Origin of the sequence: Acetobacter sp. (assembly GCF_022483985.1) — a bacterium.
In the GTDB taxonomy this organism is placed as follows: Bacteria; Pseudomonadota; Alphaproteobacteria; order Acetobacterales; family Acetobacteraceae; genus Acetobacter.
Window position 1 is genome coordinate 142,440 of sequence record NZ_JAKVME010000003.1, and the last position, 57,671, is coordinate 200,110.

The following is a 57,671-nucleotide window of genomic DNA, read 5'->3' on the forward strand; positions in this document are numbered from 1 at the left end:
AGACCGGTTTCATCCGGTCCCCCTGTCAGAACAGGTCCGCTCAGGCCTTCTTATTGTCGTCGATTTCTTCAAAATCGGCGTCAACGACCTTGTCGTCCGACTTCGCGCCCCCGGCGGCGGCACCCTCGGCACCATCAGCCTGCTCGGCCTTGTAGACGGCCTCGCCAATCTTCATCGCCGCCTGTGTCAGACGCTCGGACGCGGCCTTGACGGCTTCCGCATCGGAACCTTCAAGAGCCGACTTGACTGCGGCAACAGCGCTTTCCGCTTCGCTACGGTCAGCGGCCGGAACCTTGTCGCCAGCCTCAGCAAGAGACTTCTCAACCTGATTGACCAGACCCTCGGCGTTGTTGCGGGCTTCAACCGCTTCACGCTTCGCCTTGTCAGCCGTTGCGTTTGCCTCGGCGTCCTTGACCATCTTGTCGATATCGGCATCGGACAGACCACCAGAAGCCTGGATCTTGATCTGCTGTTCCTTGCCGGTCGCCTTGTCCTTGGCGGAGACGGAGACGATACCGTTCGCGTCGATATCGAAGGTCACTTCGATCTGCGGCACGCCACGAGGAGACGGAGCGATGCCGGTCAGGTCGAAGTTGCCCAGCAGCTTGTTGTCAGCCGCCATCTCACGCTCGCCCTGATAGACCTTGATGGTCACGGCGCTCTGGTTGTCTTCAGCCGTGGAGAAAGTCTGGCTCTTCTTGGTCGGGATGGTCGTGTTGCGGTCGATCAGACGGGTGAACACGCCACCCAGCGTCTCGATGCCCAGCGACAGCGGCGTCACGTCGAGAAGCAGAACGTCCTTCACGTCGCCTTTCAGGACCGCGCCCTGAATGGCCGCACCGATCGCCACGACTTCGTCGGGGTTGACGTTACGAGCAGGCTCCTTGCCGAAGAACTCCTTAACCGCCTCGATGACCTTCGGCATACGGGTCATGCCGCCGACGAGGATGACTTCGTCGATCTGGGAACCGTTCAGGCCAGCGTCCTTCAGGGCAGCCTTGCAAGGCTCCATCGTGCGGGCGATCAGGTCGTCAACAAGGCTTTCCAGCTTTGCACGAGTAAGCTTCACCACGAGGTGCTTCGGACCGGAAGCGTCAGCCGTGATGAACGGCAGGTTGATCTCGGTCTCCTTGGAGGAAGACAGCTCGATCTTTGCTTTTTCAGCAGCTTCCTTCAGGCGCTGCAAAGCCAGCTTGTCGGACTTCAGGTCGATGCCCTGATCCCGCTTGAACTCGCTGGCGAGGAAGTCGATGATCCGGTTGTCGAAGTCTTCACCGCCGAGGAACGTGTCACCGTTGGTGGACTTCACCTCGATCACGCCATCGGAGATTTCGAGGACCGACACGTCGAAAGTGCCGCCGCCAAGGTCATAGACCGCAACCGTGCCGCCGTTCTTCTTCTCAAGGCCATAGGCCAGAGCAGCAGCCGTCGGCTCGTTGATGATACGCAGCACTTCGAGACCGGCGATCCGGCCGGCGTCTTTCGTTGCCTGACGCTGGGCGTCGTTGAAGTAAGCCGGAACCGTGATGACGGCCTGGGTCACTTTCTCACCGAGATAGGACTCGGCGGTTTCCTTCATCTTGCCAAGCACGAAAGCCGCGATCTGTGAGGGCGCATACCCCTTGCCACGCGCTTCGACCCATGCGTCGCCGTTGTCACCCTTCACGATGGAATAGGGAACGAGCTCCTTGTCCTTCTGGACGGTCGCATCGTCAAAACGGCGACCGATCAGGCGCTTCACGGCATACAGCGTGTTGGTCGGGTTAGTGACAGCCTGACGCTTCGCGGCCTGTCCGACGAGCATTTCACCACCTTCGGTGAACGCCACCATCGACGGCGTCGTGCGTGCGCCTTCGCTGTTCTCGATAACCTTTGTCTCGTTCCCCTCGCGGATCGCCACGCAGGAGTTGGTCGTTCCAAGGTCAATACCGATGACTTTACTCATATAATTCAATCCTCTTTCAGCGGTCGCACCCAGCCCGAAGCACCGGAGACGGCCCTTATTTCAATAGTCTGCCACACATGACGGCTGACCACATCATCTTTGAATCCGATGTAGGAGCCTCATGCCGGGCTTTCAAGAGTTTCCGCTCCCGAAATCAGGCACTCGCGACTCAGTTCTTGGCGACGACAACCATGGCGGGCTTCAGGAGACGGCCATGCAGTGTCCATGTCGGTGTCCAGGCCTGAATGACCGTGCCGGACTCATGCTCGGCGCTGGGCTGTTCGGCCATGGCCTGATGATGATTGGCGTCAAAAGCCTGTCCCGAAGGATCGTTGCAGACAACACCATGACGTTCGAGAATGGACAGGAAGGAACGCTCCGTGCCTTCAATGCCTTCACGCATCTTGGTGATGATGCTGTCCTCGTCCTCCGCTTTCGGGGGCAGGCTGGCAAGGCCGCGCTTGAGGTTTTCCGCGGCCTCGACAACGTCGCGCGCGAATTTCTGCACGGCGTACTGACGCGCATCCTCGATCTCGCGCTTGGTGCGCGTCCGGAGATTCTGCATCTCGGCTTCCGAGCGCATCCATTTGTCGTGCTCTTCAGCGAGCTGGGCCTCCAGCTCCTTGATCCGGCTGCTGGCTGCGCTCATCACATCATCAGTCGAAGACGTCTGCTCATCAGCCGCCGCGTCTCCATGAACGGAGGAGTGGTGCTCGTTGAGGTCTGTCGCCGCCTCATCCGCTGGCGATCCGGCCTCGTGGGTGTCTGTCATGTTCGTCATGGGGTAAGAATTAGGCATCCTCAGAGCAATCGACAAGAAGGCAGACCGGACGAATTTCGTGTTCAGCCAGTCGTCGGACACATTTCTATCGCCCCCTGAATACCCAGACTGCCCGCCGAATGGTTAAATTTTGGTTTCATTATTTATCTTTCTCACCAGCATTAATCCCCGGACCATACTAAAAATAAAACGCTGGCCGCTTTCCCCCGGTAGCCCGACAAGGCAGACCCGGCTATCATCGGTTCAGTTTGCTCTTGATGAAGCCACAGAACGGGTGCGCCAGCGCCCCGGAGGGAATCGATTTCGTGACAGAAAAACAGACGATTGCGCTGGTCGATGATGATCGCAACATCCTGACCTCTGTCCAGATGACGCTGGAAGCCGAGGGATACGCCGTAAGAACCTTCATTGACGGCGAACAGGCTCTTCAGGATCTGACCAGCCGCCCGGTCGATCTGGCCGTGCTTGACATCAAGATGCCGCGCATGGACGGCATGGAGCTTCTGCAGCGCCTCCGCGCCCGCTCCAATCTGCCCATCATCTTCCTGTCCTCCAAGGACGAGGAAGTCGATCAGTTGATGGGGCTGCGGCTGGGCGCGGACGATTACATCACGAAACCCTTTTCCCAGCGGCTTCTGATCGAGCGCATCCGTGCGCTCCTGCGCCGCAACGATGTCAATCGCGCCGAAGCCGCCGGAGAAATCACCAGCAACACGCTGGTACGCGGCGACCTTACTCTTGATGAGGCCCGTCACCGCTGTCAGTGGAAAGGCACGGACGTACCTCTGACGGTCACCGAGTTCCTGCTGGTCAAGGCGCTTGCCTCCCGCCCCGGTCTGGTCAAATCCCGCGACCAGCTGATCGACGCGGCCTACGGAGACAACATCTATGTCGATGACAGGACCATCGACAGTCACATCAAGCGCGTGCGGAAAAAATTCCGGCAGGTCGATGACGCCTTCAACCAGATCGAAACGCTGTACGGCATCGGCTATCGCTACAAGGAAGACTGAGCCATGAGGCAGGCAGGGGAAGAGCGGTGATCACGCCACCGGAAGGCGGTCCTCACCGGAAGATCTCCCTTCCCGCCAGCCTGACCCATCTGTCGGACGAGATCAGGAAACTGACGCGGTCGAAGCCGGAGCTTCCAGCCCCTGTCGTGTACGCTCTCACCTTCTGCCGGCGGACACTCCTGAGAACCGCGACCTTTCTGTCCACCAGACAGCGTGACGCCGACACCCCCAAACGGCTGATCTCGCCGCTGATGCGGCGTATCCTGCTGGTCAATATCCTGCCACTCGCCGTTTTCGGCATGACGCTGCTGTTCCTCAACCAGTTCCGGAACAGCCTGCTATCCGCCGAGGTCGGTGCGCTGCGGGAACAGGCGCGCATCTATGCCGGCGCTCTCGGCCAGAGCGCCGTCACCCAGAATCCGGTCAGCCGTTCACGGCGCGACCCGGCCCTTCCCGCCGAGGCCTACACCCTCGAACCCGGCCTGACGCGCCCGCTCCTGCTGCGTCTCACAGAGCCCAGCCCCAGAGCCGATGCACGTGTCTATTCACCTGACGGGCAACTGATCGCCGACAGCCAGCAGGAAAAGCTGGCGCACCACATTGCAGGCAATCCATTGCTGCCGTCGGCGGCGGATGTGGAGAAGGTTCCGTCGCAGGAAAACACCGCCGTTTCCCCGCCCCATCCCGGCATCCTGCAATCCGTGATGAATTTTCTCGTCGGCGGCGTGGATGATGGTCCCCTGAAGGATGACGGCCATCCCCACCACCAGAACGCTCCCCCATCAAACGACCACTCATTCGACGATGGTGAAACGCCGCCCTACATCCGCCGGACGGAAAACCACACGCTGGTCATCACCATCGCCGAGCCGGTCATTCATGACGGACAGACTGTCGGCATTCTGCAACTGACCCGAACGGGTGAGACGATTGACACATCGCTCTTCAAAATCCGTTCCTCCATCCTGTCGCTTTTCCTGCTGGCCATGGCGATCATGGTCCTGCTCTCGTGGTATCTGTCGCTGACCATCGCGCGCCCTCTGCTGCGCCTCGCCGCCTCCGCGCATATCATGCGGGAAAGCTCGGGACGTTCCGGCACCGTGCCCAGCAGCCTGCTGGGCCGCAGCGATGAGATCGGCGATCTTGCCCGGGCGCTTCAGGACAGCACACAGGCCCTGTGGACACGCATGGATGCGATCGAGCGCTTCGCGGCCGATGTGTCCCACGAGATCAAGAACCCGCTGACATCCATCCGCTCAGCCATTGAGACGCTTCTCCGCATCGACGATGTAGAACGCCAGCGGCGGCTTCTGACCATCATCGCGGAAGATGTCCGAAGGCTTGATCGGCTGATTACCGATATCTCTGACGCCAGCCGACTGGATGCTGAACTCTCACGCGCCCGCGCAACGCCTGTGGCGGTAGGGCCACTGCTCGCCCTTCTCGCCGAGATTCATCAGTCCACCCGCAAACCTGAACAGCCTGAGATCAGCGTGAGTGTTCAGGATGACACGTCCGCGCATCCGCTCCGGGCTCTGGCGGTCGAGGACCGGCTTGTGCAGGTCCTCCGCAATCTGATCGGCAACGCCATTTCCTTCTCGCCGCCCAATGGCCACATCTGGCTGGACGCTCACGCGGCCGGGCCTTTTGTGGAACTGTCGGTCTCTGATGAGGGACCGGGCATTCCGGCTTCGAAGCTGGATTCCGTCTTTAACCGCTTCTATTCCGAGCGTCCGAAATCGGAACATTTCGGCCAGCATTCCGGCCTTGGTCTTTCCATCAGCAGACAGATCATTCAGGCGCTTAAAGGCACCATCCGGGCGGAAAACCGGATGGATTCCACAGGCAGGGTGCTGGGCGCCCGCTTTGTGATCCACCTCCCCCAATCCGAGACTTCGACCAGCCGTGAACATGGGGGAGAGTCGATCGGCCACGCAAAACCCGATCGGCGGCTCCCGCCTCCACCGGAAACAAGACCTTCGAACACTTGAGAGGAAAGTATCCGATGAGCGTTCGCTTGTGTGTCGCGACAACGTTTCGGACGGTTACCTTACCCCATAGAATCTTCTGCGATCAGGTTATCTCGGACCACGCCTTTCTGGCTGCTTCTTCCCGCCGGGAAAAGTGAGGGGGCGCTGCCCCGGACCCCGCCAAAGGCGCGCCTTTGGAAACCGTTTATTTACAACAAAGTGGGGTCAAGGGCCTGCGGTCCCTTGCGGGTGCAGACAGAGACCGAGACCGCGTCAACCTCCGCAAAGGGCAGTCAGTCATACCAACAGTATAACCCCGGAGGCTCCTGCTCTTTGTTTTGACGAGCATCCTCACGTGCTTGAGTGAGTCCATTTAACCTGATGAAGAGACTCGCTAAAACAACAAACCAGAGCATCAGGTAACCCGCCTCCCCTGATCCCGCGCATGGTGTCCGGTGGTTCTTTCTACAAGCTACAAAACAAAAAAAGGGCGCTGAACAGTTCTGTCCAGCGCCCCTTTCCCTGTCTTTAGCCGTCCGGATCAGCGCGGTGCGAGAACCATAACCATCTGACGGTTTTCAAGCCTTGGCATCTGCTCGACCTTGGCTTCCTCTTCCATCTCGGTGCGGATACGCTCCAGAACCTTCACGCCAAGATCCTGATGCGCCATCTCGCGTCCGCGGAAACGGAGCGTGACCTTGACCTTGTCACCATCGCCAATGAACGACTTCATGGAGCGCATCTTAACCTGATAGTCATTTTCGTCGATGTTCGGACGAACCTTGACTTCCTTGATCTCGATGACCTTCTGCTTCTTCCGCGCTTCGTTCCGCTTCTTCTGCTGTTCATACTTGTACTTGCCGTAATCAAGTATCTTGCAGACCGGCGGCTCGGCGTTCGGGCTGATTTCCAGAAGATCCAGTCCGACGCCATAAGCACGGGCCAGAGCCTCACGTGTCGTCATCACGCCCTGCATTTCGCCTTCCTCGTCAATCAGACGGACCTGAGGAATGCGGATCTCTTCGTTTACGCGGGGCCCCTCGCGATTAGGCGGGGTGGGGATGGGTGGTCTTGGTATGGTAAGCTCCTGTCAACGTGACGGCATAAAGCGCGGCAGCCCATCGGGCTCCCGAATTCCTGCCAACATATAGTCGCATTATGTGCGTACGGGAACCGTCAAGATCAAGTGTTCACGCCTTATTTGATTTATACTCATCACAGTGAGGACTGATCACCACACTGCGCGACATCCCGAAGCCGCGTCATGACAGCGGCCATCAGACAGTCCCCACGAGAGAAATCCGGATTTCTCCTGACAATATCACTGATCATCGCCGTCGCTCTCACGATCATCATCGACAGGCCGCGTCCCGACAGACACCTGCATTGTCAGCACGACAGCCTTGCGTCTTACGGTCAGGGGCAGCGTTGTTCCCGGCTTTGTGGCCGCGATGATACGGATCAGGGTACGGGCGTTTTCCACATGCTCGGCGCCCACCGTAATAATGAAATCGTTCTTCCTGAGGCCGGCAAGCTGGGCCGCTCCGCCCTTGTCGGCGTCAACGACCCTTGCCCCGTCCTGTCCCTCCGCATCCTCAAGCGTGACACCCAGCCATCCGCGCTCGATATGTCCGCTCGCCCGCAAGGCTTCGACCACCGGAATCACAAGCTCGGAAGGAATGGAGAAGCCGATGCCGACCGAGCCGCCTGTGGGCGACACGATGGCGGTGTTGATGGCGATGACCTCACCCTGCATGTTGAAGGTCGGGCCTCCGGAATTACCGGGATTGATCGGCGCATCGAGTTGCAGGAAGTCATCGAACGGACTTGCGCCGATGTCACGCCCACGCGCCGACACGATCCCCGCCGTGATGGATGACCCCAGGCCGAACGGATTTCCCGCCGCCATGATCCAGTCACCAACCTGCACCTGCCGACTCTCGCCCCACTTCACATATGGCAGCGGCACCGGACTCTCGACCTTGATGACGGCGATATCGGTCAGATCATCCACACCGAGGACACGCGCCGGAAGCTCGCGACCGTTGGACAGGGACACAGTGATGTTCGAGGCGTCGCCCACGACATGATTATTGGTCACGATGATGCCTGACGGGTCGATGATGAAGCCGGACCCCGCTCCAAGCATCTCCTCGCCGTGCCGCCGCAGGCGCTCCCGGAACCGGCGCTCCAGCGGAGTTCCCTTGACGTCCGGCAGGACGTGCAGACGTTTGCTGCTGGACGGATTGATATCCCGCGTCACGGCGATGTTGACGACGGCGGGCCCCACCTTTCTGACCAGAGGCGCAAAGGTCAGAGGACGTGCGACACCCATTGCGGCCGTCGTGTCATCGTTTGCCACGGAGCTGATTGCTGAACTGACGATGGGAGCAGTCGGGGGCGTCGCACCGTCGGCATGGGCCGGGTGGACTTCAAATCCCTGTCCGGCCAGCAGACCTGCGGATAGCAGGGAGAGGGCAAAGCGGTCTTTGCCTGGCAGGGTGAACCCCCTCCAAAGCCAATCGCGACGGAGGCAGGAAGGCCGAAAGCAGGATAATAGTCCGGTCATTATGCGTTCAGCATCTTCATCACATCCTCATGCGCCGAGATAAACGAAACGTGAATACAATTCCAATAATACAGTACCGCTAATAATTTATGTCACACTGTGGCACGGATGCCGCGCCTTAGTGTCTTTTTCGTGGCTCGGGCGGTGTCGCCACCGCCGGGTTCTCCGGCCAGTCATGGCGCGGATATCGCCCCCGCATATCACGGCGCATATCCAGCCATCCATTCGACCAGAAAGACGCCAGATCCGCCGTCAGAGCCTGCGGGCGTCCGGCGGGAGACAGCAGGGCCAGCCGCAGCGGCACCCGGCCTCCCGCCAGACGGGGCGTCTCCGTGGTGCCGTAAAAGACCTGTGCACGCGCCGCCGCGACCGGCACCGGCTCGGTATAGTCCACCTTCACACGCCCACCTTTCAGGGTCAGTTCGGTCGGCAGTTCCCGGTCCAGAGCGACCAGTTCCGCATGAGGCAGACGACCGCGCAGAATCGCCAGAAGATCGAGTTCCTTCAGCGCGGTCAGCGTCGTCACGCCAGCCAGCCAGGGCGTCAGCCATTCCGAGACCGAAGCGGCAAGCGCTTCATCGGACAGGTCCGGGAGATCGGTCCGGCCGAGTGTTTCCCGTGAAACAATGATACGCGCCTGAAACTGTCTGGCCGCCTCCGTCCATCTCAGGATCGTGTCGAGAGAAGACGCCACCTGCGCCAGCAGCAACCCGGAAGCGTCTTCACAGCGAACCGTTTCGGTTCGATCCCGCAGGACCAGTGCGCCCACTCGCAGTCGGCGGCGTGCGATAATCGAGCCGGTGGTCGAATCGAGCGCCGTTTCCACCTGCTCGGTCGCCCTGTCCAGCAGCGCCTGCGGCAGGTTGTTCGGATCGAGCGGCGCGGCGAGCCTGATCTCGGCGCTTTTCCGCAGGAACAGGGACGCCACAGCCAGCAGCTTCCCTTCACCCAGCCTGTACGCCTTGCTGATGCGAGCACTCCCGCCACCTGACAGACGGTAGCTTCCCGGCTCTCCACGGGCCTGCGCGATACGATCGGGAAATCCCGCCGCGACGAGGGCCGCGACATCGCCCGATGCAGGTGTGTGCGCAGGCAGACGGAGGCGACGCCTGAACTGACCAGCCGCCTGCCTGATCCGCGCCAGAGCCCCCCGGTCGGCATCCGGATGATCACCTCCGGCAATCAGGTCCAGACGGAGCGACAGGTCCGCCGGTGGCACGGGTGGCGGCCCACCGGCACGGCCACCCGCTCTGGGACGGAGCGGGTCGCGTTCCTCAAGCAATGCCGCCAGATCGGCCGCCAGCGCCGCTTCGGTCGGATTGCGGGCAGCCACCATTATCGCCGCCAGACGGGGATGCGTGCCAAGCGATGCCATTCTGCGCCCCAGTTCCGTCGGGTGTCCGTCCTCATTCACAGCACCCAACTGACCGAGCAGTTCACGCGCCGCCGCGATCCCGCCTGCGGGAGGCGTGTCTGGAAAACGGAGCGCGCTCTCCCCGCCCATCGCGTCACCCCAGAGACTGGTGGCCAGCACGAAATCAGATAGATCGGCGTCCAGAATTTCCGGACGGTCATGAGGCGCGAAACCACGTCCGGTCGCCTCCGTCCAGAGCCGCAGGCTGAAGCCCGGCGCCTCACGACCCGCACGACCCGACCGCTGCGTCGCCGCCGCACGGGAGACGCGCATGGTCTCCAGCCGCGCCAGCCCCGCTCCGGGATCAAAACGCGGAGCCCGGCGAAAACCGCCGTCAATCACAATCCGCACGCCGGGCACGGTCAGGGACGTCTCGGCGATGGAGGTGGAGAGGATCACACGACGGCGACCATCCGGTTCAGGCGTCAGAACACGGGCCTGTTCAATGGGAGGCAGTTCCCCATGCAGGGGCAGAACGAGGGCCGACACACCCTGCAACTCCGTCATGGCGCGTCTGATCTCGCCGGTCCCCGGCAGGAACACGAGAATATCGCCTTCGTGCTCCGCCAGCATCTCGCGCACGGCGCGGGCGGCTTCCACCGGCAGATCACGCGGAGAGGTCAGATCACGCTTCGCATGACGCACTTCGACCGGAAACTGCCGCCCCTCGCTCTCCACGACGGGCGCCTGCATCAGACCGCACAGCGTCGCCGTATCCGCCGTCGCCGACATGGCGAGCAGGCGCAGATCGGGGCGCAGCGTCTGCTGGAGATCGAGACAGAAGGCGAGCGCCAGATCGGCATCCAGAGACCGCTCGTGGATTTCATCGAAGATCACACACGCCACGTCGTCCAGTGTCGGATCGGACAGCAGGCGGCGCAGGAAGAGTCCTTCCGTCACCACCTCGATGCGGGTCGCCTCCGAGACGGCGCTTTCCAGTCGTGTGCGAAACCCGACTGTCTCCCCAGCCTTCTCCCCCAGCAGGGACGCCATCCTCTGCGCCGCCGCCCGTGCCGCCAGCCGTCTGGGTTCAAGCATGATGATCCGCTCGCCCTCGCCGCGCCATGTCGCCGCAAGCAGCGCCAGTGGGGCGAGCGTGGTTTTACCTGCGCCGGGAGGGGCCACCAGCACGGCGTTGGGTTGCGCTTCAAGTGTCGCGGTCAGGGCGGGGAGACAGGCTCTTACCGGGAGTTCGTCTCCCGTCGCGTTCAGAAGAGAGGCAATGATGGAGGCTCTGTCGTTCATGCAACGGTTATGGCGGGAGGTGTGGGCTGGGGCAATCATCCGGGTGTCAGATGTCTGCTCCATGTGGGCGGTCTCGGAAGCTTTCTGAAAAAAGCCTCGCCAAAAATTTCTTCAGGACTTGCCGCAGGGCTCATACCGGCAGAACGTCGCTCCCCGCCACCGTCGGTTTGCTGTAAACAGACCATTCCTCCGTCTACAGCCACAGGAGCGCGACCCTGCACACTCTCCGCCCCCTGTTCTCCAGCCTTCTCGTGTTTGCCGGACTGCTCCTTTCCCTTCCCGCTTTCGCGGCTGAAAGCCAGCCGGTTACAACCGAGCGGGATACGGTCAGTCTTGTGACTGACAGCGACAGGATCGAAGCAGGGCATCCTTTCAAGGCCGGACTGCTCCTGCATCTGAAATCAGGATGGCACACCTACTGGAAAAATCCCGGTGACGCGGGAGAGCCGGTAAATCTGACCGTCACGCTGTCTGGCCATCTTTCCGGCAAGGCAGACGCCATCGAGTGGCCCGCGCCGGAACGTCTGCCGGAAGGTCCGCTGATGTCGTACGGCTATACCGGCGATGTGCTTCTGCCGGTTACAGTCACACCCCAGACCGGCGACACACATGGGCAGACCGTGGCCCTGAGCGCTCACGCGGACTGGCTGGTCTGTGCCGCCGTCTGTGTGCCCGAGCAGGCCGATTTCAGTCTTAATCTGCCAACGGGAGCAACCACACCCTCGGAGCAGTCTCCTTTGTTCAGGCACGCGGCGGAACAGCAGCCACGCCCTTCTCCTTTTCAAACAACCATCACACCTGACGGTCTGTTGACGGTGCGAGGAAACGGCCTGTCACCACAGGCCGTGCAGCAGGCATGGGTCATTCCTGATGTCGCCGGACGCATTGATCAGGTCGCTCCACAGGCTCTGACCATCGATCAGGATCGAATGACGCTTCGTCTGAAGCCGGAGGAAGGATTCGCCGGGGGAAAAGGCTTTGCCGGTCTTCTAGAGTTGCAGGATGCGGCGCATGAGAAAAGCGTCCTGTCCTTCAGCGCCACACCTGTTGCAACTGCTTCGAACCCTGTGCCGGAAACCGGCTGGCTGGCGCTCGTCGTCTTCGCCTTTCTTGGCGGCCTCATCCTGAACCTGATGCCCTGCGTCTTTCCGGTTCTGGCCATGAAAGCGCTGGCGATTGCACGTCTTCATGACGACCGGCAGCATTTTCAGAGCGGGCTTGCCTATACGGCTGGTGTGCTGGCGACGTTCGGATGTCTTGGCGCTCTGATGCTGGCTGTGCGTCATGCCGGACTATCGACCGGATGGGGCTTCCAGTTCCAGTCACCTGTATTTGTCGCCGGAATCTGCTGGTTTCTGTTTGCCGTCGGACTGGGCCAGCTTGGTCTATTTGAATTGCCTGTCGTCAGCGCCGGACAATCCTTCCTGACCCGGCATCGGGGGCTGACCGGTGATTTCCTGACCGGATTGCTGGCCGTTCTTGTGGCGACCCCCTGCACTGCACCTTTCATGGGAGCGGCCATTGCAGGCGCGCTGGCCGCCCCTCCCCTGATGGCGCTGGGTATTTTTCTGGCGATGGGCCTTGGACTGGCCAGCCCCTATCTGGCGCTTACCCTTGTTCCGAATGCGGGACGATTTCTGCCCCGCCCCGGCCGCTGGATGGATATCTTCCGACAGGTTCTGGCTTTTCCCCTGTTTGCAACCTGCATCTGGCTGATCTGGATTCTGGCGCAGCAGGGTGGCGGCAATCTTGTGGCGATCGGCTGCGCGGGACTTCTGACACTGGGTTTCAGCGGCTGGCTCATGACCCTTTCCCGGACGGTCTCCCCTTTCAGGTCCCGCCTCCTCATGCTTGCGGCGGTTCTCATCGCCCTGTCACCGACCGGATTGCTCCTTCTTCTGCCATCACCGTCCGAAATGCCCGCGCACGCTTCAGGCACAGAGACGGATGCAGGAACGGCGTTTTCGCCGGAACGTCTCGCGGCCTTGAGGCAGGAGGGAAAGCCTGTTTTTGTAGACATGACGGCAGCATGGTGCATCACATGTCTCGTCAACGATCATGTGGCGCTCGAAAGCTCCACTGTTCAGAAAAGTTTCGCCCTGAACGGGATTGTTTTCATGAAGGGTGACTGGACCAGCAGAAATGCGACCATCACGGCCTTTCTGCGCGATCATGGCCGCGATGGCGTGCCGCTCTATGTTTATTACCCGCCGTATGAAGAAGGACGCATCCTGCCACAGGTTCTGACACCAGACATGGTCGTGCAGGCGGTCGAAAAGAAGTGATTGGGAGCTTATTTATAAGTTCAAGTTATTTTCAAAAAGAACCAATTAAAATATGATCTGATTCGTTTTCATACATTCAAAAAATTTTGGCCATTCTGAATAAATTATTGTGAAATAACATTTTATATGTTTGATAATCATATCTACCTGAGCATATTTTCAGGATAGAAAACGGTATTTAGAAAAAAACAAAAGCTGTGCTGTCGTCCGTTGGGAGTTTCCATGCCTGAAGTCTGTATCTGCTACACGTCCGACGTCGGTTACCTGTTTCCGAGTTTCGTCAGCGCCCTACAGGCGAGACGCAATACCAACAGGAATCTCACCGATATCCTACTGATCGGAATTGATATAGACCCTGAATTACAAAAAAATTTTTCTAAACTCTGCAAGAAAAATGACATTGTCTTTCTCTGCTATACTGCCAGCGATATCGACCATGCACCAGCTACCACACTAGCGCGTCTGTTTCTCGATGATCTTTTACCCAGTTTTTACAAACGATTTCTTTATGTCGATGGAGACACGCAAATCCGGGGTGATCTCGACCGTCTTCTGAATCAACCCCTTGCCACCGGAACATTCGCAGCCGTGACGGACCCCATGAGTTTTACCTTGGGCGATGATGACCAGATAGCACGCTCTTTCCAGAAGCATTGTTCTTCACTCGGGTTTTCTGACAGAGATGCGAAACAGTATTTCAATGCCGGTGTCATTTACGCCGATCGCGCCGGATGGGGACGCATCGGGCGGGAAGCATGGAAAAAATTCGGTTCCCTTCAACCTAAACCCAGCTATCTTGATCAGGATGTTCTCAATCTGGTTGGACTTCCCCATCGTCTTACGATGTCTTTTTCCTGGAATTTTCCGATCTTCTTCAGAAATATCAGTCTCGATCCTATCATTGCGCCCTGTATCTATCACTTCATGTCATCCCCGAAACCATGGGATGCCAACCTCCCTCCATGGGACGTAACAGCGTCATCACCTTACAATGAAATCATCGGCGCCTTTCCTGAACTCGCCTCCTACAGAAAACGTATGAGCCCAACGCGGTTGCTGCGCTATACGCTACAGCAAAGATACAAGCGCTGGCTGGAGAGGCGGGAATGGTCAGGCGAGCGTATGCAGCGTATTCTCGCTTATGAGCAGAATGCCGATATAAAAAGCGGCTTCAAGACGGATGAATAATCATCACCCTAAACTGCACAGGCCGTTTTTGGAAATATGGCTAGCCTGAAAGCTGCCGGTCATATCGAAGAACGACATGGCCCGGAGAATTCTCCATCTGAAAACAAAAAGTCTTCTTGGATTTTTTTCTTCCAGAGAAGGATAGTTTCAGGCTTATCAATTGAACACCCTCTTTCCTTCTGTCTGCAGAAAGATCTCTGGCACAACACAATAAAAAAGGCCGTAGCAGAGAAACCCGCTACGGCCTTTTTCAGTCAGTCATCAGAACCCGTTCAGGCGCAGAGACTAAGCGTCTGTCCATTTGTCTCAAGACGATAAGGCCCTGCCGCTACAATCTGGACTTTGAGCAGAGCTTTTGTATTCGGCACTCTCTCGCCGAGATCAAGAACAGCATCGCCATTGGTCCAGCGAAACGAAGCATTCTCCTCGACACCATGCCAGCCGACAAAAGATTGTCCAGCGAGATGGCTGTTGACGGCGCGGCCGTAGGAACCACCCTCCAGCAGGATCACACTCCCCACGAGAACACCCAGCATACGACGGTCATCAACAAACGGTCCGACAATGTCAGACGGTCTGTCGGCACGTGAGCATATCCGGATTTCCGTGACGTTTTCCGGAACTTCGACTGTGACTACGCCATTTTTTTCGTCCAGACGACGGAGCGTCTGTCCGGAAAGAGTGCGGAACGACAAGTCCGGTTTCCGGGTCAGTGGCGCTCTGGCAGGTGCGGTCAGACCTAGAACGCCCGTTGCGCGTGCAGCGATACGCTGATGCAAGCCCTCGACCTCCTCACGGCTGGTGAGCAGAGGCGCCGCCGCATCGGCCCATGTCAGACGTCGTGAGGTCAGGGAAACGACCGCGCCACCCGTGAAGGAACGACGGTTTCCTGTGTCGAGATAGCTTTCCGTCGCTGTGTTTTCAGCAAGAATGATACTGTGGCGCTCTGTCTCGACATGGAAGTAGCGATAGGAGCTGACGGACCGATCATAGAAAATGCTGGAGCCATTCACCAGCATCCGGACCGGTACAAAGCCGCCTTCGAAATGAAAGCTGTGCTCGGCCGTCACCAGAAGATCAGCAAACGGCACGTTCTCGGAAATGGCATTCTTGAGGATACGGACAGGATAGCCCGCGTCCGCATCATCAAGCTCAGGACGCACGGCAGCGTTCTGGAAACCGACCCAGACCACAGGACGTGTGCTCTCATGCGCATCGAGAACGATCAGTTCATCACCGACGGACAGGTCTTCAACCGCCACATCGCCGCGTGTCGTGCGAATGCGTGTGCCTTCAACGAAACAGACATCCGTCGCGACCGTGTTGATCAGCCAGTCGCCCGCTGCATCCTTGGAGAATGTTGAAGAACCCGGCACAAAGCCGTCAGCCGTTTCGATATGAGACAGCGTGTAGGTCTGGCCGTTATCCAGCGTGATCGCCAGCGAGTAGCTGCCATCACCGTTTTTCGTATAAACGGCGGCCGTTGGCTGAGCATTCAGATCCGCGTCAATGGCAAAGTGCGTGTTTGCGTTAACCCCGACAAAAGTCGTGTCGATCTGTTTCGTGTCACCAGCCAGAACAAGTGTGTTGCTGCTGTCATCAAAGCTGATCGTACTCGTATTGCCATACAGACGCGCATAGAACGTGCTGTCATCCGCCAGATTGATAGACGGCAGATCGACCATCACCGAGTTGGCCTGGGTGCCCAGTGTGGAGTTCGACAGATTCAGCGTCCCACCACCGGCAAGATGGCTGCTGTCGAAAACGACATTTCCATCATTACCTGTAATGTTCAGCGTGCCGTCCATGGCGCTGACACCGCCCAGTTCGACTTTCGCCGGTGTGTCGATATTCAGCACACCGTTGCCACGCACTTCGAAACCCGCCGTCGAGAACACATAACTGTTCGGATTCTGGGGATTGTTCGCCGTAACGGTCAGTGTCGCATTCGGATTGACCGAAAGGCTGACGAACTGTCCCACATTCGGCTGATCAGCGACGATATAGAGCGGATCAGTGTCTGATCCAGACAAAGACGCGTGAAAGCAGCTGTTTGACTGCGGGATGTCGCCCTGAGACCAGTTACTGCTGTCAGACCAGCTCGCCGGGTTGCTTTCCGTACCCGTGCCTATGAAAGTATCCGTGGCTACCGCTGAATGGTTTGTGTAGCCATCGGTCGCCGAAGCCGTTCCGGAACCGACGCTGTCAGCGTGTGTAACAACGGCCTGAAGCTGAGTGTGCTGTGCTGTGGACGCATAGTCTGGCGTAACGGAACTTGCATTCTGTTCCGTAAACAGCCAGTCGCCAGAGGCATCCTTGCTGAACGACACTGAACCGGGAACAAACCCGTCAGCCGGCACGATGTCGGACAGAGTCAGAGAGTGCCCATTGGTGAAAGAGATGGTGTAGCTGTATGAGCCATCACCGTTCGCTGCGACATTGACGCTGGCAGGCGTAACGCCATCAGTGCCGTTGATTGCAAAATGCGCGTTTTCTGAAACACCGTAAATCGCTGTCGAAACCGTCGAATCATTTGCATCCAGAACAACCGTATTGTTCGTGGATGGATCAAACGTGATTGAACTTCCGGTCGCATTCCAGCCCGTATACAGCGTGCTGCCACTCTGGAGCGTAATATCCATATCCGGGACATGGATCGGCGCGTCCGGGCTACCCAGCGTTGAGTTGATCAGGTTGAGCGTGCCATTGCCGTTCAGGCTGTTCCCATCAAGGACGACATTGCCAGGATTATTCATGATCGTAATCGTGCCGCCACGATTCTGGGTGTAAAGACCCAGTTCCACCTTGGACGACGTGTCGACGATCAGTTCACCGGTCGGCGCAATCTCCATTCCGTATGTCGCGAAAACATTTCCCGCGTCATTCGATGAGGCCTCCGCCGTAATTTTCAGCGTTCCGTAATCACCGATACTGAGGGAACTTATCTGCCCGTAGGACACGGCATTCGCCACGGCAACACCACGATCGCTGTCGCTGCTGCCACCGATATAGGCCGCCTGACAGGTGTGGCTCTGTGGCAGATCCTCATTCGACCAGTTCGTGGGATCGAAAAAATCGTCCGACGTTGACCCATTCCAATATGTTGTAGCCATGCGGACCTCGTTCGCTGAAAGCCGGCCGGGAACCGGACATTCGCGCACATCCTTCACTGAGAAACAGCAGGATATACGCAGAATAAAATGATAGAAGATGCCTTTTGATACACGCCTATACTAAATGTTAACCTACTTCAAACTAATAACATGCAAAAAATAGACCTAATATCTAAGGTTTTGTTTTTAAATTGCTTTTATTTAAATTATAGAAAAATATTTTACTATTATATTTATATATTTTTATATAATTTTAAATATAAATATTGTTATTGGAACAATTTATTTATAATTAAACAAATACGCCTATTTGAGACGATTGAGGCTGAATTTTTTCAGGTCTTCAGGCCCGTTTCCCAAGCATTTTTGCCGCCAGCCTTGCCGCAGACGAATAATATCCTTCAATTCGTCCCAGCAGTACATACGCGTGATAAAGCATAGCGTTCCGGTCGCCTTTTAGGATATTGAAGAAAATTCCTCCAACCGGCCTGACCACAAATTTTAGAAGAACACTCCACGGAGCAGCATTTTTGCGTAACGCGTATCCCATGCCCCTCGCGTAGCTTCTGGCGCGCATCAGATTGACGCCTGTCGGTTTGTCCGGATGCACCACCTGAAGCCGCGTATCGAAATATCCCCCCACGCCGTGCGCCAGTAACCGCAACCCTAGGTCCTGTCCCTCTGCGGCAACGAATCGGCAACCCGGCCCCATGTTGGCGTCAAACCCGCCTACGGCCTCATACGCGGCTCGACGGATGAACATGTTGAACTCCACAAGACCCGTCCAGATGTTGTTTTCATTCAGCCTGGCGCTGGTAGTCAGCCATCGCCCCATCTGCGAAGGACGCCCGTGCTGATTCAACACCACGCCGGTCAGCAGCCCCAAAGAGGGATTTTTCCTGAAACTGGCATCGACCTGTTCCAGCGTATCCGGAAGATAAAGGCAGTCATCGTCGGGAAAAGCGATGATGTCTCCTGTCGCATGGGACGCGCCGACGATACAGGCATAGCGGCATTTCCGGACATCGATCCGGATATGCCGGACAGGCAGGACTTTCGAAAAGTCCGCGACGACAGAATCATAGATATCGCCGCCACTCTGATCGACCAGAATAACCTCAAGGTCGTGGAACGTCTGTCGGGTCAGAGCATCCAGAAACGCCCTCACATCCCCGGGACGGTCGAGAGTCGGGATTACAAGGGAGAAACGCATCAGCCTACCACTTCATTTCACGCCGAAAACAGCCTGCTTATAGATCCAGAATATGCTCGGGACGGAGACGTCCGCGCAGCACATCTCTCCACGCAAGCCAGTTTCCCTTCATGCGCCCTTTCCGGTCGACCCACGGTTCCGGACGAAAGCTTCTGACAATATTGATCAGCGTATGACGTCCGGCGCTCCGGAAAGCATGTCCCCAGAGATACGATCCCTTGCGGGCAAGGTACAGCGGATTGACGATCTGGGAATATCCCAGGCGCAGGCCGGATGTTTTTCCTTTTTTACTACCCAGATGAACACCCTGAGCGGCCTCCCCACGGACGATACGACCGTAGGGCAGAATGCGCCTTGAGAAATCAATATCTTCATACCAGGCATACAGAGGCAGACGTTCATCAAAACGGATGCCTGTGCGCCTGACCACGTCCAGACGGAAAGCCATGTTGCAGCCGTAGGTATTGAAGACATCGACAACCGTATTGTCCTGCGATGCCGACGACTTCGCCAGAACAGCGAGAGCGTGCTCCACCGTCAGTCCGGGACCGACCGCGCCATCTTCCAGAACCCTGCCGGTCATACCGGCTATGTGACTGTCATTTTTGAAAACAGCCAGCATATTCTCAAGATAATCATGTCTCGGAAAAAAATCATCATCAAGAAACAGCACGACATCCGCGTCCCGGGCGTGATCCAGAATGACGTTTCTTTGCGCAGGCAGACCACGACCGCCCTGAAGCAGGACAAGATCACATCCCGGCACAAGTCCGGCTGTGACACCTTCAATATCAGTCGGGCTTTTATGACAGATCACAATCCTGTCCGGCCTTACGCTCTGCCGGTTCAATTCCCTGACAAGTGACGCCAGAACCGACGCACGGCCCGAAGTCGCCAAACCCACAATGACTTTCGGCTCGTCCGGAAGACCCGTCATAATCTGTCCTCTTTTCAAAACTGCCTGACGGGACCAACATCATTCCGTCAACGTCAGAAGCATTTGCTCCAGACAACAAACCTGTTCCGTCCTGCTGCTTTCAAACAGGACAACCCCGCCTCCCTCAGAGGCTCAAGGCAGGGACACACCTTCAAATTCCAGCAGCCACACCTTGTCGTCCAGACCACCATCGCCGGAATAGCCACCCAGACCGTGTACCGCCACGACACGATGACAGGGGATCAGGATCGGCACAGGGTTTCGTCCCACAGCCTGCCCGACAGAACGGGGCGAACCGCCGACCTGCTGTGCTATCTGCTTGTAGGTCCGGGTCTCGCCGAGAGGAATCTCACATAGAGCAGCCCAGACCTTTTTCTGGTAATCCGTACCCCACGGCTTCATCGGGTAGGGAAATGTTTCTGTCGGCTTATCAAACCACTGATCCAGCCAGTCCCGCACTTCGCACAGCAGAGGTGTTTCGGTCTGATCCCGCCCCCATCCCCAGTCCAGAGCGATGATCGCCCCGTCTTCTTCCGTTATCGTAAGAGGCCCCAGAGGAGAATGCAGGGATAACTGGGGCATGAGACAACTCCGACAGGAAGGCCACACAGAGACACACAGGACGTGCTACCTCTTGTCCGCGCCCATCAGCTTCACGTCAATATTCGCTTAAGATTTTCGAACGAGATACTGCATATCATGCCGCCACACGCATCAGTTGCCCATCATGCCCTGCCGCCGGTCTTCGCCCTTGCCACCGGAGCAGGACGCGGAGCCATTGCCATCATGCGGGTCAGCGGTGCAGGCAGCGACCAGATACTCCGCACCCTTGCCGGGCAACTGCCCGCACCACGCAGAGCCTCTTTTCGTAGAATATGGCGCGATGCGGCACAGCAGGAAGACCATCTGGACGACGCCGTCACCATCTGGTCACCCGGTCCCAACAGCTATACCGGCGAAGATAGTTTCGAACTTCATTTGCATGCCGGACCAGCCATCATTTCCGCTGTCGCCGACGCTCTGGTGGCGGCAGGAGCACGTCCCGCCGAACCGGGAGAGTTTACCCGCCGGGCTTTCATGCATGGACGCGTTGATCTGACGGAAGCCGAAGGCATCGCTGACCTGATTGAGGCCGAGACGGAAACGCAGCGCAGGCAGGCTCTTGCTCAGGCTGACGGCGCACTGGGCGCGCTTTACAAAAGCTGGGCAAAAAGGTTGCGTGGCGTCCTTGCCCAGCAGGAAGCTCTGATCGATTTTCCTGACGAGGAACTCCCCCCCGAAATAGAGAGCGCCCTTCTGAGCGAAATCACGGCGCTCAACGACGAAATCCATCACCATCTCGCGGACGGTGAACGCGGCGAGCGAATCCGTCGCGGCCTTGTCTTTTCCATTGTCGGGCCACCCAACGCAGGAAAATCCAGCCTCCTGAATTATCTGGCCGAACGGGATGCCGCCATCGTCTCACCCATTGCGGGCACCACACGCGACACGATTGAAATCGCCACCATTCTGGCCGGAGTAAAAGTCACGTTCGTCGATACAGCGGGCCTGCGCGAGACGAGTGATCCGATCGAAGCGGAGGGAGTCCGACGCGCGATGTTTCACGTGGAACATTCGGACCTTGTCCTGCAACTCTTTCCCTCGGACCAGCCCTATCCCGACGTCATTCCTCAGGCACTGGCCGTCTGCAACAAGACCGATCTGGCGCCTGCGCCCACCATACTGGGCCAGAACCCGGTTCTCGGCATCAGCCTGCAAACAGGTGACGGCGTTCCCGAACTGCGAAAAACGCTTGAAAGAGAAGCCCTCAAACTGACACAAGGAAGCGGGCCGCCACCCCTGACCCGCGCACGCCACAGGGCCGCGGCTGAAGCAGCTTCGACCAGTCTGGAAGCGGCTCTGAGCATGGACTGGCCGGAAATGCGTGGCGAGGAGTTGCGTCTGGCCATGCGCGCACTGGGTCGACTGACTGGCGAAGTCGGCGTTGAAGATATACTGGATACCATCTTCGGTCAGTTCTGCATCGGGAAGTAAGAGGAAAGCATCATGGAAACGCAGTTCGATGTCATCGTCGTCGGTGGCGGACACGCGGGCTGCGAGGCGGCTGCCGCAGCGGCCCGGTGCGGGGCGAAAACAGTTCTTCTCACGCATCGCATGGATACTGTCGGCGCCATGTCCTGTAATCCCGCCATCGGTGGCATCGGCAAAGGACATTTGGTCCGTGAAATCGACGCACTCGACGGGTTGATGGGACGCGCCGCTGACGCCGCAGGAATCCACTTCAAGCTTCTGAACCGCTCCAAAGGGCCTGCCGTGCATGGCCCCCGCGCACAGGCAGATCGAGGTCTCTATCGCAGTGCGATTCACGCTCTTCTGCGTGCGACCGACAACCTGACCATTATCGAAGCCGCTGTCGGCGATCTGATCCTGACATTAGACGAAAAGGTTGCTGGAGTGTTCTGCGAAGATGGTCGGCGCTTTATGGCGCCTTCCGTCGTGATCGCTGCTGGAACTTTTCTTCGGGGCGTTATCCATTTCGGCCATGAGACCGAGCCAGCCGGACGCGTTGGCGATCTGCCCGCCAACGCACTTGGTCTGCGTCTCGAAGCGCTGGGCCTGCCGATGGGACGCCTCAAGACCGGCACCCCCCGCCCGTATCGCCCGCGCCAGCATTGACTGGGACGCGCTTCCAGAAGATCAGGGCGACGCCGAGCCAGAACCGTTTTCCTATCTGACGACCCGCATCGCCAATCCACAGGTCAGTTGCCGCATCACGGCGACCAACGAAAAGACTCATGCCATCATCCGTGAGCACATTCACCTCTCGGCTGTTTATGGAGGAGCCATCGCCGGACGCGGTCCACGCTACTGCCCTTCCATTGAGGACAAGGTTGTCCGTTTTGCCGAAAAAACGTCTCATCAGATATTTCTGGAACCGGAAGCGCTTCCTGGCAATCCGGGCGGCGATCTGGTCTATCCCAACGGCATTTCGACCAGCCTGCCACCCTTTGTGCAGGAACAGATGATCCGCACCATCCCCGGCATGGAACAGGCACGGATCGTCCGGCCCGGCTATGCTGTGGAGTATGACTATATTGATCCGCGAGCGCTTTCTCACTCTCTGGAACTTCGAGCGATCCCCGGCCTTTTCATGGCCGGACAGATCAATGGCACCACGGGTTATGAAGAAGCCGGAGCGCAGGGTCTTCTTGCTGGCATCAACGCCGCACGCCGCGCTGCCGGAAGCGATGCGCTGACCATCAGCCGCAGCGAAGCCTATCTGGGCGTCATGATTGATGACCTTGTGACGCAGGGCGTCTCGGAACCGTATCGCATGTTCACTTCGCGGGCGGAATACCGGCTGACCCTGCGGGCCGACAATGCAGATCTGCGCCTTACCCCTCCCGGCATTGCCTGCGGATGTGTCGGCACGGAACGCGCCCGTCAGTTCGAAAGAGTCAGCGAGGAACTTCAGGCCGCAACCGAACGCGCCAAGGCTGAGACATGGCTCCCGACGGATATTGCTCACGCAGGCGGCGCGGCCTCGCAGGATGGACGCAGGCGGTCTCTCTTTGAAATCATGGCGTCGGGCGGAAACACGTCCATCGCCGGACGACTGGCCCCGTGGTTCGCCGAACTGCCGCATCGTGTGCGTCTGCATGTGGAAACAGAGGCCCGCTATAGCGGCTATCTGATCCGGCAGGAGCGGGAGATCAGACAGCTTCACGCCGAAGGCGCCGTCAGCATTCCAGAGAGCTTTGACTTCGGTCAGGTCGGCGGCCTGAGCGCGGAAATGAAGGAACGATTCGAACGCGTGCGTCCGACCAATTTTGCCGCAGCCCAGAGAATCCCGGGGATCACACCGTCGGCGCTGGTCGCTCTTCTCGCGCATATCAGGCAGGCCGCATGACTCCGACAGCACCTGATTCCATCCCCGGTGTTTCACGTGAAACACTGGAGCGCCTGACCTGTTTTGCCGATCTGCTGGTCCGATGGACGGCGAAGATCAATCTGATTTCTCCGGGTGACATTCCGCACCTATGGGAACGCCATATTCTCGACAGCCTGCAACTCGTCCCTTTGATAGAGCGCGGCATCCGCGTGACCGATCTGGGCTCAGGCGGCGGCTTTCCCGGCCTGATCCTCGCCATCGCGGCAGATGCGGACGTGACGCTCGTTGAATCCGACCGACGCAAGGCTGCCTTTCTGCGCGAGGCCAGCCGCGCAACCGGCTGCCGGACCACCGTCATCAACCAGAGAATCGAAACGACCAACGTAGCACCCGCTCCGGTCGTCACGGCGCGGGCTCTGGCAAACCTGTCCCAGCTTCTCAACTGGACGGAAAAACTTGTCGCGGACAAAGGCTACGCGCTGTTTCTGAAGGGGCAGCAGGCCGCCGACGAGTTGACCAATGCCGAGCGCGACTGGCACATGACAGTCACGCATATTCCCAGCCGCACTCCGGGCGGCACCATTCTGAAAATAAGCGATATCAGGCGTGTCTGAATCCAGAAAGAATACGAAAACTTCGAAACAAGCCGCGCATCCGGCACGTGGATCGGCCCAGCCCATTACCCTTGCCGTCGCCAACCAGAAGGGCGGTGTGGGCAAAACAACGACCGCCATCAACCTTGCAGCAGCCCTTGCCCAGAGCGGGCAGAGGGTTGTGCTGATTGATCTCGACCCGCAGGGCAATGCCTCAACCGGAATCGGCGTGGAATATAACGCCCGCAAACACGGCTCCTACACCCTGCTCATGGGTGAGGCTGATGCTGCCTCGCTGGTGCAGAAGACCGACATCGACAATCTGAGCGTAATCTCGGCCAGCACCGAACTTGTCGGCGCGGAGATCGAACTGATCGCCGAAGATGAGCGGGAACAGCGGCTGAAATCGGCCCTCAGGTCTCTGGCGGGCTCTACGGATTACATCATCATCGACTGCCCGCCGAGCCTCGGCCTTCTGACTCTCAACGCGCTCGTGGCCGCCGATGGTGTCATTGCGCCGTTGCAGTGTGAGTTTTTCGCGCTTGAAGGCATCAGTCATCTGACCCGCACGATCGAGAAGGTCAAAAAGCAGTTCAATCCGGCGCTCAGGACTACAGGCATTGTCCTGACAATGTATGATCGCCGCAATAATCTCTCCGAACTCGTCGCGGCCGACGCCCGCAGTTTCTTCGGCGAGGCTGTCATGGAAACCATCATCCCGCGCAATATCCGCATCTCCGAAGCCCAGAGTCACGGCACTCCCGTCATGACCTATGACCCGCGTTCCAGCGGTGCGACGTCCTACACGGCTCTTGCACTTGAACTGCGCAACCGCCTTGAAAACACGAGCAACTGAGGTTCAGAGCGTGAGCACGAAGAAATCCCCCGCCCGTCCACGCCTTGGTCGCGGCCTCGCCGCGCTTCTGGGTGAACAGCCTGAAGCGGCAGAAGTAACAGCCACCACAGGTGCTGGCGAAACAGCCGCTCCCCAGACGGCACGCAACGGCGTTTCTTCATTGCCTGTCGAATCTCTGGAGCCCAGTCCCTTTCAGCCCCGTCAGAACTTCGCCCCGGAAGCGCTGAGCGAGCTCGCGGAATCAATCCGTGTCCGCGGCATTCTTCAGCCGCTTCTGGCCCGCCCGCACCCCGACAAGCCGGGGACCTACCAGATCATCGGTGGCGAGCGGCGGTGGCGGGCGGCCCAGCAGGCCGGGCTGCATGATGTGCCGGTCCTGGTCCGAGAGCTCGACGACACGGACGCCATGGCCGCCGCTCTCGTGGAGAACCTCCAGCGCGCCGATCTCAATCCGATGGAAGAAGCCGAAGGGTTCAGCCGTCTGATCGAGGATTATCGCCTCACACAGGACGAGCTGGCGCGGGCCATCGGCAAATCCCGCCCGCACATCACCAACACCCTGCGGCTTCTGCGACTCCCCGCAGCGCTCCGCTCGGATGTCGTGGAAGGTCGCCTCTCGGCGGGCCATGCCAGAGCGCTTCTGGCTCATCCGAACCCCGTAGCGGCGGCAAAGGACGTCATTGCACGGGATCTGTCGGTCCGACAGACCGAAGCGCTCGCACAGAAAGCCCTCAAAGACGCAGCCCACCCAGTGCAGCAGAAGGCAGTGCGGGAGCGGCGCGATCCCGAAATCGCCATGCTAGAACGCGATCTCACGGCGAAACTCGGGCTTCCGGTCCAGATCCAGTTCGATGGCAAGGGCGGCACGCTCCGCTTTTCCTACCGCACACTGGATCAGCTTGATGGGCTGCTCGCACTTCTTAACAGATAAGTGCGATTCAACGCTTGCACTGGAACGGAACGGCTGTTAAAAGCCCGCCTTATTCCAAGCCTGCGGGTCTGGAACTGGAAATCCTGGGCGCATAGCTCAGTTGGTAGAGCAGCTGACTCTTAATCAGCGGGTCCAAGGTTCGAGCCCTTGTGCGCCCACCAGGATTTCTCCCCACACTTCAAAAATATTTTTCTGAGCATGCCGTATGGCCGCGTTCTGAATTGAAGAACCACGCCTGAGCGTCGTGGGCAAAGGCATATAAGCCGCTCTCCATAATAACCTTCACAACAGAGCGTGGCATCCCGGGCTTTCAGACTCCGGCAGCAGAATTACACGAAATTGTCAGATGGTGATTGCTCGGTCGCCAAGAAACTTTTCATACGCCACAGTGTTTGAGCATATGACAGCGACCTGTGCCTGTGATCTGAACCAAAAACAATACGCTGATCCGGGCACATAGAAACAGGCCGCATTATCTGCAAGAGGTTTTCATGTTCGCATCACGGCATATCGCTCTCGTCGCCTCGTTCGGCATGGCACTCGCATCAGTCAGCGCAGCCCATGCCCAGACGGCGGCCCAGCAGCTCCCGGCCGGCACAACCCTGTCGACGGTGCCAAACGGCGCCCTGCCCGTAACCAACCCTGCAAACGCAGCTTCCGCGCCCACACAGGGCGCGCAGGTGGTGAAAGGCGTCACCGGCGCGACCACAGCAGCAACTCCGGGCGCTCTCGGTGAAGACGGACTGCCATCCATCGACAACGCCACCCCCGGCAATGTCGCAGGCCTGCTTTCCTACTGCATTCACAAGAAATATGTGAACGGCACGACATCCCGCAGCGTCGCCCGCAAGCTGGCGAAGCGCGCCGACGTGAAGAACGACCAGAATTACTCGCTCGGCGGACAGGGTCTGCTGGCCAACGCCACATCGACACCGTTCGATATCGCCACACTCGACAAGTCCAAACGCGTCAAACTGTGCAGCGACCTGACCAAAAAGGGTCAGGAGCTCCAGTAAGTTCGCTGACGGTAGAGAGCAGCCACCCACGAGAACCGACCGGAGCAATCCGGTCGGTTTTTTTGTATCCGGCACCCGCGCAGCTTCTCGCCCGACCACGCCGCTTTCCCGCCACCACTGTTCCGCTTTCACAGCGACCCATCTGTTTTCGGCAAAACGTCACACCCCGGCCTTGTGTCGGCTATTGTTCGCGTGCGGCGGATCGCGCACAATCAGCGCCATGAATGCGCCCAGCGGCTCCCGCCCGACCAATACGCTCTCCCTCGCCTCCGCTCTTCCGGAGACGACCTCGCCCGCCAGAGCCGCTCTCCAGACCGCTCTGGCCCGCACGGCGCTCTCCATTGAACCACGGGAAGAACCAGCCCTTCTCAGGCGCATCGGACGCGCCCTGGCACCCGGTGCGCAGGACGTGCCGGACGAGGTCTTCATCAGCGCCCTATGCGCCGTCAGACGCAAACGCTGGGCCTCCCGTCTGATGGACCAGACCCGCCGCGACGGACGTATCTGGATCTCGCGCGAAGACATGGAACAGGCGGCCAACGCCGTCGAAAACCCCGACGCCACGGACGACGATCTTTTCGCGGCCCTCAAGCCCGTCATGGCGACGCGTTTCCATGAACTGGGCGACACCCCGAAAGAAGCGCTCGCAGGCATGCAGGCCGACCTGCTCGACACCGGGCGTATCCTTTCCGCAGGCCAGACCGCACGACTGGCCGACGCCATCGCCGACGCCTTCAACGTCTCCGACCGTGATCGCTTTGTCGGTCGGGCACAGGAAGCGGAAGAAGCCCGCGCCCGTCAGGAAGCCTCCATCGAGCAGACCGCCCGGGCGCGTCGGGAGAGCGAAGAAAAACGTCTGGAGGAATGGGAAAGCAGTCTCGTCCGCTTTCAGGAAGTCCCCGCAATCCTGCGCTGCTCGCACCGCGAGGCTCTGCGCTGGATCGCCGAAAACCGCATTCCCGTCGCTCGTCGCATACTCCAGAAAGACGGGCAGGAGTTGTGGGAGTTCGACCCCAACGAACTGATCGCTCTGCGCCCTGCCCTGCCCGAGTGGCGGCGCATCAGCGAGGAGTTTTTCGACCGTAAGGAGAAGCGTGGCCGCGACCGTGACGGACGGCGGGATGCACAGCTTCCGGAACCGCCAAAAGTCGGAAAGCACGTCGCCAACTCGGTCATCGCCCGCGTGGCGGCCCTTGATCGTTACGCCGCCCACTTCCGCACTGCCCGCGCCCTTGATCGCCGCATCACGCTCGTCACAGGCCCCACCAACAGCGGCAAGTCCCACACGGCGCTCGACGCTCTGGCGAAGGCCGAGAGCGGTCTTGCGCTGGCTCCGCTGCGTCTCCTCGCCCACGAGTTCCGCGAAGCGCTGGCGGCCCGTGGCGTGGAAGCGTCACTCTCCACCGGCGAAGAGCGGATGATCGTGGAAGGCAGCAAGCATCTCGCGGCAACCGTCGAGATGTGCCCGTTCTTCAATCCCGTCGATGTCGCCATCATCGACGAAGCACAGATGCTCTTCGACCCCGACCGTGGCGCCGCCTGGACCGCCGCGATCATGGGAGCGCCCGCCCGGCATCTTTACATCCTTGGCGCGCCAGAATGTATTCCGATGGTGCGCCGCATTGCCGAACTCTGCGGCGACCCGATTGATGAAATCTCCCTCCAGCGCAAAAGCCCACTCAAAGCTGCATCGGCTCCCGTTCGCCTCAACGAACTGAAGGCCGGCGATGCCCTCATCGCCTTCTCCCGTCGTGAAGTGCTGGATCTGCGCGCTGCCCTGATGGAGCGCGGTCGTCGCGTCGCCGTCGTCTATGGCGCACTCAGCCCGGAAGTCCGCCGCGCCGAAGCCCAGCGCTTCAACTCGGGAGCCGCTGATATCCTGATCGCCACAGATGCCATCGGCATGGGGCTCAATCTCTCCATCCGTCGCGTGGTGTTCGCCGCTCTCAGAAAGTTCGACGGTCGTCAGACCCGCGATCTATCCATTCAGGAGGTCAAGCAGATCGGTGGCCGCGCGGGCCGCTACGGCAAGCATGAGGAAGGCATTGTCGCCGTGCTGGCCGACGCTGGCACTCCGCGCTTTATCCGCGATCATCTCAACGCCGATCCGATCCCGCCCGACGAACTCCGCCCGCTCGTGCAACCGGACGCCGATATCGTTCGCGCCATCGCCACGGAAATCGGCTCCGACAGCCTCTACGGCGTGCTGGCCCGCATCCGCCGCGCCGTGCTTCGTCATGACGACCCCAACTACCGTCTGTCGGATATGGAGCAGCCCTTCGCCATTGCGTCAGCTCTGGAAGGCGTGGAAGGGCTCGATCTCACCCAGCGCTGGACCTACGCCATGTGTCCCGTCGATGACCGCGACAACGGCATCAGCCGTCTTGTCGGCTGGGCCGCCGAGCACGCCGCCGGAGCGCGTATCCCGCCGCCGGGCACCGGCCGCCTCCCACCGCCCGACCGGGCGGGCCGGGAAGAGCTTGAGCGCGCCGAGAAGCGCCACAAGCGGCTCGTCGCATGGCGCTGGCTGGCGCTGCGGTTCCCGGAGACCTATCCGGATCTGGAGTCAGCCGAAGACACCACCCGCAAGCTCAACGAGTGGATCGAAAGCGTGCTGCGGCAGCAGAGCCGGACGCGGAAACAGAAAGAACGCCGGTAAGATCGGAGGAGTGTTGTGCCGGGGCGAGGGCGGGGCTTTGCCCCGGCCCCCACCAAAGGCGATGCCTTTGGAAACCGGTTGTTGAAGTAGTGTTCGTATAGAATATTTCTCCAATACACTTGAAATTACCTGCGTCCATTAATTACAATTAATAATCATGCATAAAAAGAGTATGTTATGTCACAGCTTGTATTCGATGGCACAGAAGAAACTCTGGTTCTGATAGACAAAAATGGCAAATCTGTCGGCTCATGGCACGCCAACAACCGTACAGACAGCCATGCAACCTTACATTTTGTTCCCAATGGCAGCCTTCCTTTTCAGGACAGGACTGCGCCGCACCGTCACAGCGCGCCTAATGCGGACACGGTCAATGGTGAATACGGCTCTTTCGGTATCATTCGTATGATGCCTTTCGATGGTCATGCTGGTGTTGGTGTTCATGCCGGGAGAGCAAATGTTCCTGACAAGTCCATCCGGCGAGGTATCGGCCCGGATCATGTTACCCAAGGATGTATAAGAACGACAGAAGACGCCATGAAAGCCATAACAGGCGTCATGGCCCAAGATCCGCTTCTGACCATAACAGTAAAAAATAATCGCAGGAAACGCTGATATGTGGAAAGCAAATTTCGCATTTGTTGTCGGCCTGTCCATCATGGCCTGTCCTGCTTCATTACAGGCGCAGATCATCACAGCAACAGATACGACTAGCGAAGCTTCGGTTCAGATTATAAATACACCTTATCTTTTACAGCCAGCAAACAAGTATGGTGCGGTTTGGGTAGCACTCGACAAAAACACCCTAAAAAACGACCGGACTCCGTTGCAAAAAGGCAGTTACGGCACAGTGGAAGCACAAGAAAAAGTCTATTTCTCTTCCGATGAGATGAAAAAATCAAAAATTCTTGTCATATTCATTAACACAAAAAATCAGCCTCTTACGATCACTCCTACCAACCTTTCTCCCGCAAAATCCTTGTCGGATGCGAGCGACAGAAACAAGACGCTTCTCGTTGCGTTGAACAACATGACCCTCACGGACACCGTAACGTCGGGAGAAGAAGATAACTGGCACAAAGGGAATCCTAAAAAAATACCCCTGCTATCCGGCAACACCACATGGATTGAACCAGGAATTCACACCCTGAAGAATGTTGGTCGAGAAAAATCCGAATTTATAACAATAGAGTGGTAGACATTACTTCGTTTAAAACGAAAAATATTTTCTTATCAGCACATCACCTGAAAAACGACGAAGTAAGGTCTTCATCCTCAAATCAGGATCAAAGGGGCCACGCCCCTTTGCGGGTCAAGGGCAGCGCCCTTGAAACCCCAACCCAACGGCCTCTAAATCACCCAGCCTTCTTCTTCCGCCCGCGTGCAGGCTTCTTCACCACTGACGGCACAGCCTCACCGTCCTGCATCAGAAGCGGCGCGAGGAAGCACCCTGTGTGGCTGGCCTTGCACTGGACGATCTCTTCCGGCGTGCCTTCGGCCACGACTTCGCCGCCGCCGCTCCCGCCTTCGGGACCGATGTCGATAATCCAGTCTGCGGTCTTGATGACTTCCAGATTGTGCTCGATCACCACAACCGTATTGCCCTGATCGACCAGCGCGTGGAGAACTTCCAGCAGCTTGCGGACGTCTTCCGTGTGCAAGCCCGTGGTGGGCTCATCAAGAATATACATCGTGCGGCCTGTCGCACGTCGAGCCAGTTCCTTGGAGAGCTTCACACGCTGCGCCTCACCACCGGAAAGGGTGGTGGCCTGCTGACCAAGAGCGACATAGCCAAGACCGACTTTCTGAAGAATGGCGAGGCGATCGCGGATACGGGTCTGCGCCTCGAAATAGGGCAATGCCTCGTCCACGCTCATCGCCAGCACATCGGCAATCGACTTGCCCTTGAACTTCACTTCCAATGTTTCACGATTATAGCGAGCACCTTTACAGGCATCGCAGGTCACGAACACATCGGGCAGGAAGTGCATCTCGATCTTGATGACGCCGTCGCCCTGACAGGCTTCGCAACGACCGCCTTTCACGTTGAATGAAAAGCGCCCCGGCTTGTAGCCACGCGCCTTGCTTTCCGGAAGTTCCGCGAACCAGTCACGGATTGGCGTAAACAGGTCGGTGTAGGTCGCGGGGTTGGAGCGCGGCGTCCGACCGATGGGCGACTGGTTAATGTCGATGATCTTGTCGAGCAGTTCCAGTCCATCCACCCGCTCACATGGTGCGGGCGTCTGGGACGACCCCATCAGACGCCGGGAGAGGGTCTTGTAGAGCGTGTCGATGACCAGCGTGGACTTGCCGCCACCCGAGACACCTGTGACGCAGGTGAAAGTGCCGAGCGGGAATTTGGCCGTCACATCCTTGAGATTGTTGCCTGTAGCACCACGAACCGTCACAAATCGCTTCGGGTCGATCGGGCGACGCTCCTTCGGCACCGCGATGCGCTTACGGCCAGACAGATACGCACCCGTCAGACTGTCCTTGCAGGCCGCGACTTCGATCGGTGTGCCGCTGGCGATCACCGTGCCGCCCTTCACACCCGCACCCGGTCCCATGTCGATCAGCCAGTCCGCGCTACGGATGGCGTCCTCATCATGCTCGACAACGATCAGGGTATTTCCAAGAGCTTTCAGACGCTGCAGCGTCGCCAGAAGCCGCTCGTTATCGCGCTGATGCAGCCCGATGGAAGGCTCATCCAGCACATACAGCACACCTGTAAGACCCGACCCGATCTGACTGGCCAGACGGATACGCTGGCTTTCACCGCCCGACAGGGTCGCCGATCCACGGGACAGCGTCAGATAATCCAAGCCTACATCGACAAGGAATTTCAGACGGTCATTGATTTCCCGAAGAATACGACGGGCAATTTCCGCACGTTGCGGCGTCAGGGTCGGCAGGACGCTTTCGAACCAGTCATGAGCATCCCTGATTGCCAGATCGGACGCCTGTGCGATATTGAATCCCGCAACCTTGACAGACAAAGCTTCAGGTTTCAGGCGTGCGCCATTGCAGACATGACAGGGCTTGTCCGCCTGATAGCGGGAAAGCTCTTCTTTCTGCCAGATGCTGTCCGTATTCCGCAGGCGGCGCTGGAGACTGGCAACAGCGCCCTCGAATGGCTTTGTCAGCGTGTGGGACTTTCCGCCGTCACGATAGACGAAGTGTACGTCATCATCCGTTCCATCGAGAATGACGAAACGGGCTTCCTCCGGCAGATCACACCACGCCGTGTCCATGCTGATATCAAGATGCTTCGCCAGACTCTGGAGCGTCTGCTCATAGAGCGGCGTCTTGTCATTCCGCCAGGGCGCGACGGCTCCCTGTGCCAGCGACAGTCGCTCGTCCGGCACAATCAGGCGTGGATCGAAGAAAGTCTCGGTGCCGATACCGTCACAGGCCGGGCAGGCTCCCTGCGGCGCGTTGAACGAGAACAGCCGCGGCTCGATCTCTTCCAGCGTAAAGCCGCTGACAGGACAGGCGAACCGTGAGGAAAACACCGTGCGCTCGGCAGGCTCCTTGCTGTCCCGCGTCACTTCTTCCGCATAGACAAGCCCGTCCGACAGAGAGAGCGCCGTTTCAAAACTGTCGGCCAGACGGCTTTCAATACCGGGCTTGACCACAATCCGGTCCACAACAGCTTCGACCGTATGACGCAGCTTACGATTCAGATTGGGAACATCTTCAATATCGTAGAGTTCACCATCGACTTTCACGCGCGCAAAACCCTTGCGCTGAAGCTCGGCCAGTTCCTTGCGATACTCGCCTTTACGGTCACGAATGACCGGGGCCAGCAGCATCAGCCGCGCGCCCTCCGGCATAGCCATGACGCGATCCACCATCTGGCTGACCGTCTGTGCCTCGATCGGCAGGCCGGTCGCGGGGGAATACGGCACACCCGCACGCGCCCAGAGCAGACGCATGTAGTCATGGATTTCAGTGACCGTTCCGACCGTCGAACGCGGGTTCTTGGAAGTCGTCTTCTGCTCGATGGAAATGGCCGGAGACAGCCCTTCGATCGAGTCCATGTCCGGTTTGCCCATCAGTTCCAGAAACTGCCGGGCATAGGCGGACAGGCTTTCGACGTAGCGTCGCTGCCCTTCCGCGTAGATCGTATCAAACGCCAGCGAGGATTTGCCGGACCCGGACAGGCCGGTGATGACCGTCATCTGATCACGCGGAATATCCACATCGACGGACTTGAGATTATGGGCGCGAGCGCCCTTCACACGGATGGCGGGGCCTGAAACGGGTTTGGCTGTCATCGTCCGGTCGTATGTCCTTGTGTTCAGACTGGACAATATAGGGCGCTTCTCACGGATTTACAGGGGATTGCGCCGCCAAAAAGAACATATCGGGATCATTTCCGCCCGCTGGCTTTATCGGCTCATGCCGCCGGTATTGCCGTATCCGACATTTCCCGCTCCAACATTCCCGGCACCGATGTTTTCTGCGCCTACATTGCCTGCGCCGGTATTGCCCCACCCGACGCCTCCGGGACTGGCGCCATGCCAGTGTCCCTGTGACTGCGACGACTGCCCGCTCTGCACTGTCGTCCCGGTGCCGCCCGCATAACCACCGCCATAACCCCCACCCATTCCCGGTGAAATGATGACCTGCGTCGGCGGGGGAGGATAACCTTCATAACTGTCGCCGGGCGATGCGGCCTGACTGCCGGTGGAGTAGTCCCACTGGCCACTCTTTTTCGTCGGGTTGTTGGAGTAGTCCTGCGCCATGACTGGTGACGCCAGCACCATAAGCCCCATCATGAGCCCTGAAAACGTCCGCATTGCACCTGAATCCTCTCTGCGCGCCTGAAGCAGCACAGAGAAGCCGATTATCCTTCACAGGAGGTTGATGGCGGGCATTTCATTCGGTCATATCCGAGGGAGCGGGCCTTAACCTGACACATCGATTTATGGCGCTTAATATGGCGTGACTGTTCTTTACGAAGCCGCTGCACTCAATGGGCTCGGCAACACATTCTGGATGAGCGGATCACAAGCTCAGAATTTTCTGAGTGTGTTATTTCCTGAATGGCCTAAACTCGCATTGACAGTATCAACGATGCTGTTGCCAACCTTCCGGATGACTTCGGACAAGTGCTGGTCGGGATGACTACGGCATTCAAGCTCCGTCCGCATAAAGAAACTCAGCGTGATCTGCCCCATGAGTTCTTTCATATGAAGCGAGGCGAACTCCGTCATATACGGCTTCATGATATTCATTGCCGAAATGACCCTGTTTCGCGCCTCTGACGTAGTGGGAGACGCTGTGTCCGTGGCTGCGTAGTGCAGATAAGTCGAACATGATGTCGATGGCACGAAGACCGTTGTATCTGCTGCCTTAGCTGCGGTGACCCCAAATGCAGTCTGTAAAGACAGCAAAACCAAATAGTTAAAAATACGGTTTGATCTGTTCACCGTAATCATTCAGCTTCGGCCCATATGTAGTTATAAAAAGCATCCAGAATAAAAAAATATTGGCAGAGAATTTATTGCATCGTGTCCTTACTCCGCCTCACCACCATTCTCCGCAATGAACTCCACTTAGACCAGAGCGGAACTATAGCCCCCACCACGGCGCTCGGAATGTCTGTCCGCAAGAAAGACAACATGGAGGACGAGGTTCTACGACTCACCCACAAAATTTTATTTTATTGAATAAAAAGGCGGCTGGTGGAGCTGAGGGGGATCGAACCCCTGACCTCCTCATTGCGAACGAGGCGCTCTCCCATCTGAGCTACAGCCCCGCCTTTGTTCCGAACTAGATAACCGGACGCGGCAAGCTGTCAAGCGCTATCCTGTATCGGAACCGAACGTATTGTGCTCTGTTCCGGGTGTCCTGTAGTCTGCGCTTCCATGCGCAAGGTGCGTCTGACGTTTTTACGAGAGGATACGGTTTCCCGTGTATGATCTGTGGCGCCTGCTTCTGACGGTGGTAAAGCTCTATGAAGCGGTCATCATCATCTACTGTGTTTTCAGTATGTTGTATTCTTTCGGCGTGCTCGACACCCGGAACCGGATCGTCTGGCAGGTCGGGCGCTTTCTCGGCGCTGTCGTGGAGCCGGTCCTGACACCTCTGCGGAACATCCTCCCGAGCTTCGGGAATGTCGATCTGTCACCACTGGTCGTCCTGCTGGTGCTGCAATATCTCGTGGAGCCCTTCATGGCGCGCCAGATGATGAGCAGCCTGATGGGATAATCATTCCATTCCCGTTTCATGACTTCGACAACCCCGCCCGACCCTGTCCGGCGGGGTTGTCTGTCTTCAGCGGCCAGAAATCACTGCCGGTCGCAGCTTTCAGTCAGCCTGTTGAAATACAGACCGGGAGAGCATGTGACGACATTGCTTGGGACCTGCGTCGCAACCGGAGCAGGAGCCTGCTGATATCCACCGTAATAGGCGTTCCCATAAGGCTGGCTATAACCTTGGGAATAATCACCGGGAGGCTGAGCATACCCTTCCGACTGCTGATAATAGTCACCGGAATAGGCAGACTCCGCGCTGGCGGCTCCAACGGACAGTCCTAGCAGGGTTCCGAAAGCGAACGGCGCTCCCCAGCCCCAACCCCAGCCCCAGCCCCAGCCGCCGTAACCGCCCCAGTAAGGGTAGCCGCCCCAGCCGTAATAGGAGGGATATCCACCCCAGCCCCAACCCCAGCCGGGACCACCCCAACCGCCGCCCCAACCAGGGCCCGCTCCGCCCCAGCCACCACGCCAACCGCCGCGCCAGCCTCCTCCTCCCCAGCCGGGGCCACGTCCCCCTCCGTGAAACCCGCCACCGGGACCGCCGCCAAAGCCACCACCATGAAAGCCTCCGCCGGGGCCGCCTCCGTGGAAGCCCCCTCCCGGACCACCACCGAAACCGCCTCCATGGAAACCTCCACCGGGGCCGCCACCACCGCCATGGAATCCACCGCCGCCGCCAAAACCACCACCGCCACCTCCACCTCCCGGATGGGCAAATGCCGGTGAAAGAACCGAAAGGGATACAGCAACAGCAGCGGCCTTCTGCAGCAACTTGAAACGGTTGATGTTCACGGCGCGTCTCCAGGAAGTTTGATCAGATCTTTCAGCGTGACAGAACATGGGATCAAAAGACGATATGGGATCACCCAAGGAAGGCTATATGACCCATATGGGATTCATCCCGGGACTGTGCCACCGGAAATATCATACGGATGGCAACAGAATGTAAGCAGTATGCACCACAGTTTTATGACTGAATAACGACCTTGTCCGGGCAGCCTGTACTCTTTTGTAACACTCCCGTTCCCTGATCTCATCACGGACAGGTGGCGGACAGGTGATCGATGCGCCGTCCGCGCCTTGCTTCAATGCCCGGAAGCAGCCGGCACGGCTGTCGGGATTTCTCCAAAACTGTTGTTGCTACGGTCAATGTCCGGAATGGTCCTGTCGGGATCAAGAATGGCGGTACGAACAGACTGGGTGCCGGCAACCTGCACGTTCAACTGGCTTCGCTGCATCCATGCTTCCGTGGGGATGCGGATGCGGGCGGAGCTGCCATCCATCCATGTCACCTGCAAAACCACCGGCAAAGGCAGACGGCCCTTGTTGATGACCGGAATGATGGCTCCGTTCTTGGGATCGTTCCCTGCATAGGATACCGGCCCAACCGCGTAATCGGCTGCCCAGTTATTGAAATACCAGCCACGCCAGAACCATGAGAGATCCTCGCCCGCCTCACTGTTCATGAAACGGAAGAAATCTGATGGCGTGGGATGATGGAAAGACCATTCCTTGATATAGGCGCGCAAGGCCCGGTCAAAACGGTCCGGTCCGAGGATCTGCTCCCTCAGCAATGTCAGGCCGTAAGCCGATTTGAAATAGGTCAGATCGTGCCGGTATGTCTCTGAAACCGTGTCCGATGGCGCCATCAGGACAGGCGCTTCCCTGTCCTTGAGCAGGGTGACGATGTCAATGGCAGGTTTGCCGGTTTGCGGCGCGTATTCCGCATCCCGTTTCGGCGCGAACTCTCCGCCATTGAAGTGGGCGGATGCCAACGTGTCGATGAACGTATCAAAGCCTTCATCCATGAAAGCATGACGCCGTTCATTCGACCCGACCATCATGGGAAACCACTGATGACCCAGTTCATGGGTCGTCATGGCGAACAGATCGGGATCGCGCTTTTTTGCGTCCTCAAAAGCGATACCCGGATATTCCATGCTCGCGCCGTGACCTGCCGCATTGATGGCGTTCGGCCAGGGGTAAGGCCCCCATTGCGACGAAAAATACTCGATCGCATGTTTCACATAGGCCGTGGACCGGTCCCATCCATGCGCGCCGACACCTTCAACCGGATAGAAGGACATGGCCAGACGCGGCGCTGGCTGTTTGTCCTTCTCGTTGCCGGTTGAAAGAGGCGGCAGATCCAGTTTCGCGGCATCCCACAGGAACGCGGCGGAGGCCATGAACGCCACATCCCGGGTATTGGCCATCCGGAAATGCCATGTTCTGGTCGCGGGTTCCGGCGTCTCCGCTTTCCTGTCCGGCTCGACGCCTTTCTTCACGGGTGGCGCTTCAGGCTGAGGCTGGAGTGCGGTTTCGACCTCGGCCTGAGTGCGGATCATGACCCGCTGCTCGCTTTTTGCGGCCTGCGCCAGCCGGTCACGCTGCTCCTGCGTCAGCACCTCAGACGGGTTCACAAGCACACCTGAGCCCGCGACGACAAAACGTGACGGCACGGTGACGCTGTAGTCGAAGTCGCCGTATTCCAGATAGAACTCCTGCCCGAGATAGGGCGCGGTATCCCATCCCCGGATGTCATCATAAACGGCCATGCGGGGATAGAACTGCGCGATCTCGTAGATATCGCCGTTCCTGCTGGGGGAAACGGCGGTGCGGCCACCCCACTCGCCCGGCACGGTATAATGCCAGACAATGCGGATTTTCCGCTTCTCGCCCTTCTGCATCGGGTCGGCCAGCGCAAGCTGCATCCGTGTATCGGAGATGACCGGCACCAGCGGCGTGCTATGGCCATCATCCTCGATGGACACGCTTTCGATGGCGATGCCGTCGGTATGATGTTCATGGCGCTCCGGGTTGGCGAAATCCGCTCTGGAACCTTCCCTGTAGATGTTCTGGTCAAGCTGCACCCACAACACGTCCAGCGGGTCCGGGCTGTTGTTGGTGTAGGTGATGACCTCGCTGCCAGACAGCGTCCGGTTGGTCGGGTCGATCGTCACCCTGATGTCGTAGTCAGCCCTGTTCTGCCAGGCCTGTGGTCCCCGACGGCCACTGCCGGAGCGATAGGCATTCGGCGCATCGGGATAGGCCAGAGGCGCGAAGAGTCTGCCCGCGTCCGGAGCAGACGACGCTCCCGTGTCCGCCGCGTGAAGAGCCGTCAGCGAACCGGGCAACGCGAAGGCCGTCAGCAGCAGCGCTCCCCGCAAACTCCGCCGTTTCGCGCCTGTCATGCCGCGTTTCAGAACCATCCGCCCAATCCCGGAAACGAAATGGAGAGAAGACTGTTTCTTCAGCATGCGCTGTCTCCTGACATCAGGCGGATTACCGTGCTAACCACCAGATAGCATCGTCAAGATGAACACGGTATTGTCCGCGATTGTCATCCTAACGTGAAAAGCACACCATGCAGGCCATGATCCGACGTTTTCTGCCGGCTCTGCTGAGCCTTCCGTTTGTAACCGGGGCATTTGCCGCCTCGCCCGACAGCGCCGATCAGGCTGCTGTCTCAAGCCGTTTTGAAGCCATCCGCTCCAGCCCGCAGGAGTTCTCCCTCTTCATGCGGGCCTTCCCGAAAGGAGCGGACCTGCACAACCATCTGGTCGGCGCCATCTACGCGGAACGCCTGCTGGAATGGGCGAGAGCGGATCAGCTCTGCGTGAACCCGGACACGGGAGCAATCGGCCCGACGCGCTGCGCCTTTGGCTTCCATACCTCAAAGGACGCGATCCCCGCCGCCCGGATCATGCAGGATCAGGCGCTCTACACACAGACGATCGACATGCTTTCAATGCGGAATTTTGTTCCGTCTCCGCAGGACCGATCCGGACACGATCATTTTTTCGCGACCTTCGACAAGTTTCTGCCCGCCACAAGCGGTCATGACGCCGACATCCTGGTCGACGCGCTCTCTCAGGCGGCGCGGGATCATGTCACCTATGTCGAGTTGATGGTCTCGCCACAACTGAACGCCGTGGCCCGGCAGGGCTCCTCCGACAGGATCAGCCATGAAAGCGATATCGCTCAGGCGGAAATCCGCGTCGTTCCACACCTCAATCATCTGGTGAGACTGGTGCGGGAAGAGACCGACACGATGGAGCGCAAGGCCCGTGCAACCATGAAGTGCGGCACCGGAGAGGCCGCCCCCGGTTGCCACGTCGCCGTCCGCTACCTGTATCAGACGATCAGAACGATGCCTCCCGGCATGGTGCTGGCCCAGATCGCTTTCGGCTATATGCTGTCCACCGCCGACAGTCGTTTTGTCGGCATCAATATCGTCGGGCCGGAAGACAATCCGATCGCCATGCAGGATTACACCCTGCACATGCAGATGTTCCACACCCTTTCGGAACGCTGGCCGAAAGTGAAGCTCTCCCTGCATGCAGGTGAACTGTCCAAGGGACTGGTCGCGCCAAGCGGTCTGGACGACCATATAAGACAGGCTGTTGAAATCGCCGGAGCCTCACGCATCGGGCATGGCGTGGACATCATGCAGGAGCGTGATCCCTATGGCCTGCTTACGGAAATGGCGCAGAGGAATATCCTCGTCGAGATCAATCTGAGCAGCAATGAACAGATCCTTGACGTCAAGGACAACGCCCATCCGTTCATGACCTATCGCGAGCACGGGGTGCCGGTCGCCCTGTCCACGGATGATGAGGGAGTTTCGCGCATCACCCTGACCGACGAATACCTCCGGGCAGCGAAAACCTATGCCCTGTCCTATGCCGATCTGAAGGACCTGTCCCGCATGGGGCTGGAGCACGGGTTTGTCTCGGGAAAAAGCCTGTGGGACACGACAAGGCCTTTTCACCGTGCGACCGCCTGCGCGGATGTCGACGCCAGAGAAGCGGAGCCGGAGGGGCTGTGCCGGGAACTGCTCACACACAGTCAGAAAGCCCGACTGCAATGGACTCTCGAAAATCAGTTCAGCCTGTTTGAGCATCAGGTGGCGACCGGCCAGCCCCTCAAGAACTGAACCGGCTTTTTCCTGAAGGATTTCCTGATGCGTCTTCTCGCTTCCCTTGCCTGTCTCCCGCTCGCCATGTGGGGTGTCCTGTCTCAGGCCAATGCCGCCAGCCTTGCGAAAATTCCTGTACGTGTCGTGGTTGTAACGACATTCGAGCTTGGCAATGACACGGGAGATGTGCCCGGAGAGTTCCAGCACTGGGTGGAGAGACTTCCGCTCAGTGAGGAACTGCCGGCACGAGGCAGCTATCATGAAATCCTGCGCTACAATCCCGAACTGCATGTTCTGGGCATCGTGACGGGAGAGGGACCGTCCCACATGGCCTCGGCCATGACCGGACTGGTGCTTGATCCCCGCTTCGATCTACGAAAAGCCTATTTCCTGCTTGCCGGGATCGGCGGGATCAATCCGAATTTCGGGTCTGTCGGCTCGGCTGTCTGGGCTCCGCGTGTCATCAATGGCGGGCTGGCCCACATGATCGACGCCCGGGAAATTCCCTCGGACTGGCCGGATGGTTTTGCGCCTGTGCAGGGCGCCAGTCCAACCCTGCATCCGACACCCGCGCTGCATTCCCAGTGGGGCGACATGGGCTACACGCTTAACCCTCGTCTGGTGAACTGGGCCTACACCCTGACGCACTCGGTCTCTCTCCCTGACACCCCTTCCCTTCAGGCCAGCCGCGCCCGCTACAGGGACTATCCCGCCGCGCAGAAACCACCGCAGGTCATGGTGGGTGACACGCTTTCTTCCGAAACCTTCTGGGTAGGCGCCAGGATGAACGCATGGGCGGAACGCTGGGTCAGATACTGGACCGACAATCAGGGAACGTTCGCAACGACGGCGGAAGAGGATATCGGCCTGATGCAGGCTCTCTCAGCGCAGGCCAAAGCCGGACGGGTGGATATCAACCGCGTGCTGATCCTGCGGACCGCGAGCAATTACGACATGCCGCCGCCGGGAGAGAGCGCTGCGGCCCTCCTGAAAGAAGAAGCTGATGAGACCGGTTTTTCAGGGTTCATCCCGTCTCTCGATGCGGCATGGCTGGTTGGAAGCACTGTAGTCCGGGAACTGGCGTTTCACTGGACCACTTATGAGAACGTCACGGCGGGCGGGAATTAGAGCGGCATCCGCTCAGACTGGATCACGGATGCCGCCCTAACCCATGACCGCCTTTGGGGAGGTCGATGCAGACGCTGCTCGCAAGGGACCGCAAGTCCTTTGACCCCGATTGATTGATAGCAAACGGCTTCCAAAGGCGCGCCTTTTGCGGGGTTCTGGGCAGCCCCCATCACTCTCCCCGGCAGGAAGGAGCGAGCAGAAAAGCAGGCTGCCTTCCCTTACATGCCAGAAAAGAACCTCATCACCGGACTGTCAAAAAAAAAAGCCGCCGCACAGGGCGCCTTTCTCAGAAACAACAGTCAGTGTTTTGCAGGCGCTTTCAGATATCCCGCGGCAGGAGAGCGAACCTTTGCAGGCGTGCTGGCAGCTTCCGTCGCATCGTCCGCCAGACCGCCCGGGAAGATGGCGTTCGGTTCCGAAGACTGAGTCGACGGTGTCTGGGAAGCTGGCGCTGTTTCCTTTGCCGCTGAAGTTGCCCGAGCGGGTGCGGAAGAGGGAGCCGCAGAGGTCGTCACCGCACCGCTGCCGGTGTCGGAAGATACCGCTGCTGGCCTGACGGCGCTCCCGCCAAGGGCTTCCGTCTGGATTGCCGCTGCCGTGGGCATGCCGCCCGCATCCACCAGCCAGTCCTTCAGCTTGTTCCTGATCTGGAATTCCAGCTCGACATTCATGTCCTGCATCATCTGGCGCGTGATCTCATAGAGATTGGCGCGGCTGTCGGCGTCGCCCTTGCTCAGATCCGGTTTCATGCTGCGGGTGACATGAGCCTCCACTTCGCCCACCTGCTGGCCGGTGGAGGACTGTATATCGAGATGGGTGTCCATCTTTCCAGCCAGAGTGCCGCCCGGCTCGTGGACGATAGAGGCGTCGTCAATCGTGAAGATGGCGGCGCCGGACTGTCCGGCGGCCACGAGCCGCTGCTGGGCCATCTGGGTCAGGGCCTGATCCGGTGGAATAGGGGCATTCGCCGACTCATCCCCCGGCACTGAGCCCGGAGCCGCATGGTCAGCCACCTGCACAGTGGCGACATTCAGATGAATCTGGTTGAGATAGCCATACTGATACGGGGGAAAGGCCATCATCTCATCGTCCGATGAGGAACAGCCCGCGATCAGGGTTACTGCGGCGAGCGCACCGAGCATCGTCGTCCGGCGTAGGGCCTGACGGCTGAAACGAGTCGCGCCAGTGAGCCGTTTAGTGAGCATTCCGCCATTCTCCATTCTGAACCACCAGCCAGACGATGCCCCGGCCTGATATGCTTTTCCCTGAAACGCACTATCCGTCAGATCGGGGCAAACGGAAAGAGACCCGGAACGCTGGCGATTACGTCCTGTTCGGCCGATTGGGCCAGTCGCCGGGCAGGGAGGGAACCGATGTCGGCAATGACGACGCCGCCCCCAGCGCAAAGGCTCCGGACAGTCCGGCCTTTCCAAAATCCACGGTCAGTTCACGGGGCGCCATCTCGACGGCGTCCGGATTGCCGATGAAAAGCGACAGCAGCCGCAGCGGGATGAGACGGGCGAGATCCGTATCCTCCTCCATCAGGATCAGATCCTGCTGGGGACAGTAAATCACGGCGATCTCGGCGCCTGCGGACGGCTTCACTGTGCCGATATACAGCACGATGTTGGCGGCCGGATCGGCAAACCGGGTGAGTTCCATGTCCGGCAGGCGCAGAAGCGGGAACCCGCGCAGGATGGCCCCACCATAAGGAGAAAGAATGACCGGCGATGTCTTGGCCGTCAGACCTCGCGCCACAGACAGCAGTTGCAGAAAGGCCGTCGCCTTCAGCGGCGGGCTCCCGGCCCGGAACGACAGCCCGTCCTGAGGCAGCATCTGCGGCGTGAAGCAGCCCGGCGGTGGAAAACGCTCCAACCAGACATCCACGAGTTCTTCACACAGGACGCGCCCCAGATTGCGCACCTTTTCGGTCAGTTGCAGGGTCGTGGGTCTCAGCGCTTCCAGCGCTGATGTGACCAGCGCCTTGAAGAACGGCGCGAGCGCCTCAACGACAGCCTCCCGCTCCTCTGGCGCAAGGGCTGCGAAACGGCTGGCGCGATAATTGAAGGACGGATCAAAAAACCAGAACGCCTCCGTCCCGCGTTCATGCCTCAGGCGCAGGAGCGGCAGAGGCAGCAGGCTGACATGCAGGGCAAAAGGATTCCAGCCGGGATAAAACTTCACAAGAGGACGATGATTGACCGTCAGCGTGTGCGACTGCCCCTGAAAAGTAACGACAATTCTTCCGTCTTCCGCCGGAACAACCTTGTCCTGCAATGCCTCGGGCATATCGTCCTACTGCCTCAGTGTCTGGCTGGATAGTTTAGCGACATTTCTGTTTTTCGCACCATCCGAAAGACATCAGCCCGCAACGGACGACATACCGACCTCGTGACGGCCGAAGCAGAAATCATGATTGCAGAACTCGCACGTCATACGGATGAGGCCGTCCTCGACCATGTGATCCAGATCGTCGTCGGAGAAACGCGACAACACATCAGACAGTCTCGCTTTAGAACAGCGGCAGCCGTAAGCAAGCGCCCGGGACTGACCAACGACCAGATCCTCTTCGTGAAACAGCCGATACAGCAGTTGCTCGGCAGGTAGCCCGTCATCGAGCAGTTCCGCGTCCGTGAGCGTCCCGGCGAGCGCAAGGGCCGTGTTCCAGGCATCCTCTCCCTGCGCGTCAAGAATGTCGGAGAAATCAGCATCCGCTTCTGAGCCGCCGCCGCCTGCGATCCGCTCAAGGATGAGCGCGCCCGATCGCCAGCCCGCATCGGTCTGCCTCGCCGTCAGCATGGTCCAGCAGGCGTGCTGCTCACTGGTCTGGAAATAATGCATCGCCATCTCTGCGAGACTGTCGCCGATAATCTCGACAATACCCTGATGCCGGTCCATGTCCGGCCCCTGATCGACCGTCAAAGCGAGGTAGCCGTCGCCGATCAGATCCCGGTCGGTGATCTGTTTGCCGGAGGCAAGCAGGGCGTCCAGTTGCTCCTGATCCTGTCGGGCGTAAAACCGCAGGGCGCCGGTATCGGTGCAGTCCGCCAGAAGAAGACTGACAGGTCCGTCGCCCTTGATCTGCAACGAGAAGGACCCCTGAAATTTCAGGGCGCTGGCCAGTCCCGCGACCAGCGCAAGGGCCTGGCCACCAAGAGCGGAGACGGCAGGCACATGATTATGCCGCGCAAGAATGGCGTCCGCCAACTTTCCGGGGCGGACCAGACGACCGCGCACCGGTCGACCGGCCAGATGGAAAGGCGTCACTCCCCCGGGCACAACGATGTCCGGCACATCCGGCCGATCGCGATCAAGAAACGCAGGGGTGTCCAAGATGCCTCTCCTCTTTCCGGGCTTCTTCCGTCACGAACCTGTCGGTCGCAAATGAAGACCCCTCATATGGTCACATCATGACCCGATTTACAGGTCCGCCGTGAGCCGGGCTTCCAGCGCCTCAAGCGTCTGCCTGAAAGCCTGCTGCTTCTCGTCATTCAGCGGGAAAGCCGCCTTCAGGGCGGTGAGAAGCCCCTGTCGGCAGGCATCATGGGCAACGTCGAGATCCTGACTGCGGGGGGCGGAAGCAAGACAGTCGATGTAAGAGTCCCGCAGGGAGCGGAGCCTGTCGGCAGGCAGGCCGAGCGTTGCGAACACCCTGTCCACTTCCGGCTCCAGCCAGCCGGGAGCCGCCGGTCCGTCTTCTGTGGATGACAGACGAACCGGTCCATCCTCCGGACCAGTGCCCACGCTGTTTCCGGCTTTGTCGTCGCTCATTTCGCTTCCTCCCCAAACCGTGTCCAGTCCTCACCACCCAGCGCCCAGACAAGCAGGCCCTTCTGGGCATGAAGCCGGTTTTCAGCTTCATCGAACACCACCGAAGCCGGACTCTCGAATACGTCCTCGGTCACTTCTTCTCCGATATGGGCAGGGAGACAGTGCATGAAAAGGGCGTCTCTGGCCGCGTGCTGCATGAGCGCCCGATCCACACGGTACGGCTCCAGCAATGTGATGCGCTCGGCGGCTGCCTCGTCCGACATGCTGACCCAGGTGTCGGTCAGTATGCAGTCCGCACCCTCCACGGCTTCGCGGGGATCGTTGGTCAGGACCAGCCTTGCGCCCTGCTGACGCGCCCAGGATACAACCTCCGCCTTGGGCGTAAGCTGTTTCGGAGTGGCGACGCGAAGGGTGAAGTCGAACTGCGCCGAGGCTTCGATCAGGGAGGCGGCGACATTGTTGCCGTCGCCGACCCATGCCAGCGTGCGACCCGCGATCGGCCCCTTATGTTCCTCGAACGTCATGATATCCGCGAGAATCTGGACCGGATGCGAGTCCGGTGTCAGGCCGTTGATGACCGGCACGGAACTCCAGCGGGCAAGCTCGTGAAGGGCGGCTGTGCGGCCCGTACGCAGCACGATGGCGTCCACAAAGCGCGAGAGAACGCGGGCGGTATCCTGAACGGACTCGCCGCGTCCAAGCTGTGTGTCGCCAGAGGAAAGCACCACGGCATCCCCTCCAAGCTGGCGGACACCAACCTCAAAGGAAACACGCGTACGGGTCGAGGGCTTGGACAGCAGAATCCCAAGCGCCCGGCCTTCCAGCGGTCTGGCTGGATGCAGGGGACGGCTTCTGCCCTGCTGCATCCGTTTCATACCTGCCGCGACATCAAGAATCTGTCGCAGGGTCGCTTTATCCAGATCACGCAGGTCAAGGAAATGACGGATCGCCTTCCCGGCAGACGGGTGAGTCGGGGAAGCGGTCTTGGCGGGGGCAGTCACGAAATGGTCTCCACAGTAGCGGCCCGGACGGTTTCGGCTGCCTGACGAAGGCATTTCACGGCCTCAAGACAATCCTGTTCCGAGATGATAAGAGGCGGCACGAGCCGCAGAACATTGTCTCCGGCGGAGACGGCGAGAAGCCCGGCAGTCTGGGCCGCGGCAATGACATCGGACGCTTTCGGCACGCAGCGAAGGCCGATCATCAGCCCCACACCCCGACGTTCCGAGAAAATATCGGGGAAATCGCTAACCAACGTATCCAGTCGCGCACCGAGAAACGCAGCGCGCTCCCGCACCTGCCCCAGAAAACCGGGAGCCAGCAGAATATCCAGAACCGCGTTCGCTGCGGCGCAGGCCAGCGGATTGCCTCCGAACGTGGTTCCATGCGAGCCGGGAGTCAGGTGCTTCGCCACTTCCTCCCGGGCGAGGATAGCACCGATGGGGAAGCCGCCCCCCAACCCCTTGGCCGCAGACATGACATCCGGGGTGACGTCCGACCATTCGTGCGCGAACAGCCTGCCGGTACGGCCCACACCCGTCTGCACTTCGTCGAAACCGAGATACAGACCGAACTCGTCACACATGGCGCGGAGTTCCTGCAGGAAACGTCTGTCGGCTGCCTTGATGCCGCTTTCACCCTGAATGGGCTCCAGCATCACACCGGCGGTTTCCGGCGTCACCGCATCGCGAACGGCGTTCATGTTGTTGAGCGGCACATGGTCAAAGCCCGGTGCCCGCTCGCCGAACCCGTCGAGATAGGTCGGGTTGCCGGTGGCGGAGAGCATGCCCAATGTCCGACCGTGAAAAGCGCCTTCAAAACACAGGATGCGGGTCCGTTCGGGATGCCCGTTCTTCGCCTGCGCCCGACGGATGGCCTTCACCATACCTTCATTGGCTTCCGCGCCGGAATTGCAGAAGAACACGCTGTCGGCGAAGGTCGCTTCCACCAGACGGGCGGCAAGCCGTTCGGCCTGCGGCACCCGGAACAAATTGGAGACGTGCATGACCTTCGCGGCCTGCTCGCTAATGGCCTTCACCAGTTGCGGGTTGGCGTGTCCCACGGAGCAGGTGGCGATACCCGCCGCGAAATCCAGAAATCGTCGCCCGTCCGTCGTGTACAGCCAGGCGCCTTCTCCCCGCTCAAAGGCGAGGTCGGCGCGGTTGTAGGTCGGCATAAGGGCGGAAATCATGAGAGCCATGTGTCCAGTCAGGGATTGATAGGGCTGAAACAGAAACGGCCCGCTGCCTGTGGGGAGCGGGCGTCCGGTTTCATTGCGTATGATGACTGCGCTTGTGTGTGTAAGTCAAACTTGGTGTGCCTGAATGACCGGGAAACTGTATCTCATTGTGTGCAGAAGTTGTTAAAACTCGATCATCGGAGCACTTAGGGGGTATCATAGACAAGTATATGCACAGATCTATTGGTCTGCTGGGAATCAATGAGAAGAAAGAATACTTTCCAATCGTACCGCCCTCTCACCCCATCAGCGTGTCGTAAAGCAGCTTGAAGTTCAGCGCGAGAATGGTACCCGACACCAACCAGGCCAGCCCCGCTACAGGCCGGGAGATGGTGAACGGTCCCATCATCTCGCGCCGTGTGACGAACCAGACCAGAGGCACTACGGCGAAGGGAAGCTGCATGGACAGGATCACCTGACTCAGGAGCAGCAGGTGATCCACGCTTTTGTCGCCAAACCACACGGAGGCGATCACGACCGGCACGATGGCGAGACCGCGTGTCAGCAGGCGTCGTGCCCAGTCGGGCAGACGTAGATGCAGGAAACCTTCCATCACGATCTGTCCGGCGAGCGTGCCGGTAATGGTCGAATTCATCCCTGCCGCGAGCAGGGCCACGGCGAACAGGGTCGAGGCCAGCGCCGCGCCCAGAACAGGCGAAAGCAGATGGTAGGCCACGCCGATATCCGCCACGTCACTATGGCCGGTTTCATGAAAAGCGGCGGCGGCGACGATCAGGATGGCCGCGTTGATGAACAGCGCCAGCGACAGGGCTATGGTGCTGTCGAGCGTGGCGAAGCGGATGGCCTCGCGCCTGCCGTCCGGCGTGCGTTCATAGGCACGGGTCTGCACGATGGACGAATGAAGATAGAGGTTGTGCGGCATGACCGTCGCGCCGACGATGCCGATGGCGATATAAAGCATTTCATGATTTGTCAGAATGCTGGTCGTGGGAATGAAACCATGCAGGATGCCGCCCGCCGGAGGATGGGCCATGACCAACTGTGCGGCAAAGCAGGCAGCGATGATGCACAGCAACCCGATGATGAAGGCTTCGAGATAGCGAAAACCCCGTCCCATCAGCAGCAGCACGATGAACGCATCGAGCGCCGAGAGCAGGGAACCGGTCAGCAGGGAAAAGCCGAACAGGAGTTGCAGGGCGATGGCGGTGCCGATCACTTCGGCCAGATCACAGGCGATGATCGCCAGTTCGCAGGCCAGCCACAGCAGCAGATTGATCCCGCGGGGAAACCGCTTCCGGCAGGCCTGCGCGAGATCGAGACCTGTCGCAACGCCAAGTCGCGCCGACAGAGCCTGAAGCAGGATCGCCATCAGATTGGACAGCAGGATGACGCTGAGCAGCGTATAGCCGAACTGTGCGCCGCCCTGCAGATCGGTCGCCCAGTTGCCGGGGTCCATGTAACCGACTGAAATCAGGTAACCGGGTCCGACAAAAGCGAGAAACCGCTTCAACGCGGATGCGCCGGGACCGGGCACGCGGACGGTGGCGAAAACATCCGGGAGGCTGTGGCGGGCACTGTCTGCGTTCGGCACGGTCGGTCTCTGATCTTCACTGGTGAGAGCGGGTTCGCCCCCATAATATGCACAATGCTATATAGGATTGCATCAGGAAATACGCATCAATTCCTGCAAGGCATGGCCGTGCCGGGCAGTTTGGGGCAGGATGGACGCCTTCCCAGCAACCGCCCGGACCGTGCTGATGACCGTTCCCGAGATTGACCCGTTTCACACCGTGACGCTCAGCACGCTGGCGCATCGTCTTGCGGCGGAGGGGCGCAGCATCATTCACATGGAATTCGGACAGCCCTCGACCAGCGCTCCGAAAGCGGCGGTGGAGCGGGCGCATCATGTGCTCGACACTGATCCGATGGGCTACTGGGAGAGTGAGCCTCTCAAGGAAAGGATCGCCCGGCATTACGCAGACAGCTACGGCGTAACGGTGACACCCGGCCAGATCACGCTGACAGCCGGAGCCTCGGTTGCGCTCGTGCTGGCCCTGACAAGTTGCTTCGTGCCGGGGATGCGGATCGCGCTGGCAAGACCCGGTTACGTCGCCTATCGGAACACACTCCGCGCGCTTCACATGGAAGCCGTCGAGATTCCCTGTGGTGAGGCCGTGCGTTTCCAGTTGACGGCTAAGTCTATCGCCGCCCTGTCTCCGGCTCCGGATGGGCTGATCATCGCCAGTCCCGCCAATCCGACCGGCACCATCCTGTCGGCAGAAGAACTGTCCGCCATCGTGGAGATTTGCCGTGCGCGGAACATCCGCATCATTTCCGATGAAATCTATCATGGGCTGAGTTTCGGGGAGCCTACTCACAGCGTTCTCGAATATGATGACACTCCGCTGGTGGTGAACAGCTTCTCCAAATATTTCAGTATGGCGTCGTGGCGGCTCGGCTGGCTGGTGGCGCCTGAAGACCGGATCAACGCCGTGAAGGCGCGGATGGGCAACATGTTTCTCACACCATCCTCGCTCAGCCAGCATGCGGCGCTGGTGGCGTTTGAATGCCGTGAGGAACTTGAAGGACATCTGGAAACCTACAGGCACAATCGGGACCTGTTGCTTGAGGCGTTACCCGTATGGGGATTGCGGCATATCGCCCCGCCTGATGGCGCGTTCTATATATACGCCTATATCGGCCATCTGACAGATGACAGTCTGACGTTCTGCACCCGATTGCTGGAAGAGACCGGCGTGGCGACAGCCCCCGGCATCGACTTTGATCCGGTGGATGGAACACATTTCATCCGCTTCAGTTTCGCCGTCTCGACGGACCGGATCAGGGAGGCCATCCGCCGGATGACGCCGTGGTTCGCTGAACGGACGGCAGAGACAGAAACACCCTGATCCCAAAGAGATCAGGGTGTTTGCCTACGCTCAGGACAGTCAGTCGTATCAGGCTGTCAGCTTCTCCACCGGAGCTATCACGCTTTCAACGATGTAAGGTCCGGCCGACAGGATTTCGACCGCCAGAAGTCCTTCCTGAACTGCGTCGACACCTTCGAGCGACAGGACAGCGTTTCCGGAAGTCCAGCGGGCGCTTGAGGATTCAGACGGAAACCAGCCCTCCAGAGTCTCGCGCTGATGATGATGCGTGATGGCGTGATGGCTGTTGCCCTGAGACATCATGACCCGTCCGACAAGCACGCCGAGGGAGCGTCGGTCGTCAACATAAGCGCCGACAGCGTCGCAGGGGCGACTTGAACGGGAGAGCAGACGGACGGACCGCACACCCGCAGGAATGACGAAGAAGGCAAACTGGCCCGTCTGTCTCTCAAGAGGGAGGAGAACACCATCATCGGTCATCAGATGCAGTTGTGGATCGATGGTTGTCTCCGGACGGAGACCACGATCCTTCACTCCATTGTAAACAGCCCGCGTTTCAATCTGATGAGACAGTGGCGCGGTAAAGGACGGATTGACGTCCAGAGGAGCCGCGGCATCGTTTTCCCATGACAGGGCGCGCGATGCGGGCATGGCCGCCACTGTGCCGGGCTGTCTGAAAGAAGCACGGTTGCCGGTGTCGAGGTAGCTTTCCGTCAGCACGCCATCAGCGGAAATGATGGAATGCTTTTCTGTTTCCAGATGATAATAATCGTAAGAGGTGATTGTCCTGTCGTAGAAGATCGAACGTCCATTGACGAGAAGACGGGCAGGGACGAAGCGACCTTCAAGATAGAGACAATGTTCCGATGTGATTAGCATGTCTTTCCAGGGCACATTATTGCTGAGAGCCCCTTTCAGGATACGCACAGGATAGCCTGCCTCATCGTCCGGAAGGTCGGCACGGATGGAGGCGTGCCTGACGCCGGTCCAGACAACTTTTCTTGTCTCGGGAAGACCGTTGACCATGCTGATAACATCATCGCCGATCCGGATATCCTGAACAGGCACATCTCCCTGCGGCGTAAGGATCATGGAATCCGCAAGAAAACAGGCAAACGTGTAGCTGCCGTCGGTATTCTGCGTATAGGTGAAGTCGCTCGGCGTTACACCAGCCGCCAGACTGATATTGCTGAAAAGCGTCTGCGTCGCTCCCCAGAGGGTACCCTGTAAACTGTAAGTGACGCCGTCACTGTTCAGGACGAGATGAACATTTTCAGGCTCATTTCCGGATATGATGATCTTATCATAATTGCTGAAATTCTTTACGGCAGCACCGGACGTATTGCCGCTGTCATAATAGATCACATTGAGAGTGGAACCGCTGACAGTACCGTCAGCATTGATGACATCATCGAAGACAACTGTTCCGTTCAATGTGTTTCCATACTGAATGGTCAGACCGGCATCTTTTAGAACGATGGTGGCATCGGCTGAATCGCCAGCCAGTTCTTTTGTCGTAAAGGCTATATCATTCAGGGTCAGCGTGGCGCCTTTTGAAAGAGACAGGCTGTAATTCCCGTTATTGAGAGAATATCCATCCGATGAAAAGGTTACGGACCCGTTCACGGCAATACCACCTACAGCTTCATCCTGCGACAGAACGACATTTGCGCCATCGTCAAACACGACAGCGTCATAACTATGGGGGACATTGTTTCCATCCCAACTGCTACCATCCCAGTTGTCTGAAACGGTCCAATCACTGCTTGTCGCGCCAGTCCAGGTTACTGTAGCCATTCAACTTTCCTACTAACTTTCCCGTCGGCCGCCAGAGAGCGGATCGACGCAATGTGCTGTTTTTAGAGATGTCTGCGCTTTCCCTACGGAGGCGTATTATCCATCCTTTATATATCTTTTATTCTATACGCCGCTCAAAGTCATGTTAATGATTGTTTAATATAATATCATTTCGTGAAAAATTCTGTTGTAACAGAACGACATATTCAGATTTTCTTGTTATTTTCTGAAAATTTATATCCCGTAATACAGAATATAAATAATTTTTACTTTAACACAACCCGAACAAAAGCAATAAAAAATACATTTCAGAGAATAATTTCAAAATATCATAAATAATTACATGATCAATTTTTATTTCGGAACTCAATTTGAATCCGCAACCATCTCTCGCATGATCTGAAAAAATGATGATCTCCATCTTTTTTCAATCTATACAATATAAAGCATGTGGCAGGATTGTGCTCTCAGGCAGCATCATTTTTAACGCCGCAAGCGCTCGACAACACCCACCACACACTCAAAACACGTCAGGCTGAAATCAGCGTTCGCCTCATCAGGGCAAGCGCCAGAAGATAGACCAGCAATCCTCCGACTGACAGCAAAGCTGCGCCGATCCCGAGCGACCCATAACTATACTGGGCAGCAAGCAGCGCGCTTCCCAGCGAAGCCCCCATGGCATTGGCAATATTGAAAGCCGAGTGATTGAGTGAGGCAGCCAGTGTCTGGGCATCGCCCGCAAAATCCATGAGTCGGGTCTGAAGCGCCGGACCAAGGGCGTTCACAAAGGTTGGTATCAGGAAAACATCCATCATGAGCGCCGGTGTGTTATGCAGCACGAACGGAAACACAAGCATGGCGATCGCACTGCCGGAGAGCGCCAGAATGGCGGCAAGGGAAAGGTTACGGTCAACCAGCCATGCTCCGGCATTGGCCCCCGTCAGCATCCCCGCGCCCCAGACGATCATGAACACCATGATCTCCCATTCCGGCACGTGAGTAACATTCTGAAGAACGCTGGTAAGATAGGTATAGATCGTGAACATACCGCCAAAACCGACAGCGGCGGTAAGCAGAGTAAGCAGAATCTGCACACTGAAAAGCGCCTTTACTTCCTTTAACGGCGAATTTTGCCGATTTGGCGCGTCAGCGGGAATATACCGCCAGACCCCCGCGAAAGTAAGGAGGCCGCACAGACCAATGATCAGGTAGGACACACGCCACCCCAAATGATCGGCTGCAAAAATGGAAAAGGGCGCGCCCACCAGTGTTGCAATGGCGATACCGGACAGAACCCGGCCAACTGCCCAGCCTCGCCGTGAATGATCGACCATCGAAGCCGCCACGAGCGCGGAAATACCGAACAGCGCACCATGCGGCAGACCTGTGACAAACCGACCGACCTCTATAAGTCCGGCCGTCGGCATGGCGATGCTGAGCAGATTGCCACCGCAGAACATGACGTAAAGCAGGAGCAGCAGTTCCCTCCGGGACAGCCGTGCGCCCAGAATGGTGATCACTGGCGCTCCGATCACCACGCCAAGGGCGTAGGCCGTGATGGCATATCCGGCCTCGGCGGTGGAAAGCTGGAGCGAGGCCGCAAATTCCGGCAGCATACCCATAATGGCGAACTCGCCAGTACCGACGACGAACGTACCGAATGTCAGAACGAAGAAAGCAGCGGGGCTACCGTGGGGTAGGGGAACCGGTACGGGAGCAAATTCTGTCGGCGCCAACCCTGAGGCTGTATCTTTGGTCATGAAGGATCCTGTATCTGCCTGTCGATGCGCAGGGCTCTGATGATCATGCGGCTGTTGTAGGCATGTGCGGCGACATGGCCAATGGCAATATGCTCCCAACGCTGGTCCGCGAGGCACCAATGGCCCCAGCAATGATCGCGTCAGGCTTCTTCAGAAACTGGAAACTTCATCGTAACGTTCTTGTCCCGAGGAAAACCACATGCCAGCTCAAGGTCGCTTCCGCAGCCTATGTGGGGACGTTCATAATCATCTGACAAAAAATTACGAGCATCTGCTCCAGAAGATATAAAAGAGAAAATCATTGTCATTTTTCAAAGGATATCTGGGACTTCTTGTGACGGGTCCGGCGTCTGTCGCCATGGAGACGACAGGAGGAGGCTATGCAAGACAGGCCATGGATTTTACCTCGCCAGGAGATGGACGGCGCACATTATCCGTTTCCCAGTCCTGCAGCTTTGGCTATGCGACCACCGACTGGGGCTCTGTAACGGCTCTGGCCCTTTATACTGATAATACGGCGACTTCTGAACCTCTCGTCGCATGGTCGGTATCACCCCGTACCGTCAGCGTGGGGCAGACATATTCTGTACCGGCTGAATGTCTGTCATTTCTGATTCAACGGGAAGGTTTTTTCTCGACAAACGACCAGATCGGGACGACTGAAAGTGGAACTGCTCTCATCGCCCGTCAGCCAGTCTCCATTTCCGCCGGTGTGATGACCCCTGCCATGACGGGCACTTCTTCGGCAGCCGGATCTGGCAGTGGCGTTCCTACATTATCCCAGATGAATCAGGTTCTGTCGCAGCTAATGCAGGGGCTGCCAACCTCCGATCCTGGCGATGGAACATCTCTATGGCTGAATGCAAACCTTCTATCCATTTCCACAAAAACTAAATAATTTTCCCAGCTTTAACGACATCACGTGACCAGGTTGTTTCCCTGAATAGTTCAAATACACAAAGACGGTTTCATTCATGTCCGACAATTATCGCACCGATACAGCATACAAGTTTCCTCTCTTTCCAGAAAACGGCATGGATCCCAGAGAGTTTGCAAAGAACAACGCGACAGCATCAACAACAGGGTTCACCTTCCAGTCGGGATCAGGCACATCATCAGGAGCAGCGGGCAATACGCCGATACCCGTAAAAATCATTAAAAATCCTGGAAGTGTCCTGCAAGCTGCGTTTCCGGAACAGGGAGACATTACTTACGACATCACACCCAACACACCGCTCACCCTGTCCCTGACAGGCGGAACGGCTGGTATCCTGCAACGTCTTACCGTTATTCTTCATCAGCCTGACGGAGGTGGAATTGCCGTCACCCTGCCATCCGCTCATTACAAGGATGGAACCAGACCTGATGTCAGTCTTCAAGCAGGAGCCACGACCATCATTTCCTACCTCACTGACGATGGTGGAAAAACCATTTACGGCGGACTCTGAAAAAGAAATAACTCATGGATATTACAACATTTATCAATAATATATTGCAATTTATACCACCATCCTATCTCGCCACCACAACCGCCATCATCTCCTTTATCATAGCAACCTGCGCCCTGATCATGCGCTTCTGGAAACCTCCCTCCAAAGAATCCCGCTGGGTCGGTGTTTACCATATTGTCAGCGCCATCGGGCAGGCACGGGGATGGAACGCCAGCGCCTATCAGCCTGACAGAAAGGCGATCATGGTTCCCGCCTCCAAAGATCGCTCGGAAGTGGCGGAAAATCTTGGTCTGGATGTCAAACAGACCCGTCCCTGAGCAGAGACAAAAAAACCCTTTCCTTACAAGAGGAAAGGGTTTTTCATAACCAGAGGGACAATCCGTTCAGACCGCCCTATCCAGACGGATAAGCATCACTCAGACAATCCTTATTCATCGTCCTTGCTGTCAGCATGTTCGATAGAATGAACCTGATCCATCAGAGCGTGGATTTTGTCATGACGATCTTTGGCGGCAGACACCTGTTCCGCCGTCAGGACATCATGCACCTTGACGGCCGTCGCCTGTCGCGCCGCATTTTCTTTGGCGTCCAGCGCATTCTGTTCCGTTGTCAGGGCGTCGAGCTTCGCCTGATCTATCTTGCCTGGCGTGAGCATGAGCGCTTCAAACCGATCATGAAGATCGTGCTCCTGCCTGTGCAGGGCCTTCATGTCTTCGTGACCTTCCTTGAAGATCTTCTTGACCGAATCTTTCTGCTTGGCCGTCAGATTGACGCCCTCAAGAAAGGGAAGTCCACCCGGTCCACAACCATGCGGACCCATGGGAGGCTGGGCATGGGCCTGTCCCATGGCCAGTGCACCAACAGTCATAGCAGCAATCAGAAAAGAACTACGTGACATAATCATCATCCACTCTTCAAACGGTAGAGACCGGCTGTCCACCGTTTTCTACAGAGAAGAAAACCAATGATACGTGTCAAAAAAATCGCAGCTTTGCTACGAAATGTAAGGCTATTCTATCCGTTTCATAAAAGACGGTTTTATTAAAACGGTTTAACAATGACCATAATAACAATCACCATCATGAGAACTGTCGGAATTTCATTCGCCATTCTGTAAAATCGTTCAGAATGTCTGTTTCTGTCACGGGAAAATTCTCCACGCCAGCGGGCGCAGAAACCATGAAAAATGAACATGCCGAGAAGAGCAGCCATTTTCACGTGCCACCAGCCAGAGGACCAGTTTACTACTCCCGGAATACTGACAAGCAACATCCCGAAAAGCAGGGAGGATATCATCGCCGGGGTCGTAATAGCCCGCAGGAGACGACGCTCCATGATCTTGAAACGCTCACTCTCCTCAGAACCGGCAGCAACCTGACAATGGTAGACAAACAGTCTCGGCAGATAGAAAAGTCCTGCCATCCAGGCCATGACCGACATGACATGAAATGCCTTGATCCACGGATACCACGGCAGAAGCAGTTCACTCACGACGCATCAGCCCTGTTCTGCCTGTCCAGAACATCCTCCAGCAGAACAGGCAGCTCGGACAGCGCACTGATTCTGACCAGAGCCGGCCAGGCAGGAATGGGGGCCGGTTCAGCCCTCAGAAGAACGCAGGCCATCCCCGCCGCAAGAGCCGCTTTCGCCCCTGTATCGCTGTCTTCAATGACAACACAGTTCGCAGGAGAAACGCCTTCCTCTTCCGCCGCTTTCAGATAGACAGCCGGATCAGGCTTCGGTGCGAGCATGTCGGTTGCCGAATGAATACGTCCCTCCAGCAGTTCAGCCAGCCCGCTGGTCCTGAATTTCGCATCCATCTCCAGCATGGAGGAATTTGAGCCGACCCTTACCGGTAACCCAAGAGCCGCAACC

The 57,671-nt window shown here is 58.3% G+C and carries 45 protein-coding genes, 2 tRNA genes and 1 pseudogene (1 of these 48 only partly in view); 21 read left to right on the forward strand and 27 right to left on the reverse strand.

Annotated elements, in window-relative coordinates; all coding sequences use genetic code 11:
* Nucleotides 1-40: 40 nt before the first annotated feature.
* Nucleotides 41-1,945 (reverse strand): molecular chaperone DnaK, encoded by a 1,905-nt coding sequence (dnaK, locus tag LKE90_RS14880; RefSeq protein WP_291491541.1) that lies wholly within the window; start codon nt 1,943-1,945, stop codon nt 41-43.
* 169 nt (nt 1,946-2,114) lie between these two features.
* On the reverse strand, nt 2,115-2,726 hold the full coding sequence (locus tag LKE90_RS14885; protein WP_291491540.1) for a nucleotide exchange factor GrpE: 612 nt from the start codon (nt 2,724-2,726) through the stop codon (nt 2,115-2,117).
* Nucleotides 2,727-2,983: 257 nt separating this feature from the next.
* Here LKE90_RS14885 and LKE90_RS14890 point away from each other — a divergent pair, with 257 nt between their 5' ends.
* Together LKE90_RS14890 and LKE90_RS14895 are read left to right on the forward strand one after the other, a co-directional pair.
* On the forward strand, nt 2,984-3,739 hold the full coding sequence (locus LKE90_RS14890; protein WP_291491538.1) for a response regulator transcription factor: 756 nt from the start codon (nt 2,984-2,986) through the stop codon (nt 3,737-3,739).
* A gap of 251 nt (nt 3,740-3,990) precedes the next feature.
* A complete protein-coding gene (locus tag LKE90_RS14895; protein ID WP_407066051.1) occupies nt 3,991-5,730 on the forward strand; it encodes an ATP-binding protein in 1,740 nt (579 codons plus the stop codon).
* A gap of 520 nt (nt 5,731-6,250) precedes the next feature.
* Here the strand turns inward: LKE90_RS14895 and infC are convergent.
* From infC to hrpB, 3 genes are all read right to left on the reverse strand, one after another.
* Nucleotides 6,251-6,772, reverse strand: coding sequence for a translation initiation factor IF-3 (gene infC, locus LKE90_RS14900; protein ID WP_291491574.1), 522 nt, complete (start codon nt 6,770-6,772; stop codon nt 6,251-6,253).
* A gap of 258 nt (nt 6,773-7,030) precedes the next feature.
* The gene (locus tag LKE90_RS14905; RefSeq protein WP_291500997.1) at nt 7,031-8,278 is read right to left on the reverse strand and encodes a S1C family serine protease; all 1,248 of its coding nucleotides are present in this window, start codon (nt 8,276-8,278) and stop codon (nt 7,031-7,033) included.
* Between the two features lie 118 nt (nt 8,279-8,396).
* Nucleotides 8,397-10,937, reverse strand: coding sequence for an ATP-dependent helicase HrpB (gene hrpB, locus LKE90_RS14910; RefSeq protein WP_291491572.1), 2,541 nt, complete (start codon nt 10,935-10,937; stop codon nt 8,397-8,399).
* Between the two features lie 251 nt (nt 10,938-11,188).
* Between hrpB and LKE90_RS14915 the strand changes: the two genes are divergently transcribed.
* Together LKE90_RS14915 and LKE90_RS14920 are read left to right on the forward strand one after the other, a co-directional pair.
* Nucleotides 11,189-13,222, forward strand: coding sequence for a protein-disulfide reductase DsbD family protein (locus LKE90_RS14915; RefSeq protein WP_291491537.1), 2,034 nt, complete (start codon nt 11,189-11,191; stop codon nt 13,220-13,222).
* 222 nt (nt 13,223-13,444) lie between these two features.
* Nucleotides 13,445-14,410 (forward strand): glycosyltransferase family 8 protein, encoded by a 966-nt coding sequence (locus LKE90_RS14920; RefSeq protein WP_291491536.1) that lies wholly within the window; start codon nt 13,445-13,447, stop codon nt 14,408-14,410.
* A gap of 272 nt (nt 14,411-14,682) precedes the next feature.
* Here LKE90_RS14920 and LKE90_RS14925 read toward each other — a convergent pair whose 3' ends face one another.
* The 4 genes from LKE90_RS14925 to LKE90_RS14940 form a co-directional block, all read right to left on the reverse strand.
* Complete coding sequence (locus LKE90_RS14925) at nt 14,683-17,523, reverse strand: Hint domain-containing protein (RefSeq protein ID WP_291491535.1); 2,841 nt, start codon at nt 17,521-17,523, stop codon at nt 14,683-14,685.
* Nucleotides 17,524-17,866: 343 nt separating this feature from the next.
* Entirely contained in the window at nt 17,867-18,736 is an 870-nt protein-coding gene (locus LKE90_RS14930; RefSeq protein WP_291491534.1) for a glycosyltransferase family 2 protein, read from the reverse strand.
* A 37-nt stretch (nt 18,737-18,773) separates the two neighbouring features.
* On the reverse strand, nt 18,774-19,673 hold the full coding sequence (locus tag LKE90_RS14935; protein ID WP_291491532.1) for a glycosyltransferase family 2 protein: 900 nt from the start codon (nt 19,671-19,673) through the stop codon (nt 18,774-18,776).
* 132 nt (nt 19,674-19,805) lie between these two features.
* On the reverse strand, nt 19,806-20,255 hold the full coding sequence (locus LKE90_RS14940) for a methylated-DNA--[protein]-cysteine S-methyltransferase (RefSeq protein WP_291491531.1): 450 nt from the start codon (nt 20,253-20,255) through the stop codon (nt 19,806-19,808).
* Nucleotides 20,256-20,372: 117 nt separating this feature from the next.
* Between LKE90_RS14940 and mnmE the strand changes: the two genes are divergently transcribed.
* The 10 genes and pseudogenes from mnmE (at nt 20,373) to LKE90_RS14990 (ending at nt 30,818) form a co-directional block, all read left to right on the forward strand.
* On the forward strand, nt 20,373-21,707 hold the full coding sequence (mnmE, locus tag LKE90_RS14945; protein ID WP_291491530.1) for a tRNA uridine-5-carboxymethylaminomethyl(34) synthesis GTPase MnmE: 1,335 nt from the start codon (nt 20,373-20,375) through the stop codon (nt 21,705-21,707).
* 12 nt (nt 21,708-21,719) lie between these two features.
* A pseudogene (gene mnmG / locus LKE90_RS14950) lies at nt 21,720-23,583 on the forward strand (tRNA uridine-5-carboxymethylaminomethyl(34) synthesis enzyme MnmG).
* Nucleotides 23,580-24,179: a 16S rRNA (guanine(527)-N(7))-methyltransferase RsmG gene (gene rsmG, locus LKE90_RS14955; protein WP_291491528.1), complete on the forward strand. Its 600-nt coding sequence runs from the start codon at nt 23,580-23,582 to the stop codon at nt 24,177-24,179. Before mnmG ends, rsmG begins: the two are co-directional and overlap by 4 nt.
* Nucleotides 24,180-24,243: 64 nt before the next feature.
* Nucleotides 24,244-25,014 (forward strand): ParA family protein, encoded by a 771-nt coding sequence (locus LKE90_RS14960; protein WP_291491571.1) that lies wholly within the window; start codon nt 24,244-24,246, stop codon nt 25,012-25,014.
* 10 nt (nt 25,015-25,024) lie between these two features.
* Nucleotides 25,025-25,945, forward strand: a complete 921-nt coding sequence (locus tag LKE90_RS14965; protein WP_291491527.1) for a ParB/RepB/Spo0J family partition protein — start codon at nt 25,025-25,027, stop codon at nt 25,943-25,945.
* An 85-nt stretch (nt 25,946-26,030) separates the two neighbouring features.
* A tRNA-Lys gene (locus LKE90_RS14970) sits at nt 26,031-26,106 on the forward strand.
* Nucleotides 26,107-26,478: 372 nt separating this feature from the next.
* Nucleotides 26,479-26,961 (forward strand): DUF2501 domain-containing protein, encoded by a 483-nt coding sequence (locus LKE90_RS14975; protein WP_407066050.1) that lies wholly within the window; start codon nt 26,479-26,481, stop codon nt 26,959-26,961.
* Nucleotides 26,962-27,181: 220 nt separating this feature from the next.
* Nucleotides 27,182-29,620 (forward strand): helicase-related protein, encoded by a 2,439-nt coding sequence (locus LKE90_RS14980; protein ID WP_291491525.1) that lies wholly within the window; start codon nt 27,182-27,184, stop codon nt 29,618-29,620.
* 177 nt (nt 29,621-29,797) lie between these two features.
* Nucleotides 29,798-30,235, forward strand: a complete 438-nt coding sequence (locus LKE90_RS14985; RefSeq protein WP_291491523.1) for a hypothetical protein — start codon at nt 29,798-29,800, stop codon at nt 30,233-30,235.
* A 1-nt stretch (nt 30,236) separates the two neighbouring features.
* Entirely contained in the window at nt 30,237-30,818 is a 582-nt protein-coding gene (locus LKE90_RS14990; protein WP_291491522.1) for a hypothetical protein, read from the forward strand.
* A gap of 157 nt (nt 30,819-30,975) precedes the next feature.
* Here the strand turns inward: LKE90_RS14990 and uvrA are convergent, their stop codons facing one another.
* The 4 genes from uvrA to LKE90_RS15010 all read right to left on the reverse strand — a co-directional run bounded on the left by uvrA (nt 30,976) and on the right by LKE90_RS15010 (nt 35,384).
* Nucleotides 30,976-33,897, reverse strand: coding sequence for an excinuclease ABC subunit UvrA (gene uvrA, locus LKE90_RS14995; protein ID WP_291491521.1), 2,922 nt, complete (start codon nt 33,895-33,897; stop codon nt 30,976-30,978).
* A 114-nt stretch (nt 33,898-34,011) separates the two neighbouring features.
* Nucleotides 34,012-34,422 carry a pentapeptide repeat-containing protein gene (locus LKE90_RS15000; protein ID WP_291491520.1) on the reverse strand — a complete coding sequence of 137 codons (411 nt, stop codon included), beginning with the start codon at nt 34,420-34,422 and terminating at the stop codon, nt 34,012-34,014.
* A gap of 216 nt (nt 34,423-34,638) precedes the next feature.
* Nucleotides 34,639-35,064, reverse strand: coding sequence for a hypothetical protein (locus LKE90_RS15005; RefSeq protein ID WP_291501555.1), 426 nt, complete (start codon nt 35,062-35,064; stop codon nt 34,639-34,641).
* Between the two features lie 244 nt (nt 35,065-35,308).
* Nucleotides 35,309-35,384 (reverse strand) — tRNA-Ala (locus LKE90_RS15010).
* A 155-nt stretch (nt 35,385-35,539) separates the two neighbouring features.
* Here LKE90_RS15010 and LKE90_RS15015 point away from each other — a divergent pair.
* Complete coding sequence (locus LKE90_RS15015; protein WP_291491518.1) at nt 35,540-35,836, forward strand: YggT family protein; 297 nt, start codon at nt 35,540-35,542, stop codon at nt 35,834-35,836.
* An 80-nt stretch (nt 35,837-35,916) separates the two neighbouring features.
* Here LKE90_RS15015 and LKE90_RS15020 read toward each other — a convergent pair whose 3' ends face one another.
* Together LKE90_RS15020 and LKE90_RS15025 are read right to left on the reverse strand one after the other, a co-directional pair.
* On the reverse strand, nt 35,917-36,675 hold the full coding sequence (locus LKE90_RS15020; RefSeq protein ID WP_291491517.1) for a hypothetical protein: 759 nt from the start codon (nt 36,673-36,675) through the stop codon (nt 35,917-35,919).
* Between the two features lie 293 nt (nt 36,676-36,968).
* Nucleotides 36,969-39,140, reverse strand: a complete 2,172-nt coding sequence (locus LKE90_RS15025) for a M1 family metallopeptidase (RefSeq protein WP_291491515.1) — start codon at nt 39,138-39,140, stop codon at nt 36,969-36,971.
* 107 nt (nt 39,141-39,247) lie between these two features.
* Here LKE90_RS15025 and LKE90_RS15030 point away from each other — a divergent pair, with 107 nt between their 5' ends.
* Nucleotides 39,248-40,819 (forward strand): adenosine deaminase family protein, encoded by a 1,572-nt coding sequence (locus tag LKE90_RS15030; protein ID WP_291491514.1) that lies wholly within the window; start codon nt 39,248-39,250, stop codon nt 40,817-40,819.
* 66 nt (nt 40,820-40,885) lie between these two features.
* Nucleotides 40,886-41,929, forward strand: a complete 1,044-nt coding sequence (locus LKE90_RS15035; protein ID WP_291491569.1) for a purine nucleoside permease — start codon at nt 40,886-40,888, stop codon at nt 41,927-41,929.
* 299 nt (nt 41,930-42,228) lie between these two features.
* On the opposite strand, the gene LKE90_RS15040 is transcribed toward LKE90_RS15035, so the two are convergent.
* The 7 genes from LKE90_RS15040 to LKE90_RS15070 form a co-directional block, all read right to left on the reverse strand.
* Entirely contained in the window at nt 42,229-43,134 is a 906-nt protein-coding gene (locus LKE90_RS15040; RefSeq protein WP_291491513.1) for a hypothetical protein, read from the reverse strand.
* Between the two features lie 118 nt (nt 43,135-43,252).
* Nucleotides 43,253-44,218, reverse strand: a complete 966-nt coding sequence (locus LKE90_RS15045) for a hypothetical protein (RefSeq protein ID WP_291491512.1) — start codon at nt 44,216-44,218, stop codon at nt 43,253-43,255.
* Between the two features lie 72 nt (nt 44,219-44,290).
* On the reverse strand, nt 44,291-45,262 hold the full coding sequence (gene hslO / locus LKE90_RS15050; RefSeq protein ID WP_291491511.1) for an Hsp33 family molecular chaperone HslO: 972 nt from the start codon (nt 45,260-45,262) through the stop codon (nt 44,291-44,293).
* Between the two features lie 87 nt (nt 45,263-45,349).
* Nucleotides 45,350-45,700: a hypothetical protein gene (locus tag LKE90_RS15055; protein WP_291491510.1), complete on the reverse strand. Its 351-nt coding sequence runs from the start codon at nt 45,698-45,700 to the stop codon at nt 45,350-45,352.
* Complete coding sequence (gene argF, locus LKE90_RS15060; RefSeq protein WP_291491509.1) at nt 45,697-46,701, reverse strand: ornithine carbamoyltransferase; 1,005 nt, start codon at nt 46,699-46,701, stop codon at nt 45,697-45,699. Before argF ends, LKE90_RS15055 begins: the two co-directional genes overlap by 4 nt.
* Nucleotides 46,698-47,891, reverse strand: coding sequence for an aspartate aminotransferase family protein (locus LKE90_RS15065; RefSeq protein WP_291491508.1), 1,194 nt, complete (start codon nt 47,889-47,891; stop codon nt 46,698-46,700). Before LKE90_RS15065 ends, argF begins: the two co-directional genes overlap by 4 nt.
* 286 nt (nt 47,892-48,177) lie before the next feature.
* Nucleotides 48,178-49,491, reverse strand: a complete 1,314-nt coding sequence (locus LKE90_RS15070; protein WP_291491506.1) for an Nramp family divalent metal transporter — start codon at nt 49,489-49,491, stop codon at nt 48,178-48,180.
* Nucleotides 49,492-49,657: 166 nt separating this feature from the next.
* Between LKE90_RS15070 and LKE90_RS15075 the strand changes: the two genes are divergently transcribed.
* On the forward strand, nt 49,658-50,809 hold the full coding sequence (locus LKE90_RS15075) for a pyridoxal phosphate-dependent aminotransferase (protein WP_291491505.1): 1,152 nt from the start codon (nt 49,658-49,660) through the stop codon (nt 50,807-50,809).
* Nucleotides 50,810-50,857: 48 nt separating this feature from the next.
* On the opposite strand, the gene LKE90_RS15080 is transcribed toward LKE90_RS15075, so the two are convergent.
* Complete coding sequence (locus LKE90_RS15080; RefSeq protein WP_291491504.1) at nt 50,858-52,585, reverse strand: Hint domain-containing protein; 1,728 nt, start codon at nt 52,583-52,585, stop codon at nt 50,858-50,860.
* A 530-nt stretch (nt 52,586-53,115) separates the two neighbouring features.
* Complete coding sequence (locus LKE90_RS15085) at nt 53,116-54,345, reverse strand: MFS transporter (RefSeq protein WP_291491503.1); 1,230 nt, start codon at nt 54,343-54,345, stop codon at nt 53,116-53,118.
* 301 nt (nt 54,346-54,646) lie between these two features.
* Between LKE90_RS15085 and LKE90_RS15090 the strand changes: the two genes are divergently transcribed.
* The 3 genes from LKE90_RS15090 to LKE90_RS15100 all read left to right on the forward strand — a co-directional run bounded on the left by LKE90_RS15090 (nt 54,647) and on the right by LKE90_RS15100 (nt 56,113).
* On the forward strand, nt 54,647-55,243 hold the full coding sequence (locus LKE90_RS15090) for a phage tail fiber protein (RefSeq protein WP_291491502.1): 597 nt from the start codon (nt 54,647-54,649) through the stop codon (nt 55,241-55,243).
* 136 nt (nt 55,244-55,379) lie between these two features.
* The gene (locus LKE90_RS15095; protein WP_291491501.1) at nt 55,380-55,793 is read left to right on the forward strand and encodes a hypothetical protein; all 414 of its coding nucleotides are present in this window, start codon (nt 55,380-55,382) and stop codon (nt 55,791-55,793) included.
* A gap of 14 nt (nt 55,794-55,807) precedes the next feature.
* Nucleotides 55,808-56,113 carry a hypothetical protein gene (locus LKE90_RS15100; protein WP_291491500.1) on the forward strand — a complete coding sequence of 102 codons (306 nt, stop codon included), beginning with the start codon at nt 55,808-55,810 and terminating at the stop codon, nt 56,111-56,113.
* 110 nt (nt 56,114-56,223) lie between these two features.
* Here LKE90_RS15100 and LKE90_RS15105 read toward each other — a convergent pair whose 3' ends face one another.
* From LKE90_RS15105 to LKE90_RS15115, 3 genes are all read right to left on the reverse strand, one after another.
* Nucleotides 56,224-56,694, reverse strand: coding sequence for a Spy/CpxP family protein refolding chaperone (locus LKE90_RS15105; RefSeq protein ID WP_291491499.1), 471 nt, complete (start codon nt 56,692-56,694; stop codon nt 56,224-56,226).
* Between the two features lie 143 nt (nt 56,695-56,837).
* On the reverse strand, nt 56,838-57,278 hold the full coding sequence (gene hemJ / locus LKE90_RS15110; protein ID WP_291491568.1) for a protoporphyrinogen oxidase HemJ: 441 nt from the start codon (nt 57,276-57,278) through the stop codon (nt 56,838-56,840).
* 5 nt (nt 57,279-57,283) lie between these two features.
* On the reverse strand, nt 57,284-57,671 hold the 3' portion of the coding sequence (locus tag LKE90_RS15115) for an HAD family hydrolase (protein ID WP_291491498.1). It continues 314 nt past the right edge of the window; 388 of the gene's 702 nt are visible here — the last part of the coding sequence; the start codon falls outside the window, past its right edge; it ends in the stop codon at nt 57,284-57,286.

Excerpts from the sequence above, each read along its gene's own strand:
- LKE90_RS15095 (WP_291491501.1), top strand. The coding sequence starts at position 55,380 with ATGGATCCCAGAGAGTTTGCAAAGAACAACGCGACAGCATCAACAACA.
- LKE90_RS14905 (WP_291500997.1), bottom strand. The coding sequence starts at position 8,278 with ATGACCGGACTATTATCCTGCTTTCGGCCTTCCTGCCTCCGTCGCGAT.
- LKE90_RS14985 (WP_291491523.1), top strand. The coding sequence starts at position 29,798 with ATGTCACAGCTTGTATTCGATGGCACAGAAGAAACTCTGGTTCTGATA.
- LKE90_RS15025 (WP_291491515.1), bottom strand. The coding sequence starts at position 39,140 with ATGCTGAAGAAACAGTCTTCTCTCCATTTCGTTTCCGGGATTGGGCGG.
- LKE90_RS15000 (WP_291491520.1), bottom strand. The coding sequence starts at position 34,422 with ATGCGGACGTTTTCAGGGCTCATGATGGGGCTTATGGTGCTGGCGTCA.
- LKE90_RS14990 (WP_291491522.1), top strand. The coding sequence starts at position 30,237 with ATGTGGAAAGCAAATTTCGCATTTGTTGTCGGCCTGTCCATCATGGCC.
- LKE90_RS15085 (WP_291491503.1), bottom strand. The coding sequence starts at position 54,345 with ATGACCAAAGATACAGCCTCAGGGTTGGCGCCGACAGAATTTGCTCCC.
- mnmE (WP_291491530.1), top strand. The coding sequence starts at position 20,373 with ATGCCGCCACACGCATCAGTTGCCCATCATGCCCTGCCGCCGGTCTTC.
- LKE90_RS14980 (WP_291491525.1), top strand. The coding sequence starts at position 27,182 with ATGAATGCGCCCAGCGGCTCCCGCCCGACCAATACGCTCTCCCTCGCC.
- LKE90_RS15005 (WP_291501555.1), bottom strand. The coding sequence starts at position 35,064 with ATGATTACGGTGAACAGATCAAACCGTATTTTTAACTATTTGGTTTTG.
- LKE90_RS15045 (WP_291491512.1), bottom strand. The coding sequence starts at position 44,218 with ATGCCCGAGGCATTGCAGGACAAGGTTGTTCCGGCGGAAGACGGAAGA.
- LKE90_RS14925 (WP_291491535.1), bottom strand. The coding sequence starts at position 17,523 with ATGGCTACAACATATTGGAATGGGTCAACGTCGGACGATTTTTTCGAT.
- rsmG (WP_291491528.1), top strand. The coding sequence starts at position 23,580 with ATGACTCCGACAGCACCTGATTCCATCCCCGGTGTTTCACGTGAAACA.
- LKE90_RS14930 (WP_291491534.1), bottom strand. The coding sequence starts at position 18,736 with ATGCGTTTCTCCCTTGTAATCCCGACTCTCGACCGTCCCGGGGATGTG.
- LKE90_RS14895 (WP_407066051.1), top strand. The coding sequence starts at position 3,991 with ATGCGGCGTATCCTGCTGGTCAATATCCTGCCACTCGCCGTTTTCGGC.
- LKE90_RS15030 (WP_291491514.1), top strand. The coding sequence starts at position 39,248 with ATGCAGGCCATGATCCGACGTTTTCTGCCGGCTCTGCTGAGCCTTCCG.
- LKE90_RS15055 (WP_291491510.1), bottom strand. The coding sequence starts at position 45,700 with ATGAGCGACGACAAAGCCGGAAACAGCGTGGGCACTGGTCCGGAGGAT.
- LKE90_RS15035 (WP_291491569.1), top strand. The coding sequence starts at position 40,886 with ATGTGGGGTGTCCTGTCTCAGGCCAATGCCGCCAGCCTTGCGAAAATT.
- LKE90_RS15075 (WP_291491505.1), top strand. The coding sequence starts at position 49,658 with ATGACCGTTCCCGAGATTGACCCGTTTCACACCGTGACGCTCAGCACG.
- LKE90_RS15105 (WP_291491499.1), bottom strand. The coding sequence starts at position 56,694 with ATGTCACGTAGTTCTTTTCTGATTGCTGCTATGACTGTTGGTGCACTG.
- LKE90_RS15100 (WP_291491500.1), top strand. The coding sequence starts at position 55,808 with ATGGATATTACAACATTTATCAATAATATATTGCAATTTATACCACCA.
- dnaK (WP_291491541.1), bottom strand. The coding sequence starts at position 1,945 with ATGAGTAAAGTCATCGGTATTGACCTTGGAACGACCAACTCCTGCGTG.
- LKE90_RS14940 (WP_291491531.1), bottom strand. The coding sequence starts at position 20,255 with ATGCCCCAGTTATCCCTGCATTCTCCTCTGGGGCCTCTTACGATAACG.
- LKE90_RS15040 (WP_291491513.1), bottom strand. The coding sequence starts at position 43,134 with ATGCTCACTAAACGGCTCACTGGCGCGACTCGTTTCAGCCGTCAGGCC.
- LKE90_RS14920 (WP_291491536.1), top strand. The coding sequence starts at position 13,445 with ATGCCTGAAGTCTGTATCTGCTACACGTCCGACGTCGGTTACCTGTTT.
- LKE90_RS15065 (WP_291491508.1), bottom strand. The coding sequence starts at position 47,891 with ATGATTTCCGCCCTTATGCCGACCTACAACCGCGCCGACCTCGCCTTT.
- hrpB (WP_291491572.1), bottom strand. The coding sequence starts at position 10,937 with ATGAACGACAGAGCCTCCATCATTGCCTCTCTTCTGAACGCGACGGGA.
- LKE90_RS14885 (WP_291491540.1), bottom strand. The coding sequence starts at position 2,726 with ATGACGAACATGACAGACACCCACGAGGCCGGATCGCCAGCGGATGAG.
- LKE90_RS14935 (WP_291491532.1), bottom strand. The coding sequence starts at position 19,673 with ATGACGGGTCTTCCGGACGAGCCGAAAGTCATTGTGGGTTTGGCGACT.
- uvrA (WP_291491521.1), bottom strand. The coding sequence starts at position 33,897 with ATGACAGCCAAACCCGTTTCAGGCCCCGCCATCCGTGTGAAGGGCGCT.
- LKE90_RS15080 (WP_291491504.1), bottom strand. The coding sequence starts at position 52,585 with ATGGCTACAGTAACCTGGACTGGCGCGACAAGCAGTGATTGGACCGTT.
- LKE90_RS14975 (WP_407066050.1), top strand. The coding sequence starts at position 26,479 with ATGGCACTCGCATCAGTCAGCGCAGCCCATGCCCAGACGGCGGCCCAG.
- LKE90_RS14890 (WP_291491538.1), top strand. The coding sequence starts at position 2,984 with ATGAAGCCACAGAACGGGTGCGCCAGCGCCCCGGAGGGAATCGATTTC.